Annotated in this window: 52 protein-coding genes and 1 riboswitch (2 of these 53 running past the window's edge); of the genes, 32 read left to right on the top strand and 20 right to left on the bottom strand. The window is 60.9% G+C overall.

The genetic code is table 11. The features are described 5' to 3' along the window. A protein-coding gene (locus tag FHW37_RS21045) for a helix-turn-helix domain-containing protein (RefSeq protein ID WP_145639932.1) crosses the window boundary here: on the bottom strand, nt 1–576 show its 5' portion. 351 nt of this gene lie to the left of the window's left edge; the window shows 576 of its 927 coding nt (coding positions 1–576); the start codon lies at nt 574–576; the stop codon falls past the left edge of the window. Nucleotides 577–847: 271 nt separating this feature from the next. On the opposite strand from FHW37_RS21045, the gene FHW37_RS21040 reads away from it, so the two are divergent. The 3 genes from FHW37_RS21040 to FHW37_RS21030 all read left to right on the top strand — a co-directional run bounded on the left by FHW37_RS21040 (nt 848) and on the right by FHW37_RS21030 (nt 3353). Further along, entirely contained in the window at nt 848–1450 is a 603-nt protein-coding gene (locus FHW37_RS21040; protein ID WP_145639930.1) for a helix-turn-helix domain-containing protein, read from the top strand. 215 nt (nt 1451–1665) lie between these two features. Further along, on the top strand, nt 1666–2871 hold the full coding sequence (locus tag FHW37_RS21035) for an MFS transporter (RefSeq protein ID WP_145639928.1): 1206 nt from the start codon (nt 1666–1668) through the stop codon (nt 2869–2871). A gap of 107 nt (nt 2872–2978) precedes the next feature. After that, entirely contained in the window at nt 2979–3353 is a 375-nt protein-coding gene (locus FHW37_RS21030; RefSeq protein WP_186458342.1) for a response regulator transcription factor, read from the top strand. Between the two features lie 12 nt (nt 3354–3365). Here the strand turns inward: FHW37_RS21030 and FHW37_RS21025 are convergent, their stop codons facing one another. The 5 genes from FHW37_RS21025 to FHW37_RS21005 form a co-directional block, all read right to left on the bottom strand. Beyond that, on the bottom strand, nt 3366–4016 hold the full coding sequence (locus tag FHW37_RS21025) for a response regulator transcription factor (protein WP_246690849.1): 651 nt from the start codon (nt 4014–4016) through the stop codon (nt 3366–3368). A 125-nt stretch (nt 4017–4141) separates the two neighbouring features. Further along, nucleotides 4142–5146, bottom strand: a complete 1005-nt coding sequence (locus FHW37_RS21020) for an ABC transporter substrate-binding protein (RefSeq protein WP_145639924.1) — start codon at nt 5144–5146, stop codon at nt 4142–4144. Continuing rightward, entirely contained in the window at nt 5143–5910 is a 768-nt protein-coding gene (locus tag FHW37_RS21015; protein WP_145639922.1) for an ABC transporter ATP-binding protein, read from the bottom strand. The genes FHW37_RS21020 and FHW37_RS21015 overlap by 4 nt, the downstream gene beginning before the upstream one ends. Next, nucleotides 5907–6713 carry an ABC transporter permease gene (locus FHW37_RS21010; protein WP_145639920.1) on the bottom strand — a complete coding sequence of 269 codons (807 nt, stop codon included), beginning with the start codon at nt 6711–6713 and terminating at the stop codon, nt 5907–5909. The genes FHW37_RS21015 and FHW37_RS21010 overlap by 4 nt, the downstream gene beginning before the upstream one ends. A gap of 28 nt (nt 6714–6741) precedes the next feature. After that, nucleotides 6742–7350, bottom strand: a complete 609-nt coding sequence (locus FHW37_RS21005) for a YkoF family thiamine/hydroxymethylpyrimidine-binding protein (RefSeq protein ID WP_145639918.1) — start codon at nt 7348–7350, stop codon at nt 6742–6744. Then, nucleotides 7344–7455: riboswitch (TPP riboswitch) on the bottom strand. It overlaps the preceding gene by 7 nt. A gap of 291 nt (nt 7456–7746) precedes the next feature. Here FHW37_RS21005 and FHW37_RS21000 point away from each other — a divergent pair. Next, on the top strand, nt 7747–9087 hold the full coding sequence (locus FHW37_RS21000) for an Nramp family divalent metal transporter (protein WP_145639916.1): 1341 nt from the start codon (nt 7747–7749) through the stop codon (nt 9085–9087). 4 nt (nt 9088–9091) lie between these two features. Here FHW37_RS21000 and FHW37_RS20995 read toward each other — a convergent pair whose 3' ends face one another. Further along, complete coding sequence (locus FHW37_RS20995) at nt 9092–10318, bottom strand: LysR family transcriptional regulator (protein WP_145639914.1); 1227 nt, start codon at nt 10316–10318, stop codon at nt 9092–9094. A 194-nt stretch (nt 10319–10512) separates the two neighbouring features. Between FHW37_RS20995 and FHW37_RS20990 the strand changes: the two genes are divergently transcribed. The 11 genes from FHW37_RS20990 to FHW37_RS33675 all read left to right on the top strand — a co-directional run bounded on the left by FHW37_RS20990 (nt 10513) and on the right by FHW37_RS33675 (nt 21920). Further along, nucleotides 10513–11895 carry a dihydroorotase gene (locus tag FHW37_RS20990; RefSeq protein ID WP_145639911.1) on the top strand — a complete coding sequence of 461 codons (1383 nt, stop codon included), beginning with the start codon at nt 10513–10515 and terminating at the stop codon, nt 11893–11895. Between the two features lie 14 nt (nt 11896–11909). Beyond that, nucleotides 11910–13172, top strand: a complete 1263-nt coding sequence (locus tag FHW37_RS20985; RefSeq protein WP_145639909.1) for a Zn-dependent hydrolase — start codon at nt 11910–11912, stop codon at nt 13170–13172. A gap of 46 nt (nt 13173–13218) precedes the next feature. Continuing rightward, on the top strand, nt 13219–14307 hold the full coding sequence (locus tag FHW37_RS20980) for a DUF917 domain-containing protein (RefSeq protein WP_145639907.1): 1089 nt from the start codon (nt 13219–13221) through the stop codon (nt 14305–14307). Between the two features lie 245 nt (nt 14308–14552). After that, nucleotides 14553–16205, top strand: coding sequence for a urocanate hydratase (locus tag FHW37_RS20970; RefSeq protein ID WP_145639906.1), 1653 nt, complete (start codon nt 14553–14555; stop codon nt 16203–16205). An 87-nt stretch (nt 16206–16292) separates the two neighbouring features. Next, the gene (gene minC / locus FHW37_RS20965) at nt 16293–17066 is read left to right on the top strand and encodes a septum site-determining protein MinC (protein ID WP_145639904.1); all 774 of its coding nucleotides are present in this window, start codon (nt 16293–16295) and stop codon (nt 17064–17066) included. Between the two features lie 30 nt (nt 17067–17096). Next, entirely contained in the window at nt 17097–17912 is an 816-nt protein-coding gene (gene minD, locus FHW37_RS20960; RefSeq protein ID WP_145639903.1) for a septum site-determining protein MinD, read from the top strand. Next, complete coding sequence (gene minE, locus FHW37_RS20955) at nt 17909–18166, top strand: cell division topological specificity factor MinE (protein ID WP_145639902.1); 258 nt, start codon at nt 17909–17911, stop codon at nt 18164–18166. Before minD ends, minE begins: the two co-directional genes overlap by 4 nt. A gap of 154 nt (nt 18167–18320) precedes the next feature. Continuing rightward, nucleotides 18321–18746 (top strand): hypothetical protein, encoded by a 426-nt coding sequence (locus FHW37_RS20950; protein ID WP_145639901.1) that lies wholly within the window; start codon nt 18321–18323, stop codon nt 18744–18746. A gap of 129 nt (nt 18747–18875) precedes the next feature. After that, nucleotides 18876–20921 (top strand): NAD(+) synthase, encoded by a 2046-nt coding sequence (locus tag FHW37_RS20945; RefSeq protein WP_145639899.1) that lies wholly within the window; start codon nt 18876–18878, stop codon nt 20919–20921. 78 nt (nt 20922–20999) lie between these two features. Further along, nucleotides 21000–21695, top strand: coding sequence for a superoxide dismutase (locus FHW37_RS20940; RefSeq protein ID WP_145639898.1), 696 nt, complete (start codon nt 21000–21002; stop codon nt 21693–21695). A 63-nt stretch (nt 21696–21758) separates the two neighbouring features. Then, nucleotides 21759–21920, top strand: a complete 162-nt coding sequence (locus tag FHW37_RS33675; RefSeq protein WP_186458341.1) for a hypothetical protein — start codon at nt 21759–21761, stop codon at nt 21918–21920. 5 nt (nt 21921–21925) lie between these two features. On the opposite strand, the gene FHW37_RS20935 is transcribed toward FHW37_RS33675, so the two are convergent. The 4 genes from FHW37_RS20935 to FHW37_RS20920 all read right to left on the bottom strand — a co-directional run bounded on the left by FHW37_RS20935 (nt 21926) and on the right by FHW37_RS20920 (nt 26348). Continuing rightward, nucleotides 21926–22954 carry an acyltransferase family protein gene (locus FHW37_RS20935; protein ID WP_145639897.1) on the bottom strand — a complete coding sequence of 343 codons (1029 nt, stop codon included), beginning with the start codon at nt 22952–22954 and terminating at the stop codon, nt 21926–21928. A gap of 48 nt (nt 22955–23002) precedes the next feature. Beyond that, nucleotides 23003–24289: an O-antigen ligase family protein gene (locus FHW37_RS20930; protein WP_145639895.1), complete on the bottom strand. Its 1287-nt coding sequence runs from the start codon at nt 24287–24289 to the stop codon at nt 23003–23005. A 10-nt stretch (nt 24290–24299) separates the two neighbouring features. After that, nucleotides 24300–25556: a polysaccharide biosynthesis/export family protein gene (locus tag FHW37_RS20925; protein ID WP_145639892.1), complete on the bottom strand. Its 1257-nt coding sequence runs from the start codon at nt 25554–25556 to the stop codon at nt 24300–24302. 111 nt (nt 25557–25667) lie between these two features. Then, nucleotides 25668–26348, bottom strand: a complete 681-nt coding sequence (locus FHW37_RS20920; protein ID WP_145639891.1) for a sugar transferase — start codon at nt 26346–26348, stop codon at nt 25668–25670. 734 nt (nt 26349–27082) lie between these two features. Between FHW37_RS20920 and FHW37_RS34520 the strand changes: the two genes are divergently transcribed. Next, on the top strand, nt 27083–27376 hold the full coding sequence (locus FHW37_RS34520; protein WP_145639889.1) for an exopolysaccharide production repressor protein: 294 nt from the start codon (nt 27083–27085) through the stop codon (nt 27374–27376). 87 nt (nt 27377–27463) lie between these two features. Beyond that, nucleotides 27464–28507, top strand: coding sequence for a glycosyltransferase family 2 protein (locus tag FHW37_RS20910; RefSeq protein ID WP_145639887.1), 1044 nt, complete (start codon nt 27464–27466; stop codon nt 28505–28507). A gap of 89 nt (nt 28508–28596) precedes the next feature. On the opposite strand, the gene FHW37_RS20905 is transcribed toward FHW37_RS20910, so the two are convergent. Both FHW37_RS20905 and FHW37_RS20900 read right to left on the bottom strand, forming a co-directional pair. Further along, complete coding sequence (locus tag FHW37_RS20905) at nt 28597–29556, bottom strand: polysaccharide pyruvyl transferase family protein (RefSeq protein WP_145639886.1); 960 nt, start codon at nt 29554–29556, stop codon at nt 28597–28599. Between the two features lie 37 nt (nt 29557–29593). Continuing rightward, nucleotides 29594–30577 carry a glycosyltransferase family 2 protein gene (locus FHW37_RS20900; RefSeq protein ID WP_145639884.1) on the bottom strand — a complete coding sequence of 328 codons (984 nt, stop codon included), beginning with the start codon at nt 30575–30577 and terminating at the stop codon, nt 29594–29596. A 109-nt stretch (nt 30578–30686) separates the two neighbouring features. On the opposite strand from FHW37_RS20900, the gene FHW37_RS20895 reads away from it, so the two are divergent. The 9 genes from FHW37_RS20895 (at nt 30687) to FHW37_RS20855 (ending at nt 42073) form a co-directional block, all read left to right on the top strand. Next, entirely contained in the window at nt 30687–32171 is a 1485-nt protein-coding gene (locus tag FHW37_RS20895) for a lipopolysaccharide biosynthesis protein (RefSeq protein ID WP_145639881.1), read from the top strand. 403 nt (nt 32172–32574) lie between these two features. After that, nucleotides 32575–33684, top strand: coding sequence for an acyltransferase family protein (locus FHW37_RS20890; RefSeq protein ID WP_145639880.1), 1110 nt, complete (start codon nt 32575–32577; stop codon nt 33682–33684). A gap of 3 nt (nt 33685–33687) precedes the next feature. Further along, nucleotides 33688–34503 (top strand): glycoside hydrolase family 16 protein, encoded by an 816-nt coding sequence (locus FHW37_RS20885; protein WP_145639878.1) that lies wholly within the window; start codon nt 33688–33690, stop codon nt 34501–34503. A gap of 69 nt (nt 34504–34572) precedes the next feature. Next, nucleotides 34573–35766, top strand: coding sequence for a glycosyltransferase family 4 protein (locus FHW37_RS20880; protein ID WP_145639876.1), 1194 nt, complete (start codon nt 34573–34575; stop codon nt 35764–35766). A 10-nt stretch (nt 35767–35776) separates the two neighbouring features. Beyond that, the gene (locus tag FHW37_RS20875) at nt 35777–36805 is read left to right on the top strand and encodes a glycosyltransferase family 2 protein (protein WP_281407264.1); all 1029 of its coding nucleotides are present in this window, start codon (nt 35777–35779) and stop codon (nt 36803–36805) included. Next, entirely contained in the window at nt 36805–37728 is a 924-nt protein-coding gene (locus FHW37_RS20870; protein ID WP_145639872.1) for a glycosyltransferase, read from the top strand. The genes FHW37_RS20875 and FHW37_RS20870 overlap by 1 nt, the downstream gene beginning before the upstream one ends. Before the next feature lie 2 nt (nt 37729–37730). Next, nucleotides 37731–38693, top strand: a complete 963-nt coding sequence (locus FHW37_RS20865) for a glycosyltransferase family 2 protein (protein WP_145640174.1) — start codon at nt 37731–37733, stop codon at nt 38691–38693. Nucleotides 38694–38740: 47 nt separating this feature from the next. Further along, entirely contained in the window at nt 38741–39655 is a 915-nt protein-coding gene (locus FHW37_RS20860; protein ID WP_145639871.1) for a UTP--glucose-1-phosphate uridylyltransferase, read from the top strand. A 78-nt stretch (nt 39656–39733) separates the two neighbouring features. Next, nucleotides 39734–42073: a Wzz/FepE/Etk N-terminal domain-containing protein gene (locus tag FHW37_RS20855; protein WP_145639869.1), complete on the top strand. Its 2340-nt coding sequence runs from the start codon at nt 39734–39736 to the stop codon at nt 42071–42073. A 90-nt stretch (nt 42074–42163) separates the two neighbouring features. Here FHW37_RS20855 and guaD read toward each other — a convergent pair whose 3' ends face one another. The 5 genes from guaD to FHW37_RS20830 form a co-directional block, all read right to left on the bottom strand. Then, nucleotides 42164–43525: a guanine deaminase gene (guaD, locus tag FHW37_RS20850; RefSeq protein ID WP_145639867.1), complete on the bottom strand. Its 1362-nt coding sequence runs from the start codon at nt 43523–43525 to the stop codon at nt 42164–42166. 387 nt (nt 43526–43912) lie between these two features. After that, entirely contained in the window at nt 43913–44836 is a 924-nt protein-coding gene (locus tag FHW37_RS20845; protein ID WP_145639865.1) for a pseudouridine-5'-phosphate glycosidase, read from the bottom strand. Nucleotides 44837–44868: 32 nt separating this feature from the next. After that, nucleotides 44869–45984 (bottom strand): PfkB family carbohydrate kinase, encoded by a 1116-nt coding sequence (locus FHW37_RS20840; RefSeq protein ID WP_145639864.1) that lies wholly within the window; start codon nt 45982–45984, stop codon nt 44869–44871. A gap of 236 nt (nt 45985–46220) precedes the next feature. After that, entirely contained in the window at nt 46221–47369 is a 1149-nt protein-coding gene (locus FHW37_RS20835) for a DSD1 family PLP-dependent enzyme (protein WP_145639862.1), read from the bottom strand. Nucleotides 47370–47438: 69 nt separating this feature from the next. After that, nucleotides 47439–47987 (bottom strand): TetR/AcrR family transcriptional regulator, encoded by a 549-nt coding sequence (locus tag FHW37_RS20830; protein WP_145640172.1) that lies wholly within the window; start codon nt 47985–47987, stop codon nt 47439–47441. Between the two features lie 330 nt (nt 47988–48317). Between FHW37_RS20830 and FHW37_RS20825 the strand changes: the two genes are divergently transcribed. Genes FHW37_RS20825 through FHW37_RS20815 form a run of 3 tightly spaced genes read left to right on the top strand, consistent with a single transcriptional unit; the run spans nt 48318 to nt 52119 of the window. Next, nucleotides 48318–48824, top strand: coding sequence for a (2Fe-2S)-binding protein (locus FHW37_RS20825; protein WP_145639861.1), 507 nt, complete (start codon nt 48318–48320; stop codon nt 48822–48824). Further along, complete coding sequence (locus FHW37_RS20820) at nt 48824–49831, top strand: FAD binding domain-containing protein (RefSeq protein ID WP_145639859.1); 1008 nt, start codon at nt 48824–48826, stop codon at nt 49829–49831. The genes FHW37_RS20825 and FHW37_RS20820 overlap by 1 nt, the downstream gene beginning before the upstream one ends. Further along, the gene (locus FHW37_RS20815) at nt 49828–52119 is read left to right on the top strand and encodes a xanthine dehydrogenase family protein molybdopterin-binding subunit (protein WP_145639857.1); all 2292 of its coding nucleotides are present in this window, start codon (nt 49828–49830) and stop codon (nt 52117–52119) included. Before FHW37_RS20820 ends, FHW37_RS20815 begins: the two co-directional genes overlap by 4 nt. A 162-nt stretch (nt 52120–52281) precedes the next feature. Here the strand turns inward: FHW37_RS20815 and FHW37_RS20810 are convergent, their stop codons facing one another. Further along, entirely contained in the window at nt 52282–53235 is a 954-nt protein-coding gene (locus tag FHW37_RS20810; protein WP_145639855.1) for a LysR family transcriptional regulator, read from the bottom strand. 101 nt (nt 53236–53336) lie between these two features. On the opposite strand from FHW37_RS20810, the gene FHW37_RS20805 reads away from it, so the two are divergent. Next, the gene (locus FHW37_RS20805) at nt 53337–53945 is read left to right on the top strand and encodes an NADPH-dependent F420 reductase (RefSeq protein WP_348642847.1); all 609 of its coding nucleotides are present in this window, start codon (nt 53337–53339) and stop codon (nt 53943–53945) included. 42 nt (nt 53946–53987) lie between these two features. On the opposite strand, the gene FHW37_RS20800 is transcribed toward FHW37_RS20805, so the two are convergent. Beyond that, nucleotides 53988–54650 (bottom strand): sulfite oxidase-like oxidoreductase, encoded by a 663-nt coding sequence (locus tag FHW37_RS20800; RefSeq protein ID WP_145639851.1) that lies wholly within the window; start codon nt 54648–54650, stop codon nt 53988–53990. A gap of 92 nt (nt 54651–54742) precedes the next feature. On the opposite strand from FHW37_RS20800, the gene FHW37_RS20795 reads away from it, so the two are divergent. Both FHW37_RS20795 and FHW37_RS20790 read left to right on the top strand, forming a co-directional pair. Continuing rightward, on the top strand, nt 54743–55915 hold the full coding sequence (locus FHW37_RS20795) for an aminotransferase (protein WP_145639849.1): 1173 nt from the start codon (nt 54743–54745) through the stop codon (nt 55913–55915). A gap of 26 nt (nt 55916–55941) precedes the next feature. Continuing rightward, nucleotides 55942–56777, top strand: the 5' portion of a protein-coding gene (locus FHW37_RS20790; protein WP_145639847.1) for a DUF763 domain-containing protein. 427 nt of this gene lie beyond the right edge of the window; the window shows 836 of its 1263 coding nt (coding positions 1–836); its start codon is at nt 55942–55944; its stop codon lies off the right edge, out of view.

Here is a 56777-nt window from a genome sequence, read left to right as displayed (position 1 = left end):
GCGGCCGTTTCCATAATGATGGACGAGGTGGATTGCGACGGCCGTGCAAAGCTCGTCGGCCAGCAGCGTATTGTGCGGGGCAACCTTGTAGCCGGCCTTCGGCACCATCGTCGAAAACAGCGAGCGGACCAGCCCGCCAAGGAGTGGGTCTACCTCGGCAACTGTCTGCCGCAGTTCCGTGACGCCCCTTGCATCGGCTTCTTCAGCCATGATGTCGAGCGACGCAGTCGAGACCTCCATCAGGATGAAGTCGAAACTGCCCTGCAGGTCTGCCTTGTAGTCTTCGTCGAAGCGCCACAGGTAGACGCTGTTCGCATCGAATTCGTGAAGGCGGGAATGGTGCTGCGAAAAGATCCGCCGATGGTGATCGCCGGCAAGCGAGATACCGGCGAGAAAACCGCGATCCGAGGCAGGCGTTTCGACCAGGCCCGGCGCGCCGGCGCGTGATCCCTTGCGAAAGAAATCGATATGGCCGCCGGCAATATGCGCATCGTCGGCCAAGCCGTGATGCTGGCATCCGAAGGCATCGCGACCGGCGCCGTTACCGGGTTGAAAGCCGAAGCTACTGGGCTGCATGCCACTTCTCCCCTGATCGACGCGGTCCGACCCGAGATGGCCGGAAATCGAGGAAAGATTTAGCGCATGGAGCTTCTGCAAGGCAAATCACCCTGGGTTGTTGCAATGCAGGTTCTCTCGCGATGCTCGGGCGTCCTGGCAACTATACGCAAGTATGAGAGGCTCAGCCTGATGGGTGTAGCAGGACGATATCAGTACAATATCGAGAAGACCGCGAACCGCTCATTATCTCCCTGCAAACACGCTTTGATCATTCAACAGGAGATAAACGATGCCCGCCAGCGCCGCAGTTCTCAATAGTCATTCTTCCCGCATCGACATCAGCCTCATGACCGGCGAGGCTTCCAGCGAAGTCTCGCGCCTGCTTCTTCGCGCCATCAATTCCGTCGAACGTGACGAGGCCGCCACGATCGACTTCGTCCGCAAGGCATCGACGCTGCTGCGTCCGGCTACCTTTACCGAAGCTGCCCCGGTTGCCGAACGTGCGCCGACCGGTGGGCTTGCCCCCTGGCAGGCCAAGCGGATCAAGCTCTTCATCGAGGAACACATCTCGCATTCCATCTCGCTCGATGAACTGGCGCGGCTGGTAAAGCTGAGCACCAGCTATTTTTCCGCGGCCTTCAAGGTGAGCTTCGGCACATCGCCGCACAATTACATCATCCTGCAGCGTATCGACTTCGCCAAGCAGCGCATGCTCAGCAGCAATGCACCGCTTTGCGAAATCGCGCTCGATTGCGGGCTCTCCGACCAGGCACATCTTTCCCGCCTGTTCCGCCGCGTCACCGGCACGACCCCGAGCGCCTGGCGCCGCTATCTTGCCAAGCCGGATGCCGTTGGCGTATCAACCCTGCCGGCTCTCAGCCATGCCATCTGATCCGAGCGTCGGGGTCGAGGATCGAATGTTTCCGTTCCGTGAACAGAGCATTCTTTCAAGCCTCCGTTCCGAACCATGGTGGCAGTGCCCATTTCTATCACCACAACAATCACGACGGCGGGCGCCTGAAAGGTTCGCCGTATTTCCACCGTTCCCAAAGGGTCTGGCAAGCAAGCCGGTCATGCGGGTTTCGGCTTGAGCGGAGCATAATTGCAATGTCGCGCCTTGTTCTTGGCCGAAAGGCCAGTTTTCTGACGGCCAATGCGGTCGTCGCCCATACGATCTGGACAAGTGCCGCGCCTGTTCTGACCTATCCGCTCTATGCCAGACAATGGCAGCTGACGACCTTCGATACGACGGCAATCTTTGCCGTCTACCCCGTCTTCGTGGTTCTTGTGCTGGTGCTGTTCGGCAATGTTTCCGATTATATCGGCCGTCGCGCGACGATGCTGATGGGGCTTGCCGCATCCATGATCGGTGTTGTGATCTTTGCGATTGCGCCCAATCTCAGCTGGATTTTCATCGGGCGCGCCTTCATGGGGATCGGTGTCGGTCTTTCTGCCGGCCCATCGGCTGCGGCAGTCGTCGAGTTCAGTGCGCCGGGCAAGGGCGAAACGGCGGGGCGGGCAACGGCTGCGTCCCAGGCGATCGGGCTTACGGCCGCAGCGATCGTCGGCGGTGCGGCGATCGAATACCTGCCCTGGCCGACACGGCTGAATTTCGTGATCCTCGCCTTTGTTCTGGTCGGATTGTTCGCGGCCACCTGGCTTCTGCCCAATCATACGGCATCCCGGCCTAAGGGGCGTTGGTCTCCGAAAGTGCCGTCCATTCCGAATGGCGTGTTCGCCACTTTCGTTACGGCCACTGCTGCGGTCACGGCCGCCTATTCGCTCGGTGCCATGACGCTTTCGCTCGGGGCGCAGGTTGCGCGTGATGTGGTCGCGTCTTCCAATGCGCTGGTCAATGGCGGCACAATTGCGCTGTTTGCGATTGTTTCCGGGGTCGCGGCGATCCTGGCGCGCAATCATTCGCCGACGCGGGTGATGGTCGTTGGAGCGGCAGCGGCCATTGTCTCGTCCGCCTTGCTTTCGGTCGCGAGCCTCTTCCACTCGCTGGCACTCTACACGGTGGCGCAGGCCGGTTCCGGCGCTGCGTACAGCCCGCTTTTGTTGTCGGGATTGTCGCTGATCACGACCGCGGCGCCCGTGACCCATCGTGGCGCAACGCTGTCGGCCCTGTTTCTCGTCGCCTATCTGGCGCAGGCGACCGTGGCGCTTTCACTCGGGCGGATCGCGACCGTTTCCGGACTGCCGACAACGATCGATATCGGTGTCGCGCTGGTTTCGGCCCTGGCGATGATTGCCCTTCTGCTCGATACGGTGCGCCGCAAGGCGATGAAAGCCACAGGGCGCGCAGGCTGACCGGCCTGCCGCCAAACCGAACATACCTATGGATGATTGAAGAAAAGCGCGGCGGTTCGTAATTGCTTGAGACAGGCATCAAGGAACGGTGCATGAAGGAGACCGGGATGCCATCAACACAGATTATCGGCATCGTAGACGACGACGAAGACCTGCCGGCTGCATTGAGCAGTCTGGTGCGTTCGCTGGGGTATGGCGCCGAATGCTTCAGCTCGGCATCAGCGCTTCTGGCGCGCAAGGATCTCGACACGTTTTCCTGCGTGATCAGCGATATCCATATGCCCGTGATGGACGGAATCGCGCTTGCTCAGAAGCTGGGCGAGATCGCAGCCGACCTGCCGGTCATCCTGATGACCGGGCGCAATGAAGAAGGTCTCGAACGGAAGGCCTATGCCGCCGGCGCGATCTGTTTCATGCCGAAGCCGTTCAGCTTCGACGATCTCAGCCGTAGCCTCGACAAGGCGCTGGCGGCAAAGGGCTGAACCTTCGGCCGCTCAGACCTGCCCGGCAGTCTCGTGGATCTTCAGAAGTTCGGCCATCTTGACGAGATCGGCCAGTGACCGGGCTTCCATCTTGCGCATGGCCGAGCCGCGGTGGATCTTTACGGTGACTTCACTCAGCGACAACTTTCCGGCGACCTGCTTGTTCATGAGGCCCGTCGTCACAAGTTCCATGACCTGTTTTTCGCGCGGGCTGAGGTCGTTGTAACGGGCCTTGAGGGCTGAGAGCTCCCCGTCGCCCTCGCGCCGCTGGCGGTCGATTTCGAGCGCCGAGGAGACGGCGTCGAGCATGTCCTGATCGCGGAACGGCTTTGCCAGAAAATCGACGGCGCCAGCCTTCATCGCCCTGACGGTCATGGGAATATCGCCATGACCGGTCATCAGCACGATCGGGATGGTGGAGCCGTTTCTGGTCAGCTGGTCCTGGAAATCGAGCCCGCTCAGGCCCGGAAGCCTGACATCGACGACGATGCAGCTTGTCGTATCCGGCCGCTTGGCATCGAGGAATTCGCGCGCAGAACCATATTGCGCCGATTTCATTCCGACCGAACGGAACAGGCTGTCGAGCGACAGGCGAATGTCCTGATCGTCGTCGATAATATATACAAGCGGCCCTTCGCTCATGTCCCCAACTGTACCGATCATGGCCGCCCGAAATGAAGGAGCGGCCTGTCCCCGTTTTTATGTTCCCGCCTTAGCATCGCGTATCAGGCACCGCCATCATGGCGCGGTGCAAAAGGCGAGTAATAGTCAAGAAACGAGACTTTTTATCAAAGGTCAACGAAGCGGGCTGAAATGTCGGGCTTTTTCTGGAGCACGGCGCCGCTGCCATCTTTCAGGATTTTCGCGTCGAACAGATAGTCGGCAATCGCCGTCATTTTCTTTGCGTCGATCTTGCCCGCGTCGCCAGCGGGGCTGCGGAAATAATGCCCATCGATCAGGGCCTGCAACGAGGCGCGTATCAGTTTGCGATCGGTCAGCGCATCGCTATTGGCTGATATCAGCATGTCGGTCGCTTCATCGGGATGGTCGACGGCGAAATCATAGCCTTTCCGAGTGGCGGAGACGAAGGCGCGGGCCTTTTCAGGGTTTTTGGAGAGAAAGGCGCTGCTCGAGCCGATCAACGTCGTATGTTCATCGGGCACGCCGAAATCGGCATAACGGAAGGCGCGCTGTTTCACGCCGTCCAGCTCTGCCTTGACGCCTTCCCAGGTATAGACTTCCAGCGTGAAATCGACGGCGCCGCTATCCAGCGCCTGATAGGCGGATGTGCCGAGCGTCACCGTCTCGAACTTTCCCTCGCCGCCATCATTGCGGATGATCGAGGAGAGGAGGGCGTTTTCCCAGGCCGAGCCGAAGCCGCCATAGGTCTTGCCGTCAAGATCCTTGGGGCGCTGGATATCCTTGCGATCATCCTTGAAGACGACGCGGCCGGTCTCCGTCTGGACGACCGCATAGGCGGCCACCAGATCGGCGCCGGCGCTTGCCTGGGTCAGAAGGCCGATCGAGCCCATGATGCCAAAATCGGCGACATGATTGGCGACCAGCGTCGAGGCAGACGTATCCGTATAGGGCAGGATCTCGAGATCGATGCCGGCTTCGCGGTAAAAGCCTTTGTCGCGGGCGATGAAGAGGCCGATATGATTGGTATTGGGCGTCCAGTCGAGCGCGACGGAGACTTTCTTGCCATCTTGAGCCCGCACCGGGAGTGCCGGAATGGCGATCGCGGCAAGGGCTGCCAGCGAAGCGCGGCGGGTGAGCATCATTCGTGTCATGGCAGGGTTCCTCCGGTAGGGTCGAACAGGGTTTCGAGAATGGCGTTTTCGATCTCGGTGGCCGCCGCTCGGGAAACGGCGTCGCGGCCGCGGGGCCGGGAAAGCGGGATGTCGAATGTGCGGACGATTTTTGCCGGGCGCGGGGAGAGCACGTAGATCCGGTCGGAGAGATAGACCGCCTCGCGCACGTCATGGGTGACGAGCATCGCCGTCCAGCGGTGTTTCAGCCACATGGTTTCGAGCCAGGTCTGCATGCGGGTGCGGGTCAGCGCATCGAGCGCGCTGAAGGGTTCGTCGAGCAGAAGCATCTTTCGCTGCTGGACGACGGTGCGCAGCAGAGCGGCGCGCTGACGCATGCCGCCGGAAAGCGCCGAAGGGTAATTGTTTTCGAAACCGGCAAGTCCGAACTCATCGATCAGGGCGCCGACCTGCTCGCGTGCTTCGCGACGCTTGATGCCCTGTACTTCGAGGCCGAGCGTCACATTGTCGATGATTTTTCGCCAGGGCATCAGCGCGTCGCGCTGCGGCATGAAAGCGAAGGGGTTCTGGCGCTTGCCAAGCGGTTCGCCGTCGAAGGCCATCGTGCCGCTCGCCGGTTTCACCGTGTCGGTCAGCAGCGAAAAGATCGTCGACTTGCCGGCGCCCGATGGACCGAGGATGGAGACGAATTCGCCTGGCTGGACCGTGAGCGAGATATCTTCGAGGACGTCGAGATCGCCGTAGCGACAGGCGATGTGATCGAGTGTTAAGCGCGGTATGGTCATTGTCCGCCTTCCGGAGGCTTTTCCGCCCAGGGCATGACGAGGCGCTGGATCAGCAAAGTCGCGCCGAACAGGAGAAGCGTCAGTACGGAACTGACGAAGACGGCAGCGAGCACGAGGTCGGGGCGGAAATTGTTCTTGGCGTTGAGGATGTAGATGCCGAGCCCTTTGGCGGCGCCGGCATATTCGGCAAAGATCGCCCCGACCACGGCATAGGTGATCGAGATACGCAGGCCGGCGAAGAAATAGGGCAGGGCCGAGGGCAGACGGGCAAGGCGAAACCGCATCCAGCGCGAGGCGCCCATGGTCTGCAGCAGGCGTTCGATTTCGCGATCGGTTGCCGCATAACCTTCCGCCAGCGCCACCAGCATCGGAAAGAAGGTGACCAGCGCCACGAGCAGGATTTTCGGTAAAAGCCCGAAACCGAACCAGAGCACGATCAGAGGTGCGATCGCCACCAGCGGCAGGGTCTGGCTGATGATGAAGATCGGAAACAACGCCCGCCGCAGGGGTTTGAAGAAATCGACGAGGATGGACAGGACAAAGGCGGCAGCCAGCGACAGGGCGAAGCCGGAAAGCGTTGCGCGCAGGGTCGGCAAGGCATTGTCGAACAGCGCTTGGCGGTATTGCCAGGTCTGGGAAAGGACCAGCGACGGGGAGGGAAGCGTGGTCGGCGAAATGCCCGAAAGCCGGACATAGACCTCCCAGGCCGCAAACAGGGCGGCAAGCGCCAAAAATGCGGGCAGGATTTTACAAAGCTGCTGGCGAAGCGGCGCATGCCGCTCTGCCGTCACGCGCGACGTCATCTGATCGTCCTTCAAGGTTAAGAACGGGTCAGATTTTCGACGGGCTGTTGGCCGAGACGGTCAGGTCGATCGTGACATGGCCCTGAGGCGGTCCGAAACGGACAAAGGCCTCATGCACCGTCGCAAAGACCGGAGCCGCATCGCCGCGCAGTTTCGTGCAGAAATTCTTCGAGCGGTCGAAGACACCGGAGTTTTTCAGGAAATCGATGCAGCCATAGATCTCGTCCATGTGCTGGTCGATGCCGAGCGTATAGAGCGAAAACTGCGCTGCCGACGGCTGGCCTGCAACCGGGATGGAGCCGACGGCGGCAAGCGCCTGTGCCTTGCGCTCCTCGATCGGCGCCAAAGGACCGGTCATTTCCGGCACATGGCACATGGGGTCGTCCGGCTCGCCGGGGCAGCCGCGGGAAATGGTGGCGTGCAGGACGCAATGCTTGCCGGTTTTCGCCGCGGCAACGAAGAGATCGCGCATGGCGGCAAAGACGATATCGGGCGTACCGACGATCAATGTTGAGATGTCATCCGTCTCGATCCTGAGCCGTTCCCGATAGGGATCGAGGGCCGAAAGGGCATTGACGATGACACCGACAAAATCGTCGGTCATCGGATAAAGAGAAATCTGCGCGCCGGAAAACATCGCTTGAACCTCGCTCCGCTGGCATTATCCAGATCAGCTTCTAGGGTCCGCGGTCATGGCAACCGCATCTCAGCCCCGGCATTACGGAGCACCCCTGTTATGTGGCGCCATGGGTAGCGCAGAACCGGTGCGGCGATCAAGCCCGCATTTCAATTTTCCGAATAGGACATGTCGATCACGCTCGGCTTCGGCGGTGTGAGCCAATGTGTGTGCGGATGATCGCGGCAACTTCGTTCAATTCCAAATGATGCGATCAACATAGGCTGAAAGCCGCGCGGGGATGTTTGGGCTTGGCTCTGAACTTTCTTGTTGCGAATGAGTTGCAATTAAAGTTTCTATATGAGAATGATTTGCAATAGCAGATTTGGTGTTGGTAGAGCGAAGAGCGGATAGACGATGGATTTGCAGTCTGGGAACGTGACCAAGGGTGGATGGCTGGCGCGGGGCGGCGAGGCTTCCCTGTCGGATGTGCACCGCACGATCAGGGTCACCAGCAGCGGTTCCAAGATCCGGCGGGCCATGGCCTTTTTCGGTCCCGGTTATCTCGTCGCCGTCGGCTATATGGATCCCGGTAACTGGGCGACATCGCTCGCTGGCGGTTCGCGTTTTGGTTATGCGCTTCTGTCGGTCGCACTTCTGTCCAACATCATGGCGATCGTTTTGCAATCGCTCTGCGCCCGTCTGGCAATCGCCTCGGGCCGGGATCTGGCGCAGGCCTGTCGTGATGCCTTTCCGAAGCCGGTCACGTTCATGCTGTGGCTGTTCGCCGAAATCGCCATCATTGCCACCGATATTGCCGAGGTGATCGGCACCGCGATTGGCCTCAATCTGATCTTCGGCATTCCGCTGGAAATCGGCGTGCTGATCACGGCACTCGACGTGTTCCTGATCCTCTATCTGCAGAAACTCGGTTTCCGCTGGCTGGAAGCCTTCGTCATTGTCATGCTCGGCGTCATCACCGTCTGCTTTGCGGTGCAGATCGCCATGGCCGATCCGAACTGGGGCGAGGTGATCCGCGGTTTTGCGCCGACGACACAGATCGTCGTCGATCCGGACATGCTGTATCTGGCGCTCGGCATTCTCGGTGCCACCGTCATGCCGCATAACCTCTACCTGCATTCCGGCATCGTCCAGACCCGTGCTTTTGGCGAAACGGTGAAGGAAAAGCGCGAGGCACTGAAATTCGCGACGCTCGATTCCACCGTGGCGCTGATGTTCGCGTTGCTGATCAATGCCGCGATCCTGATCCTTGCCGCCGCCACCTTCCATGCCAATGGCAATGTCGATGTCGCCGAGATCGGCGATGCGCATAATCTGCTTTCACCGCTTCTTGGCTTTGCCATCGCGCCCACCCTGTTCGGCATCGCGCTTCTCTGCTGCGGCCTGAATTCGACCGTGACGGCGACGCTCGCCGGCCAGATCGTCATGGAAGGTTTTCTGCATATCCGCGTCGCGCCGTGGGTCCGCCGCATGATCACCCGCGGGATCGCTATCATTCCGGCGGCCGGCGTAACGATCTTCTACGGCGATAGCGGCACGGGCGAGCTTCTCATCCTCACCCAGGTCGTCCTCAGCCTGCAGCTTTCCTTTGCCGTCTTCCCGCTCGTCATGTTCACCGCGGACAAGCGCAAGATGGGCGAGCTGGTGGCGCCGAAATGGTTGATCGGGACTGCGTGGCTGATCGCGATCGTGATCGCCGGCCTCAACGTCAAGCTTCTGCTGGATTTTGTCGCCTGACGACTTATCCGGCCTGCTTCTCAAGCAGGCCGTCGCCCGTCAGGCCGGCTGCATCGAGGATCTGGCCGGCCGCGCGGGCAATGTTTTCCGACGTGCCGCCCTCCCGCCAGGCCAGCGACAACCGCATGTCATAGGCAGGCGCCAGCGCCACCGCGGTCATGCCGGCATCGAGCTGTGGGATCGCCCATTGCGGCAGGAGCGCGATATAGCCGTGATCGGCGACGAGATTGGCGATCACGGGAATGGAGTCGATTTCGACGAAAGAGAGCCGCGCCCGTTCCGAAGCCGCCAGAATATCGGCGGTGAGATCGACGAACTTTTGGCGCAGGCCGCTTTTCAGGCTCGGAAGCGCGATCGGGCGGTTCATCAGAAGCCGCCGCAGGTCTCCCTCTTCCGCCGCGATCACATCCGCAGCCCCGACCAGCGCCAGGCCGGCGCGCGAAATGACTCGGTGGCCGATACCCGGCGGCAGCTCGACCGTATCGACGATGGCGAGGTCGTAAAGCCGGGCGTTAAGGCCCGCGAGCAGCTCTTCCGCATTGGTGCTGGAAATATAGAGCGGCCGGCGTGGCATGCGTTTCGGCCATTCGACGGCAAGCCGCGCCAGTATCTTGGCGACAAGGCTTTCGCGGCCGAGCGGGGTGACTGAACCGACATGCGTCATGGTGTTGGCGCGGCGAAAGCGGTCTCCGGCATGGTCGGAAATGCGTAGCCAGATTGCTTCCAGTTCTTCTCCGAGCAATATCACCCGCCGGCCCGTCTCATTGGGAAAGGCACCGGCGGCGGTGCGGTCGAGAAGGGGGAGGCCAAAACTCTGTTCGAGGCTTTTCAGCTGGCGGGTCAGCTGCGGCTGGCCGATGCCGATTTCGAGTGCGGCACGACGAATGCTGCCGCTGCGGCCGACGACGAGAAACCGTTGCAGCGCCAGCATCGGCACGGACAGTCTTGCGGCATGCTGTTCGATCGGCGTCTCTCCGGGCACTGTTGAAAGCCTTGCGAGATCGAGAATGAGATCGGCGGCGTCTTTCAGATCATGGCCGACACGCAGGCCTTCCAGCGTCGGCTGGATACGGTTTGCCACGGCCGTCGTCAGCGGCGTGGCGATATGGACCTGCAGCCGTGACAGGCCTGCCGCAACGCTGGAAACCGGGCGGGAAAGCACACGGGCGGCTTCACGGATGCTGCCGAGCGACAGGACGTAATGCGCTGAAAGCAGTGAGGCGAGATCCATATTTTCGACTTGTGAAAGCGTGGGGATGGAAGAGTTTTCGGGAGGTCTGAAGCGGGTATCGTTCGTCCATGATATGGGATATCCCTCCTTCCCGCAAATTCTCCTATCGTGGCGTCAAAGAGCATTCGCCGTGACACCTTGCCGGTGCGACATGCCTTTAAAAAGCGACGTTTCGAAATGAGGAGACCTGCCACATGTCGGATTTCGATCTTGTTCTCAAAGGCACGCTGGTTCTGCCTGACCGCATCGTGCCGCAAGGTCATGTCGCTGTCAGGGATGGTTTGATTGCCGCGGTCGGGCAGGGCGAGATGCCGGCGGCCAAGGAAAGCCACGATCTCGGCGAGGCACTGATCCTGCCTGGCGCGATCGATGCGCAGGTGCATTCGCTCTCCCAGAAGAACCAGGAGGATTTCATCTGGTCGACGCGCTCTGCAGCGGCCGGCGGCGTGACGACCATCGTCGACATGCCCTATGACGAAGGCGATCTCGTCTGCTCGGCAGAGGCCGTGGGTCGCAAGGTTGCACATGCCGAGGGGCAGGCGCGGGTCGATTTCGCGCTTTATGGCACGATCGATCCGCTGGAAGGGCCGGTCCGCATTCTCGAACAGGTCGCGGCAGGCGTCGCCGCCTTCAAGTTTTCCACCTTTGGCACCGATCCGAAGCGGTTCCCGCGCATTGCCGCACCGCAGATGGCCGAGTGCTTTGCGGCCATCGCCCCGACCGGCCTTGCCGCCGGCGTGCATAACGAAAACGACGAATATGTGCGTGCCGCCATGGCCGCCGTGAAGGCGTCGGGCATTACCGATTACCGGGCGCATGAAATGTCGCGCCCGCCGCTCACCGAATTGTTGGCCATGACCGAGATCTATGAGATCGGTGCGGCCACCGGCTGCCCGGCGCATGTCGTGCATTGCTCGCTCGGCCGCGGTTACGAGATCGCCGCCGGTTATCGTGCACAGGGCCATCGCGCCACCGTCGAATGCCTGATCCATTATCTGACGCTCGACAGCGAAACGGATGCAAAACGTCTCGGCGGCCGCTCGAAATGCAACCCGCCGATCCGTCCGCGCGATGAGGTGGAAAAGCTCTGGCGGCATCTGGCGGCCGGCAATGTCACGCTTCTTTCCACCGACCATGTCAGCTGGTCGCTGGACCGCAAGACCAACCCGGACATGCTTGCCAACGCCTCCGGCCTGCCGGGTCTTGAGGCGATGGTGCCGCTCTTCATCAAGGGCGCGCTGGAGCGCGGCGTCTCGCTCACCTGGGCGGCAAAACTGATGGCGCTCAATCCGGCCCGGCATTTCCGCATCGACCATATCAAGGGTGCGCTTGAGGTGGGCAAGCATGCGGATATCGCCGTGCTGACGCTGGAAAAGCATGTGTTCGACGCGTCCAAGACCGGCAACAACGTCGTGGGCTGGTCGCCTTATGACGGCATGACCCTGCCTTACAAGGTGGCCGGCACCTATCTGCGCGGCACCCTTGCTTATGACGGGTCGAAAGTCCTGGCCGAACCGGGTAATGGTCGGTTCGTGCGGCCGCTTGCGAGCCTGCCGCTTCAGGATTTTGCTGCATAAGGGATATTTTTCGCATGAGGGCCAATCTTTCCGTCAAGGCCGACCGGATCGCCGCCGATATCGACGCGCTTGCCGCCATTACCGAGCCGGACCGCCCCTGGACCCGGCGCGCCTTTACGCCGATGTTTCTGAAAGGCCGCGCCTATGTGGAAAAGATTTTTCGCGAGGCGGGGCTGGAAACGCGGATCGACGCGGCCGGCAACCTGATCGGTTTTCGCAAGGGGAGCGGCAACGCGGAAGGCAAGAGCAAAGGCGTGATCATGCTCGGCTCACATACGGATACGGTGCCGAATGGCGGCCGGTTCGACGGCATTGCCGGCGTGATCGCGGCGCTGGAAGTGGCGCGTGCGCTCAAGGATGCCGGCATCACGCTGCAGCATGATCTGGAGATTGCCGATTTCCTTGCCGAGGAAGTGTCGATCTTCGGCGTATCCTGCATCGGCAGCCGCGGCCTGATCGGCGTGCGCCCGTCCGAATGGCTGGAGCGGCAGGCGGATGTCGAGGGCAGCCGGATCGATCTCGCCGAAGGGATCCGTCAGGTCGGCGGTGATCCGTCTACCCAGGTTGGCCGGACCGATATCAAGGCGTTTCTGGAACTGCATATCGAGCAGGGCACGATCCTCGAAAGCGAAAAGATCGATATCGGCATTGTCGGTGCGATCTCCGGCATTACCCGCGTCGAAATCCTCGTCGAAGGCCGTGCCGATCATGCCGGCACGACGCCGATGGGCTCGCGTTACGATGCGCTGGCCGCTGCCTCCTGCCTCGTTCTCGGCATCGAAAAAATCGCGACCGAGATTTCCCATGGGCCGAGCTATTTTGCGGCAACGGTCGGCGAATTCTCGATGGAGCCGAATGCGGCCAATGTCGTGCCCTCGCATGTGCGCATGCTGATCGATGCGCGCTGCGTCGATCCGAAGGTGATGGACGATTTCGTCGTTTCGGTCGCCTCGCTTTGCGAACAGACGGCGGCCAAGCGCAGGGTGACGATTGCCGAGCCGCGCCGGGTTTCCAACAATCCGCCGACACCGATGTCCGAGATGGTGACCGATATCCTGACCGTAGGTGCCGCTCGCATCGGCGCGACGACGCGGCCGATGGTGTCGGGGGCCGGACACGATGCGGCCTTCCTCGCCAAGGTGGCGCCGGCTGCGATGATCTTCATCGCCAGCAAGGACGGTCGCAGCCATGCGGCGGAGGAATGGTCGGAAAACGATGACATCACGCTCGGAGCCGCCGTTCTCTACGAGGCGGTTCTGGATCTCGACAAGCAATAGGGCCACATCGCCCATAAGAGGGGCCGGCCATTAGGGGAGCATGCAGATGGGACGCATTCTGACGGAAAAAGATGTCGAGGCGGCGGTGCGCGGCGGCTCGGTCTATGCGGCCGGCGGTGGCGGCTGGTCCGATCACGGGCGCATGCTGGGTTATGCCGCCGTCAGCATCGGCCGGCCGGAGCTGATCGATATCGACGAACTCGACGACGACGAATGGGTGGCGACGGCAGCCGCAATCGGCGCGCCGGCCTCTACCACCGCCTGGGAAATGCAGGGCATCGATTACGTCAAGGCGGTGCAGCTTCTTGAGGATGCGCTGGGCGAACAGGTTTCTGCTCTGATGATCGGCCAGAACGGCAAGTCCTCGACGCTGAACGGCTGGTTGCCATCGGCCATTCTCGGCACCAAGGTTCTGGATGCCGTTGGCGACGTGCGGGCGCATCCGACCGGCGACATGGGCTCGATCGGCATGGCGAACTCGCCGGAGCAGATGATCCAGACTGCGGTCGGTGGCAACAGGGCGGAAAACCGCTATATCGAGCTCGTCGTGCGCGGCGCAACGGCAAAGGTTTCGCCGATCCTGCGCACGGCATCTGACATGTCGGGCGGCTTCATCGCCTCCTGCCGCAATCCGCTGCGGGCTTCCTATGTTCGCCAGAATGCGGCGCTTGGCGGCATCAGCCTTGCGCTGAAACTCGGCGAGGCGATCATCGCAGCCGATGCCAAGGGCGGGCATGCGATCATCGATGCGATCGTCAAGACGACGGGCGGGATGATCCTCGCCGAGGCGGAGGTGACGGACAAGTCGGTCGTCTACACGAAGGAAGCCTTTGACGTCGGCACGCTGACGCTCGGCTCCGGTGACAAGGCGATGACCATGCATGTGATGAACGAATACATGGCGGTGGACGATGCCGGCGGAAACCGGTTGGCGACTTTCCCGGACATTATCTCGACGCTGTCGCCCGAGGGCGAGCCGATGAGCGTCGGGCAGCTGCAGGTCGGCATGCGGGTGTTTTTGCTGCATGTGCCGAAGACGCTGATCCCGCTGTCGTCCAGTGTCAAGGATCCGTCGGTCTATCCGATCTGCGAGAAGGCGCTGGGGATCAGCATTGCGGATTATGCGCTGGGTTAAGATGAGGTTGGAGGGGAGTTTGCCCCTCACCCTAACCCTCTCCCCGTTCTGACGGGGAGAGGGGACCTGCCCCACTCGGCGTTAAAGAGGTCCGTAAACGGCGCGGCACATCCCTTCTCCCCGCGTGCGGGGAGAAGGTGGCGGCAGCCGGATGAGGGGCGGACGACGGGGGGCAGCCAAGAAATGGCGGACAAAGCCTCAAAACACATTGGGTGAGGCAAATCCTCACGAAACAGGAGACATTTATGCCGAAGCCCAATCCGCGCCATCCGAAATTCCCGATCCCCGGCGGTTCTAACCTGCGTGCCAAAGGCTGGCGGCAGGAGGCGCTGCTGCGGCTTCTGGAAAACGTGCTTTCCGTCGGCGAGGATCCGGACAATCTCATCGTCTATGCCGCGCTCGGCAAGGCGGCGCGCAATTGGGCGGCGCATGAGGGGATCGTCAAGGCGCTGAAGACGATGGATGAAGATCAGACGCTGATCATCCAGTCCGGCAAGCCGGTCGGTCTATTGAAGACCCATGACAAGGCGCCGCTCGTGATCATGGCGAATTGCAATATTGTCGGGCAGTGGGCCAAGGCCGAATATTTTTACGATCTGCAGGAAAAGGGCCTGATCTGCTGGGGCGGCCTGACGGCTGGCGCCTGGCAGTATATCGGCAGCCAGGGCGTCATTCAGGGCACCTATGAAATCTTCATGCGGATCGCCGAAAAGCGGTTCGGCGGGTCGCTGGCGGGTCGCTTCATCCTGACGGCCGGCCTTGGCGGCATGGGCGGGGCACAGCCGCTGGCGGGCCGCATGGCGGGTGCGGCGATCCTCGTGGTCGATATCGATCCGGATCGTGTGGCCAAGCGAAAACAGATCGGTTTCCTCGATGAGGTCGCGCCGGATCTCGATTCGGCGCTCGAGATGATCGATGCGGCGGTGAAGGAAAAGCGCGCCGTTTCGATCGGTCTCGTCGGCAATGCCGCCGATATCTATCCGCAGATCGTAAAGCGTGGCATCGTGCCGGACATCGTCTCCGACCAGACGTCCGCGCATGACCTCGTTTACGGGTACGTGCCGAAGGGCATGAGCCTTGAAGAAGTGCGCCGGCTGCGCAAGGAGGGGCAGGGCCAACTTATGGCGGCGAGCCGCGCCTCGATCGCCGATCATGTCCGCGCCATGCTGACCCTGCAGGAAAAGGGTGCGGAAGTGTTCGACAACGGCAACCTGATCCGCACCCAGGCGCGGGAAGGCGGCGTAACCAATGCTTTCGACATTCCGATCTTCACCGAAGCCTATCTGCGGCCACTGTTCTGCAAGGCGATCGGGCCGTTCCGCTGGATGGCGCTGTCCGGCGAGGAAAGCGATATCGCCCGGATCGACGATCTCGTGCTCGAGCTTTTCCCGGATAATTTCATCGTCACCAACTGGATCCGGCTGGCGCGCGAAAACGTGCCCTTCGAAGGCCTGCCGGCGCGGATCGCCTGGCTTGGCCATGGCGAGCGCACGAAGCTGGCGCTTGCGGTCAACGATCTGGTGGCCAGGGGCGAACTGGCCGGACCGATCGCCTTTTCACGCGACCATCTTGATGCCGGCGCCATGGCGCATCCGAATATCATGACCGAAAACATGAAGGATGGATCGGATGCGATTGCCGACTGGCCCCTGATCAATGCGATGACTTTGTGCTCGTCCATGGCCGATCTCGTCGTCATCCATTCGGGCGGCGGCGGCTATGCGGGCTACATGACCAGTGCCGGGGTCACCATCGTCGCCGATGGTACGGAAAAGGCCGCCGAGCGCATTTCGCATGCCATCACCAACGATACTTCGCTCGGTATCATTCGCTATGCGGATGCCGGTTACGACGAGGCTATCGAGGCCGCGGAGGCGGCCGGCCTGCGCCTCTCGTAGCAATATCTTGTTAAGCTTTCGGGTGTCGCGTTAACCCTTTGTTAACCAAATCAGCACTAAATCTCGGTCAACGATTTCTTTACGTAGATGACCAAAGTGCTAACAGACGCTCGCTCGATCCGTATCAAGGGCCGCTCGTTCCTGGCGGTCGTCCTGTCGCCCGACATGCCGCTGGACCACTGGCTGGCAAGGCTGGATGACCTCGCCGCCCGTTCGGCCGGTTTCTTTCTCGACCGCCCGGTCGTGCTGGATGTCTCCGACCTTCAGATCGACAAGGTCGTTCTGAAGGAGCTGCTCGAACAGCTGGCCGAGCGCAATGTCCGCATCATGGGCGTCGAAGGTGCGCGCCCGTCCATGCTCGGCCCCGGCATGCCGCCGGCCATGAAGGGCGGCAAGGCTGCGTCGGATTTCGAAGTGCCGGAAAAGCCGGTTGTCGAGCCGGAGGCCGAAGCGACTGAAGTCGAAGCGTCCGAGGCTGAAGTGGGCGATGCCCGCAGCAACCTGCCGGTCGTGGCCGAAGTGCGTCCCGTCACCCAGTCGCTGGTGATCAGCGAACCGGTGCGTTCCGGCCAGTCGGTGATGTTTCCGGAAGGCGATGTCACCATTGTCGGCTCGGTTTCCTCTGGCGCGGAAGTGATCGCCGGCGGGTCGGTGCATATTTACGGCGCCTTGCGCGGCCGGGTGATGGCGGGTTCGCTCGGCAATGCCTCGGCACGGATTTTCTGCCGCAAGCTCGAGGCCGAGCTCGTGGCGATCGATGGAATTTACAAAATGGCCGAGGACATGGATCCCGAGCTGCGTGGACAGGCTGTCCAGCTCTGGCTCGAGAACGATGTCATCATGGCCGAAACTCTCAACTGACACCGCATAGGCAGGGTACAGGAGACCAAGATGGGGAAAGTCATAGTCGTGACATCGGGCAAGGGCGGGGTCGGCAAGACGACCTCGACGGCTGCTCTCGGCGCAGCGCTGGCACAACGCGGCGACAAGGTCGTCGTTGTGGATTTTGACGTCGGCCTGCGCAATCTCGACCTCGTGATGGGTGCCGAGCGCCGGGTCGTATACGATCTCGTCAATGTCATCCAGGGCGATGCGAAACTCCCCCAGGCGCTGATCCGCGACAAGCGGCTGGAAAACCTGTTCCTGCTGCCGGCCTCGCAGACCCGCGACAAGGATGCCCTGACCGCCGAAGGCGTCGAGCGCGTCATGGGCGATCTGAAAAAATATTTCGACTGGATCATCTGCGACAGCCCTGCCGGCATCGAGCGCGGTGCAACGCTTGCCATGCGCCATGCAGACATGGCCGTCGTCGTCACCAACCCGGAAGTGTCTTCCGTGCGTGACTCGGACCGCATCATCGGTCTGCTCGATTCCAAGACGCTGAAGGCCGAAAACGGCGAGCGGATGGAAAAGCATCTCCTGCTCACCCGCTACGACGTCAACCGGGCGGAACGCGGCGACATGCTGAAGGTCGACGATGTTCTGGAAATCCTGTCCATCCCGCTGCTCGGCATTATTCCGGAAAGCATGGACGTGCTGCGCGCTTCCAACATTGGTGCGCCGGTGACGCTTGCGGACGCCAAGAGCCTGCCGGCTCAGGCCTATTTCGACGCCTCCCGCCGCCTTGCCGGCGAAGCCCTGCCTGTCACGATCCCCGGTGAGAAGCGCGGCATCTTCGGCAAATTCTTCGGAAGGAAGGCCGCATGAACATTTTCCGTCTTTTCAACAGGCCGAAATCAGCCCCTGCCGCGCGCGAGCGTCTGCAGGTCCTGCTCGCCCACGAGCGCATGGTTGTCGGGACGGATCTTGTCGCGGTGTTGCGTGAAGAGATTCTTGCCGTCATCGCCAAGCATGTCGAACTGGACAGCGACCGGGTGCGGGTGACGATGGACCGTGACGAACACGTTTCGATCCTCGAAATCGATGTCGAGATCCCACTCAATGCGGCCAAGGCTGCCTGAGCTGAGATAAACTCCAAAGACTGATCGAAGCGGGCGTGCCGGAAGGTGCGCCCGTTTTATTTTAGCAAAAGCATCGCTGTAATCGCTATGGTTGATAAGGTGTATCTTTTCATGTATTTAAAGGTGTGTTTCAGTTAAGCAATTTAGGGGCGCGATGAGGAAGATATTCGCGATATTTGTAGCGCTGATACTGGCGATCCCCTGCCTTCTGATCTTGATGATTGCCTACGAATTTTATGGCGCACCAAGCAAAGATGCCCCCCAAATTCTGAAGACTATTCAGAGCGAAGCTGGAAAGATCGCAGAATACCACCTCGCGAACAATGAGTGTATTGCCCCATCTCATATGACGGCGAGGCGTGAGAATGGTGCTGTTGTTGTTCGACAGATGGACGATAGCAACGGGTTTTACTACTCGAGCGAAACAGCAGATGGCATTAAACTCTACGGCATTTTTCCCGGCGAAATTTCATGGGATTTCGAAACGGACAGGAATGCTCCCCCGCCGACCATTTATTGCGGTAAAACTCTCGTGTTGGAAAAGGTCGGGAGTCGGTTCAATCTTCTAAGCGTCAGATGATCATGCCCGGTTTGGTGAGGGCCATTATCTTAATTCTGGGCAAATGACTGGCAGAAACGCCCATCTCACGCTAATCACCCTATGCGCGTTTTCGGACGCCGATCGGTGAGGATGACTGCGGAGCTGCCAATGAATTTCCATTCGCCCTATAGCCACGGTTTCATCCGGGCTGCTGCCTGCACGCCCGCCTGCGAGATCGCCGATCCGGAATTCAACGCCCGCTCCATGCTGGAACTGGCGCGTGAAGGCCATGAGCGTCAGGTGGCGCTGATGGTGTTTACCGAACTCGGGATTTCCGGTTACGCGCTCGACGATCTTTTCGGCCAGGATGCGCTGCTCGATGCGGTCGAGGAGGGGCTGCGGACGATGGTGGAAGCGAGCAAAACGCTGCTGCCGGTCATGCTGGTCGGGGCGCCGCTGCGCCATGAAGGGCGGTTGTTCAACTGCGCCGTCGTCATTCATGCCGGCCGCATTCTCGGTGTCGTGCCGAAGACGCATCTGCCGAACTATCGCGAGTTTTATGAAAAGCGCTGGTTCGCCTCGGGACGCACGGTGCGGGAATCGATGATTTCGGTTGCCGGCGAGACGGTGCCATTTGGTGTCGACCTGCAGTTTGCGGCGCAGGAAATGCCGGATTTCATCTTTCACGTCGAAATCTGCGAGGATGTCTGGTTGCCGGCACCGCCTTCGGATTTCGGGGCCATGTCCGGGGCGCTGATCCTCACCAATCTGTCGGCCAGCAACGTCACCGTCGGCAAAGCGGATGTGCGAAAGATGCTGTGCTCGGCGCAGTCGGCGCGGACGTTTTCCGCCTATCTCTATTCGGCGGCGGGGCCGGGTGAATCGACCACCGATCTTGCCTGGGACGGGCAGGCCTGCATCTACGAACTCGGCGAGCTTCTGACCGAGACCGAGCGGTTCCCGACCAAGTCGCAGATGTGCATCGCCGATATCGATGTCGAGCGGCTGAGATTGGAGCGGATGCGCACCGGCACGTTCAACGATGCCGCGACGCTGCACATGACGCCGGCCAAAAGCTTTCGGCGGGTGCTGTTCAATTTCGAGCGGCCGCAGGAAACGGTGGCGCTGGAGCGCGCCGTTCAGCGCTATCCCTTCGTGCCGGCCGATGCCAAAAGGCTCGATCAGGATTGCTACGAAACCTTCAATATCCAGGTTCAGGGCCTGATGAAGCGGTTGAAGACGACCGGCATCAAGAAGCTCTGCATAGGCATTTCCGGCGGTCTCGACTCGACCCATGCGCTGCTGGTTGCGGCAAAAGCCTATGACCAACTCGGCTGGCCGCGCTCCGACATTCTGGGCTTCACCATGCCGGGTTTTGCGACGGGTGACGAGACCAAGTCGAATGCCTGGGCGCTGATGAACGGCATGGGTATCACGGCGGAAGAGATCGATATCCGGCCGCTCGCGACCCAACTTCTGCACGACCTGAAACATCCGTTCAGTGGCGGTGAGCCGGTTTACGATGTGACCTTCGAGAATGTGCAGGCGGGCCTGCGCACCGATTTTCTGTTCCGTGCTGCCAACCAGCGCAATGCGCTGGTGCTCGGCACCGGTGATCTTTCGGAAATCGCGCTCGGCTGGTCCACCTATGGCGTCGGCGACCAGATGAGCCATTATAATGTCAACGCCTCGGTGCCGAAGACGCTGATCCAGCATCTGATCCGCTGGGTCATCAAGACCGAGAGTTTTGACGGCGAGACGGACCAAGTCCTGCAGCGGATTCTCGATACGCTGATTTCGCCCGAACTCGTGCCTGCTGGTGCCGATGGCGTGATGCAGAGCACCGAGGACAAGATCGGTCCTTACGACCTGCATGATTTCACGCTCTATTATCTCACCCGTTTCGGCCTGAAACCGTCCAAGATCGCCTATATGGCGCTGCAGGCCTGGGGCGATGTCGATGCCGGCCAATGGCCGGCGCATTTTCCGGACGAGAAAAAGCGGCAGTTCGAATTGCCGGTCATCAAGCGCTGGCTCGAAACCTTTCTGTTCCGCTTCTTCACCATCAGCCAGTTCAAGCGTTCGGCCTCGCCGAACGGCCCAAAAGTCACGTCCGGCGGCTCGCTTTCGCCGCGCGGCGACTGGCGGGCGCCGTCGGATGGCAATGGCCGGGTCTGGCTGAAGGAACTGAAGGACAATGTGCCGGACGCATGAGTTCGGGCGAGCGTTGTCTTTGAAACCTATCCGGGTCTCTGCGGGTTCTTCCTTTATCGAGAGATAAAGGAGGACCCCATGGACATGACACGACGCACGGTGCTGACGGCGACGGCCGTCACGGCAACCGCTGCCGCATTCACCACGGCCGCCCCGCATATCGCCCGCGCGGCGCTGCCGATCGAGCAGCCGAAACTGCCGTTCACCGAAGGTGACCTGGCGCCGACGATATCTTCGAAGACGGTCGGGCTGCATTACGGCAAACATCACAAGGCCTATTTCGACAAGCTCAATACGCTCGCCAAGGGCACGAAATATGCCGACATGAAGCTGGAGGAGATCGTTGTTGCCGCTGCCAAGTCGGAAGCCGACAAGAAGATCTTCAACAATGCCGCCCAGGCCTGGAACCATGTTGCCTATTGGGACCAGTTCGTGCCGCATGGGCCGAACCGGCCGATGGGCGATCTTGCCACCGATATCAACGGCACGTTCGGCGATTACGAGGGTTTCATCAAGCGGGCCATTACCGTATCGGACGAAGTGTTTGGCACTGGCTGGGTCTGGCTGACCCGCGACGATGACAAGAAGCTGGCGCTGATCGGGTATGAGGACGGCAACAATCCGGTCGCCGTCGGCAGGCCTGCCTATCTCGGCATCGATATCTGGGAACACGCCTATTATCTCGATTACGAGAACCGCAAGCCGGAGCATATCCGCGCCGTGCTGGACAAGCTGGTCAACTGGCGTGTGGTCGAGGAGCGGATCAAGGCCTGACGGGTGAAAACCGGGGAACCATAGGGCGTTTCCCCGGTTGACCCCGACATGACAGGAGAGAAAATGGCTCAAGATCCATTCGAACCGGTTCCAAATCCCGTGCCGCCAGTACCACCGCCGATCATCCCGGTGCCGCCGATCGACGAACCGGAACCCGACAGGCTGCCGGATGAAAATCCTATTCCCAATCCGGACGAAAACGACCAGCCGCCGAAATATGCCTGATGGTCTTAACGGGCGAGGCGGCGGTTTGGCAGGCGCCAGAGCGCCGTCCGCTTGCCCTTGATCAGCGCCTGGATCGGGCGCTCTATTCCCTCATAGGCGATGATGCCGATCACCGTGCCGGCGCAGAAGGCGAGGCCAAGCGTGATGGCTCCCGGCAGGTGCAGCGACATGCCGAGCTTGACGACGACCGAGACTGCAAATGTGTGCCAGAGATAGATGGAATAGGATGCGTCGCCGAGATAGGCGAGGGCCGGCATGTTCGGCAATTTTCCGCGGGTCTCGACGGAGAGCGCACCGGTGACGAGGATCAGAGCCAGCGGACCGCAGGTCAGCGCATCGAAATCGAGTTTCAGGATCTGGATCGCGGCAAATCCTGCCAGTCCGATGACGACCATCACCATGCCGACCGGAGCGGGCGGCAGATAGCCGTTCCGCCACGCCTTTGCGAGAGCTGCGCCGGCGACGAATTCCAGAATGACGGGCGCCATGTAGAAGGCGAGAATCCGGTCTTCCGGCTGCAGCATCGTGCCACCAGCCACGACCAGAAGGCCGAAAATTGTGGCCAGCAGCGGCAGGCGCAGGCGGGATGGCGCGAGCAGTGTCAGCGCGAAGACGAGGTAGAAAAAGATTTCGTAATTCAGCGTCCAGCCCTGGACGAGAACCGGCCAGAGATCACCGGTGCTGGGGGAGGGCATGGGAAAGAACAAGAAGGATGCAAGCGTGTGGCCGAATTCGAGCTTCAGGTTCGGGAAGAGGCCGATGACCGCGCCGATGATCATTGCAAGCGTCGCCAGCCAGTAGGAGGGCGCGATGCGCAGAAGGCGGTTCCAGAGAAAGCCGCTCGGGCTCAATGGGCGGCTTGTCGGGCGGTTGTCGCTGATCGCCACCATGATGAAACCGCTCACCACGAAGAACACATCGACGCCGGCCGCACCGATCTGGAAATGCACGCCGCTGCGCTCGCCGGCATGGAAAACGACGACCGCAAGGGCTGCGAGCGCGCGCAGATACTGGATGGAATAAAGCGTCGGCATCCTGGACTTCCCTGATCGGTATCTAAGAGGCTTGGCCAGAGGGGCTGATCAGCCCATCTGGACGCTGCGTTGGCTCTGGACGATTTGATTGGGGCCGAAATGCTTGGCACGCGGCTGCGCGGTGGATTTCTGCCGTGCGGTCAGCTTGCCTGCGGCGAAATAGAAGAGGAAGGAACCCACGTGATACGGGTTCAGGATGTCGATCTCGACGAAGGAGCGGATCATCAGAAGGCAGGCAACACTGAAGAGAAGCAGCGAATCCGGCGTGTAACCGAAGGTCAGCAGCCGCTTAAGGTGACCAATGAAGGTGGTGAGCAGGATGCTGACCAGCAACAGCAGGCCGATAAAGCCCGTCTCGACGGTCGTCTCGATATAGGTGTTGTGAAAATGGAAGCCGCTGCGGCCGGTAATGCCGAAATCGTCCCAAAGGCGTTCCGCATCGGGAAAGCCGACCACCCAGAAGCTCTGGTAGCCAATGCCGAGCATGGGGTTGCGCGCGGCTGCTTCTATGCCGTTCTGCCAGAGATAGGTGCGGCCGGTCAGGGTCGAATCCTTGCCGAAAAGGCCGAGAATGACGTCGATGCCGCCGGATTGCAGGGCAGCGACCACGGCGGCAAAGCCGAGGATGAGGGCGGCTGCAAATATTCCGCGCCGGTTTTTTGGCGAAAAGAACATGAAGGCCTGCATGCCCATGCAGATCGCCACGATGCCAATCGTGGTGATGACTGAGGTGGCCGATTGCGCGGCTGCGAGGCAGTAGGCGGAAAGAAGCGCGTTGACGCCGGCCGCCGCTAGCCAGAGCCGGCGGGCGCCGAACACCATCACCGTCGCATAGGAAAACAGGATGCCGAGCGAAGCGTAGAAGCCGAGCTGGTTCTTCGACGAAAAGGCGCCGACGAAACCGAACGAGCCGTCGATCGAATCGAACGTATAGGTGCCGAACAGGATCGAATAAACCAGAACCAGCGCCACACCGACGACACCGCCGCGCGTCAGTGTGCGGACGCTTACCGTTCGCATGGCAATCAGCGCGCAGATGACATGGGTCAGATACTGGATCGCCGTACGCAACGAGATGCCGAAGGCCGGCGCCCAGAAGGACGAGACGAAACAGAAGGTCGCAAAGGTGAAAATCCAGAAATAGCGCGAATAGCTGCCGAGCGCCTTTTTATAATCGGCAGCGACGAGTAGGAACCAGACCCCGTAATAGGCAAGGATCGAGATCTGTCCGAAACGACTGGAATAGGCGAAGACGAAGAAGGACAGGGCTATCGCGGCAATGCCGTATAGCTCGTTCCTGTCCTGATCGATCAGGGCCGATTTGGCGATCCTCATGCAGAAAGCCTCACTGCATCAACAGTTCCGAGGTGACCTTGATCACGTCTCCGGGCAGAAGTGCCGTATTCTCGTCGACCGCGACTTCCTTGGCACCCTGACCTTCGTCACGGACGACCGTGTATTTGATCGTCGCGGCCTTGCGGGTCGGGTCGAACTGCAGCGCTTCGGCAGACTGGGTCAGCGCTTCCGACATCAGCTGGCGGCTGGTCGTCAGCTGCAGGCCGAGTTTTTCCAGTTCCGCCTCGGTATCCTGCAGTTCCTTGGCGCGCTGGGCGACCCAGTCATTGCGCAGGTTGATTTCGTCCTGATCCGCCTTGCTGATCGACTGTTTTGCCTGCAGCGTGTTGGTGTCGATATCGAGCAGGTTGGTCTCGATCTCGGCGGTGCGCTGTTCGAGCGTGATCAGGCGGTTGTTGTTGGTAATGCCCTGTTCGGTCAGCTTCGACATCTTGTCGCGCGAATCCGAGGCGATCTGCAGCTGGCGTTTCTGGGTCTCGGTCTTCTGCGCCAGCGATTCGACTTCGCTCTGGAGCAGGCCCTTGAGGTCGGTCAGCGATTTCAGCTGCAATTCGTAGCGATCGCGGCGTGATTTCATCAGCGAGCTCTCGCTGTCGATCAGCTGCTGGGCGTTCTTCACGTCCTTCAGATCGGCCGGCATGGCGATTTCCTTGGCGCCATCGACCTCGGCGTGCAGCCGGGCAAGACGAGCGATGAGACGGAAACGCTGATTGTCGTAGACGGCCGCATCACCCTTGGCATTGATGAAGTCGCGGGCAAAACGCTGGCCGGATTCCGAACGACGCAGACCGCCGGCAAGGCTGACGGCCTTGAGTACGGTCAGGTTCGGAGAAAACGGATATTGTCCCGGCGTCGTTACGTCGCCGGCCAAGAAGACCGGGCGGAACTGGGAGATTTCCACCGAGGCCGAAGGGAGGTTTCTGAGCGCGAACTTGTCGCGCAGCTGCTGGCCGATTTCGGTTGCCACTTCGGTCGTCGTCTTGCCCGAAGCCTTGAGGTCGCCGATGAAGGGCAGCGAGAGCTGTCCTGATGGGCCGACCGTATAGTCTCCGCCAACCATGTCCCAGTTGCGGACCGTGCCATCGGCCGGCTGCCATTCCGCAACGCGGATCTGCAGCTTGTCCATGACACCGAGCTTGTAGCCGCTGTCGGCGGCTTGAGAAGACGAGGCGACGGCGCCCGAAAGGACGCCTGTCGCAAGAAGAAGCACGCAGGAACGGCGTGCCGCGGACATGTATTTTTGCATTGGGGACTGCCCTTCAATCGTTTGCAAACGCATCCGGGAGGGAGAGCGTTTGCCCGACGGTTGAGATCGATCGGCCGAAGCCGGTCGTCATGAGGATCGGCTTGAACCGGATCAGTAGCTGCCGCGTGCGAGGCAGACGGCAGGAATGGTCTTCACGATGATGGCAATATCGCGGAAAAGCGACCAGTTCTGGACATAGTGCGTGTCGAACGCGATGCGGCTCTCGTAGGAGACGTCATTGCGGCCGCTGATCTGCCAGAGGCCGGTAAGGCCCGGGCGGGTGCGCAGGTAATAGACTGCAGAGCTGTCATAGACCTTCAACTCTTCATCGACGACCGGGCGTGGGCCAACCACGCTCATTTCGCCTCTGATGATGTTGAGAAGCTGCGGCAGTTCATCGAGGCTGAGCTTGCGAAGCACCTTGCCGACGGTGGTGACCCGGGGGTCATCCTTCAGCTTGCGGGTCTTGCGCCACTCTTCCTGGGCTTCGGGGTTGTTCAGCAGATAGGCGCGCAGGAGTTCGTCTCCGTTGACGGCCATCGTGCGGAACTTCATGCACTTGAATACACGTCCATTGTGCCCGATGCGGCTGTGGCCATAGAAGGCCGGGCCGTTATCGGTCATTTTCACCAGCGCCATGATCATCAGGAAAAGAGGACTGAAAAAGATCAAAGCGCAGGCTGCAGTCGTGACATCAAAGCTGCGTTTCACCAGGCCCCCGATGGGAAGGGTGGCGGGGACCTGTTCAGAGTTCGAAAACGGCGAACCTGCCGAACGTGTCGCTGACTTCATAGAGTGAACTCCATTTAGGTTTGGCGATAGTCGGTGCCTTTACGGCGCGTCATTCCGTGACAATGTGATAATAAGTCTGTGTTCGTAATTTGATGCTAGTGGAATTTTTAGCACCCCCCTGTGCACAAGCGGGCCAGATCGCCTATTAGCGGTTGCTGTTTCAGGCCTCGGGCTTAAAACGATTGAATAGTATCCCCTACAATACTGTCCCTTTCCTGTAATAGCTTTGCCAAGACTAATATTCGACCGCTACCTCTGGTATTGGTGGCGCTCGCGATGAGGGCGGGTTTTAACTAAACCTGCAATTGCTTCTTGGAGGCCCGGCCGAAAGTAACTTGGGGATAGGACCAAAGGCCGATGCGTGTTGCGTCGCAATACAATGTTGCACTGCAATAGTCGCTCTGGTGGTGGCTGACACCTTTGTAACAAAAGTTGAACGGTCAATTGAGCGGTATGGTTGCGTAATACCGCATCGGAAAGGGCCGAGCTGCACTTGTGGCTGAAATGTGGCGAAAGGGTGGTGAAAGCCTGTGGTACCGTGGTAAGAAACGATTTAGGCTGTTTCCCGATAGCGGCTGTCGAGGAGCGGAACCTTACGAAAGTTTCACCAAACTGGGGTCAAAGGGTTTTCCGTATTCCTTGCAACGGCCCCGACCTGCGATCATAATCGTGTTTAGACAGGAGGGGCACCTGCGACCTATAACTGAACAAAAAAGGTGTTCGGGAGGCAAGATATGTATGCACCGCGTGTCTTTGTAAGCATGATCGCCGTCCTCGTCGCATTCGCTGTGGCGGCCTATCTTATGAGCGGCTCGATCTTCACCACAGTTATACAGACGATCATCTGCGCCGTGATCATTCAGGTCGGTTATTTCGTCTGCATCCTCTATCTCGTCCGCCGCGAAAAGCTTGAAGCCGAGCGCAATCGCCCGGATATCGCCGCTGCCCGCGCCAATGCTGTCATTGGAGCCAAGCGCGACGACATCCGTGCCGATCGCCCCGGAAATCTGCCGGCACGGGATATCTGAGCAACAATCTTTTTGTTGCAGTGCTTCCATATGAGGGCCACTTTCCTAGGTTCAGGTTGTCGAGACCGACGAAGGATGGAGTGAGCCATGGCCGGGACTACCGCCCAGACGAGTGACGCCCAGACAAGTGATACCGAGACGATTTGCGTTATCATCGCCGCCAAGAACGCCGCTGATACGATCCAAGCCGCTGTAAAATCAGCTCTTTTTGAAAATCTTGTCAGTGAGGTCGTCGTTGTCGACGATGGATCCACGGACGACACTGCCCAGGCAGCACGGCTTGCCGATGACGGCACGGGGCGCCTCAACATCATTTCTCTCAAGGTCAATCAGGGCCCGTCCGCGGCCCGGAACCAGGCGATCGCCGCCTCCAGCGCGCCGCTGATCGCCATCCTCGATGCCGACGATTTCTTCTTTCCGGGCCGGTTCGAGCCGATGCTCGCCGAGAGCGACTGGGACATGCTGGCCGACAATATCGCCTTCATGGCCGATCCTTCGATGGCAGAGGCGCCTGAGCGCTTCGAGGCCCGCAGCCGGTCTATCTCTTTGATCGAATTTGTAGAAGGCAATATTTCGCAGCGCGGAAAGCCGCGCGGCGAAACGGGCTTTCTGAAACCGGTCATCCGCCGTTCCTTCCTTGAGGAACATGGGCTTCGTTATGACGAGAAGATGCGGCTCGGCGAGGATTACGATCTTTATGTCCGGGCTTTGGCGCGCGGCGCGCGTTACAAGGTGATCGAACATTGCGGTTATGGCGCGGTTGTGCGCGGCAATTCGCTGAGCGCCCGTCACCGCACCCATGATCTGCGCATGCTTTACGAGGCTGACGAGGCAATCCTGTCCGATCCGCTGCTGCCGATGGCGGCGCGCGACGTGATCACCCGCCATCGCGACCATATTCGCGCCCGCTACGAACATCGGGCTTTCCTCGATGTGAAGGCGCAGAACGGGGGAGGGGCGGCGATTTCCTATCTTTTGGGACGCCTGCAATTCGCGCCAGCGGTCTCGACGGCGATATTTTACGACAAGCTGGATGCCTTTCGTGGCAATTCGACGCCGGCAGCGGCCGCTGCCCCGACAGCGATGCGCTATCTCTTGCCCGGCGTGCCGGTGGTCGAGGATCGGTTATAAAAATACGCCCCGGGATCTGCGTGGATCCCGGGGCGATTTGAATTCAAAGGGTTAGCACATGTATTGCGCCGCGAACGGCGCAATACCGGTTACATGTAGTCCCGGCGAATTTCGTCCAGAACCTTCCAGAACCGTTCCTTCTTATCGTTCAGCACCTTGCTCGGGCTGAGCTGCGGTATGGCGCGGCTTGCCTGCCAGAGAGCCAGTGTCGAAGGGGCTGCGAGAACCTGCTTTGCCATGCCGCGCAGGCCGGTCGTCGATGGTTTCGGGCGGGTCATGACGTCGCCATGAGACGTGTCAGCCGGCTCGTGCGCCGGTTCTGGCGCGTGCATTGCCGGCTGTTCGGCGTCAAAACTCATGCCCCAGAACTTTGTCTTCTTGCGCACCGCCTCGGCACGGGTCGAAACCGGCACGAAACGCGGCGCGTAGGTTGCGCCGACCGAGGAGGCCCAGTCGTTCCATTTGAAATCATTGATGGAACCGGACGTGGTCACGGCAATCCACGGCACCCGGAAGGCATCGGCGAGGATCGCGCCGTGCATGGATTCGGCGACGATCAGTTCGGACTGGGCGATATGGCGGATGACCGCCTTCGCCTCGCCACGCGGATCGAGATAGGTGAGGCCCGCCGGCTCGCAGGCCGCCTGCCACATGCCGAATTCCGCGGATTCCCAATGCGGAATGAAGGTTTTCTTGTGGATTTTCGGCAGGTTACGGAATTCCGGCATGTCCGCGATCAGCGCTGCTGGATCGGTAATGCCCATGTCTTCCGGCAGGCCGAGTTTTTGCGCCGTCTTCGGGCCGCGGACGCAGCGGACGTCCCATTCGGGGTCGCGGATATTCGGCGGTTCGCCGTAACCGTAGCCGCTGCCGACCACAAGTTTCTTCTGGCCCGGCGGCAGGAGGACGGGGTTCAAAACCGTGCCGACGCCGACCAGCATGACATCCGGATGGACGTCGCGGAAACCGGGAAGAAGGAAATCCCAGAGCCACAGATTGAGGTCGTCACCGAAATTGCCGTGATGCGATGCCCAGTAATAGGGTTTCATGACAGGCCTCCGTTAGATTGTTTCCGGAATTTCTTGGTCATTGTGCGCCCTTTACGGCTGCGCCCCGGCCGAGCTTGCCGGCGCCGAGGGAAAAGGCGGCTCCAATAATGGCCGGGTCACGCATGACCCAGCGGGCGAGCAGGCCGAAATCCGGGCTTTGCCGGCGTTTCACACGGCCGGCCTGGCTCCAGAGAGCCTGCCTGCGGGCGGTGTTTTTGTATTGGGCGATCGAGGCGACATCACCCGGACGCGCCTTGAAACGCTGCTCGAGCGTATCGAGCGCCACCCAGGTGTTGAACTGCTGCCGCAAAAATTCCGGCGAGCGGTTGTCGATGCTGTGAAAGATGTTGAGGCCGGTGCCGCGGGCCGCTCCCGGCTCGTCGCACAGGATGGTGCGGCGGGATTTGAGGATGCAGTCGACGAAGAAAAGCACGTCTTCCGCCGCCAGTCTGAGGCTCGGGTCGAAGCGGACCGAGGAGAAGATTTCGCGCGAGATCGCCATGCAGGAGAGATGCAGAAAGCTCCAGTTTTTCAACATGATGGAGGCAAGGTCCGGCATCTCGATGACCAGCGGCTTTTCGGAAAGACGGGTGCCGCCTTCCTGGGATTCGAGCTGTTTCATGCCAAAATGGTAATAGAACTCTTCGCTTGCCTCCATCGATGCCCAATAGCAGTCGGCACCGAACTTGGTCATGCTGTCGAAGGCGTTCTGAAGGTGGTCGGGAAGCCAGATATCGTCCGAATCGAGCAGTGCTGCGAAACGTGTTTGTGGGGGAATGTTGTCGAGCCCGGTATTGCGGGCGCCCCCCGGTCCGCCATTCGGCTGGAGGATGACATTGATGCGTTCGCGCCAGGCCGGATCGATGTCCTTGAGCTCGATTTGGGCCGGGTGGGGTGACTCGTCATCGACTACGATGATATCAAAATCCTGATAGCTCTGAGCGAATATCGATTTCAGGGCCCGCAAAAGGATGCCGGGCTGTTTTTGATAAAACGGAATAATAATGGTGAACGTCGCCATGTTTTTGCCCCTGCGTTTTCGAAGAATTGCAATCCGGCACCCCATTTGAGCGTCGGAAAGCGGCGGTTCGCTGGCGTAGAATCAACCTCCAATTAAAGGATCGAGACCTATGGCTCCAACCCAAGGCGTGAAGACGATCACGACAAATGTCGGCTGGAGCGTGCTATCAAAGACCGCCACATTCGGGCTGAAATTTGTCACCGTTCCCATTCTGGCAAGACTGCTCACACCAGAAGATTTCGGTTCCGTGGCTGTTGCCCTGACGGTCGTTCAGTTCCTCGCGATGATTGGCGGGGCGGGTCTCACCTCCGCCCTGATCGTCGATCGCGATGGCGGAATGGATACGGTACATACCGTGTTCTGGTCAAATCTGGCGATGGCCGTCGCCATGGCGCTGATCCTTTTCTTCGGTGCGGAAGGTATCGGAACCTGGATGGGCGCTGCCCAAAGTGCCAATCTTCTCAAGATCATGGCCTTCCTCATCCCATTGCAGCTGACGGCCGATGTCGCCTATTCGCTGCTTGCCCGGCAGATGAATTTCAGCAAGGACGCGATCCTCAGCACCGTCTCGGAAACCAGTGCGGCGCTGCTGGCGCTCGCTCTCGCCTTTGCCGGTTTTGGCGTCTGGGCGCTGGTCGTGCAGCTTTTTGCGGCCGCTCTGATTCGCCTCGTCGGCCTGTTTTCGATCACCCGCTACATGCCGCGTTTCGTCATCAAGCCGGACAGGATGATGCCGCTGCTGCGCTACTCTTCGGGGCTGATGGGATCGGAAATGGCGAACTTCGTCACCTTCCAGGCGCCGATGGTGGTGATTGCCCGCGTGCTCACGCTTGCGGATGCCGGCGCCTATTCGGCGGCCAACCGGTTTGCCAGCATTCCGAACCAGGTCGTGCTCTCGGCCGTGATGGGCGTGCTGTTCCCAGCCTTCAGCATGATGGGTGACGATCGCAAGCGGCGGTCGGATGCGCTGATCTTTTCCACGCAGGTGATGACCGTCATCCTCGCGCCGGCCATGTTCGGGCTTTGGGCGGTGGCGGAGCCGGCCATGCTGATCCTGTTCGGTCCGCAATGGGCCTATGCCTGGCCGGTTCTTGGACTTCTGGCGCTTTCGAAGGCGATCGTCACGCCCTGCAGCACGTTCATCCCCTATCTCAAGGGCACCGGGCATAGCCAGGTCCTGTTCTGGTCGGCGGTTCTCAGGGCGATCGCGACGACGATCGGCATTGGTGGCGCCGCCTATTACGGCAATCTGGTCGATGCGATGGTGGCGCTCTGCGTCGTCAACGCCATCACGCTGGTCGGTTATTCCTGGGCGGTTTTCCGGGTCGATGGCATTCCGTTCTGGTGGGGCATGCTCACCAGCAGCCGCTCGATGATCACCTCGCTGATCATGGGCGTCGCTGTCCGGCTCTTCCTGCATGCCTTCGCAGACCAGCTGACCAGCCCCTATCTGCAGCTCTTCGCCGGTGCCGTGGTCGGCGGCGTGATTTATGCCGTGCTTTTCTTCGCCACCGAGAGGGCGCTGGTGCGCAAGGTGCTGGGCATGGTGAAGCGGCGTCGGGGCGGTGCTGCAGCCGATGCGCCGGCCGCCTGATTTGGTCACAGGTTTGCCTTATTTGAGCCACAATTAGACCCCGGCCAGCCTCCCAAACCGGCTGGCCGGGCATCCCGATCAACTTTTTTTCAATTTTTTTTCGGAAAAAATCATTTTTTGCGCTGCAACACGAAATTGTGCTTTCCGCCCGATATCGCAGCGTATTTCAGTTCTCGCGCAAGTAGCAAAGCCGTAAACGGGCGGTAACCCTGTGCCGCGACGATCCGACGGGCACTTTTCTTTTCGCTGCGCCGCCACATTTTGCTCCAAACTAACCGTGATCCTTGTTTTCGGACTGCGGGCCAAAGGCTGCTCTGATTGAACCGGTGACGACGGGAGGCGTCGCCCAAAAGGGGTAACTCGTTTGAATGTTGACCAGAACATTTCCTCCCGTATCAATTTGATGCGTATATTTTTGATCTCCGGCATCGTCTTCGTACATGTGCCGTTCGATCCCGAGACAAGTCCCTTTCTGGGGCTGAATGGTGCCTTCGACTGGCTGCGCGTCTTGCTTGGCGATAGCCTGTTTCGGATCGGGGTGCCGTGCCTCAGCGTCATTTCGGGATATCTGCTGTTCCGGCGTGGCTGGGATGCGTTCGACTATGCCAAAGTGTTGCAGTCGAAGGCGAAGACTGTGCTTCTGCCGTTCCTGTTGTGGAATCTCGGCCTTTTCTGCGCTGTTCTCGTCGTGCAGCGGGCCGGAATGGGCATCGGCTATTTCCCGGACCTGTGGCATTCCTCGCCGCGGGAACTGGCAAGCCAGGCCTTCTCCACCGAAACGATGCCGATCAACATTCCGCTCTATTTTCTGCGCGACCTGATGCTTTGCATCGTGCTGTCGCCGGTGCTTGCCGCTCTCGTGCGCCGTTTTCCGGGGCCGGTTCTGGCAGCACTCTTCGTGGTGGCGGCATTGCCGGATATTCCGGTGTTCCCGTTCATCAAGAGCTCCATCCCGTTCTCGTTCACGCTCGGCATCTTCCTGGCGCTGAACAAGCGCAGGCTTGATGCGCTGGACCGGTTCGCCGTGCCCGGTACGGTTCTGGTCCTGATCGCAGCGCTCGCGCTTTCGGTCGGCCTCTATCGCAACGGTCCCGATTTTCCCTGGGTCCTCGATCTGGCGCGCAATACGCTTGCCATCGTTGGTGCGGCCGGTTTCTGGCTGATGTCGGCGCTGATCATCCGCCTGCGGATCGGCCAGCGGCTGGCCGCCACCGGCAGCCTCAGCTTCTGGATTTTCTGCGCGCATTACCCGCTGCTGGTGGTGATGTGGATGGTCTGGAACCGGCTTATCGATGACAGCCTCTATCCGGTCTTCTATTTCGGCGCCGTCGCGCTGACGCTGACGATCCTGGTTTTCTCGAACAATTTTTTCGCGCGCCGGCTGTCGGCTTTTTACGAAATTCTGACCGGCAGCCGCGGGCGTAAGGCAAAACTTGCCCAGACTGTCAGGCCGGCCGGCTCTCAAGCCTTTGCCGGCACCGACAAATCACTCGCGACCCAACAGAAAAGGTGAAACATGACGGCAATCGCCAGACATATTCAGCTGACCTGCCAGGTCACCCTCGCAGCCTTCGCGCTTGTCGCGACGACTCTGCAGGTTCAGGCACAGGACAAAACGCCCGGTCCCGACGGCGCGACGGGCAAATCCTTCGTCGAGAATTTCGACAGTCTCGACCGTTCCTTCTGGTTCGTCTCGGACGGCTGGAACAATGGCGCGCACCAGAACTGCACCTGGTCGCAGAAGCAGGTGAGGGCGGAAGGCGGTAACCTGCAGCTGACGCTCGAACAGCGCCAGACCAAGGACCGGCAGTATGTCTGCGGCGAGATCCAGACCAAGCAGCGCTTTGGTTACGGCACCTATGAGGTGCGGATGAAGGCTGCAGAGGGGACCGGGCTGAACTCGGCCTTCTTCAGCTATATCGGCCCGACCGACAAGAAGCCCTGGGACGAGATCGACTTCGAAGTGCTCGGCAAGAATGCCGACAACGTCCAGGTCAATCAGTATATCGACGGCAAGGGCAAGAACGAAAAGGTCATTCCCGTCGCCGGCGGTGCCGACAAGGGTTTCAACGACTACGCCTTCATCTGGGAGCCGGATCGCCTGCGCTATTTCGTCAACGGCAAGATGGTTCAGGACGTGACGGACAAGACGAAGATCCCCACGAACGCCCAGAAGATCTTTTTGAGCCTCTGGGGCACCGATACGCTGAAGGGCTGGATGGGCACGTTCGCCTATTCCGCACCCACCACCATGTCCATCGACCGGATCGCCTATACGGCGCTCGGCGAGGAATGCCGTTTTCCGCAATCCGTGCTCTGCACGCTCGACTGAGCCGCATCAGCGGCTCGTCGCCCGACGAAGTTTCAAGGGCCTTTTGGCTCGAAGAGGGAGTTGGACGATTTGACATTGCATGTCCTCTATCTGGCTCACAATCTCGCAGACGCTGCCATCAGACGGCGCGTGCTGACGCTGAAGACCGGCGGCGCTTCCGTGACCGTCGCCGGTTTTCAGCGGGCAGGCAATCTGCTGGTTGAAGAACCCGATGTCATCTCGATCAACCTCGGCGAGACGGCCGATGCGCGTTTCAAGCAGCGTATCCAGGCGGTTCTTTCCGCCCGCATGCAGCTTGCCAAAAAGCTTGCCGGCATTCCGACGCCGCATGTCATCATCGCCCGCAATCTCGAAATGCTGGCTCTGGCCGGCAAGGCTTCGGCTATCTTTGGCGGCGATGTGCCGGTCGTTTACGAATGTCTCGACATTCACCGCCTTCTGCTCGACGAAGGTTTCAAGGGCCGGCTGATGCGCGCCGTGCAGCGGCATTTCGCCAAGCCCGCCAAGCTGCTGATCACCAGCTCTCCGGCCTTTGTCGAAAACTTCTTCAAGCCGCTTTCGGGGCTGGATCTGCCTGTCCTCCTGCTCGAAAACAAGGTTTTGGCGCTCGGCTCAGACATGCCGGATGTAGCCCCCGCGCCGCGTTCGCCGGCAGAGGGCGAACCTTGGCGGATCGGCTGGTTCGGCGCGATCCGTTGCGCCAAGTCGCTGAATATCCTGACCGAATTTGCAAAGCGCATGCAGGGCAGGGTGGAGGTCATCATTCGTGGCCGGCCGGCTTATAGCGAATTTGCCGATTTTCATGCGCAGGTGAATGCGGCACCTTTCGTCCGTTTCGAAGGGGCCTATCGCAACCCGGAGGATCTCGCCTCGATCTATGGCGAGGTGCAGTTCACCTGGGCGATCGACTTTTTCGAGGAAGGCCTGAATTCGGAATGGTTGCTGCCGAACCGGCTTTACGAAGGCGGTTTGCATGGCGCCGTGCCGATCGCGCTTTCGACCACCGAGACCGGACGTTTTGTCGCCCAGCGCGATATCGGCTTCCTGCTCGATTACGCGACGCCTGATGCGCTCGACCAGCTGTTTTCCGCGATGACCGGGGAGCGTTATGCCGATGCCTTCGCTCGCCTTGCTGCCGTCGATCGCGGCCAGTGGGTGACGAGCCAGGCCGATTGCCGGGCGCTTGTCGGCAAGCTCGCATCGCTCAACCGCAACATTCCATCGCCGGCGCCCATGTCGGCCGTTTCAACCCTGCAGTCGTGAGGTGATTAAAGTGTCGCGTGATCCTTCGAATGCCCAAGAAGAAATTTCGCCCGTCCCCGTTGTTCTGCCGCGGGTGCTGATCGTCATCCCCTGCCTTAACGAGGCGGCGACGATCGATCCGCTTTTGCGCAAGCTGGATGTTCAACGCCAGGGAATGGATGCGCTGATCGTCGTCGCCGATGGCGGCAGCCGCGACGGCACGCAGGATATCGTTTCAAAAGTGTCGGAGGATATTCCCGGCATCGTGTTGATCGGCAATGCGAAGAAGATCCAGAGTGCCGCGATCAATCTGGCCGTCCAGCGGTTCGGCGACGATTTCGACTATCTGATCCGCATCGACGCGCATGGCGACTATCCCGACAATTATTGCGAAAGCCCGCTGTCCGAAGCGATTGCGCTCGATGCGGATTCGGTCGTGGTCGGCATGGAGACGGTCGGTTTCGGCACTTTCCAGAAGGCGACGGCCATTGCCCAGAATTCGAAACTCGGCAATGGCGGCTCGAAACACCGGGCCGGCGGCGGCGGCGAATGGGTTGACCACGGCCACCACGCGTTGATGCGCATCGCCGCCTACCGTGCCGTCGGCGGTTATGATGAAAGCTTTAGCCACAACGAGGATGCAGAACTCGATTTTCGCCTGCGCAAGGCCGGGTTCCGCATCTGGATGACTAGCAACACCTACATGACCTATTACCCGCGTTCGAGCGCTGTGGCACTGTTTCGGCAATATCTCGGTTATGGCCGGGGCCGCGCAAGAAATCTGATGAAGCACCGCTCCATTCCGAAAATACGGCAGGCGATCCCGCTCGGCGTGGCGCCCGTCGCCATCATCGCCCTGTTTGCACTGCTTTACTGGTGGGCTGCCATTCCGGTCGCGATCTGGGCCGTCGCCTGCATCGGTTACGGATTCTGGATGATGGTGGGGCAGGGCAACCGGTTCGGGCCGCTTGCCGCCATTTCCGCGATGATCATGCATTTCGCCTGGTCGGCCGGCTTCTGGCTGGAACTGATCGGCATCAGACCGAAGAGGGCCGCCTGATGGGTGAAGACGTGACCCGTATCGATATCGGCATCTGCACGTTTCGCCGGCCGGAGCTCGAAGAGACGCTCCGCTCGCTGTTCGCGCTCGACATGCCGGCCAATGTCGCGATCAGCCTGATCGTGGCGGATAACGATGCGAGCCCGAGTGCACGTGGTCTGGTCGATGGCCTGCGGGAAATCTCACCTTTCCCGATCCGTTATGTGCATTGCCCGAAATCGAATATCTCGATTGCCCGCAATGCCTGCCTTTCCGAATGCAGTGCCGATTATCTCGCCTTCATCGACGACGACGAGACGGCCGGTCCGGAATGGCTGGTCGCCCTGATCGACAAGGCGCGCAAGACCGGGGCGGATGCGGTTCTCGGGCCTGTCCGTGCCGTCTATGACGAAAAGAGCGCCGCCTGGATGCGCCATGGCGATTTCCACTCGACCATGCCGGTCTGGGTGAATGGCACGATCAAGACGGGTTATACCTGCAACGTGCTGCTCGACATGCGCTCGCCACATGTGGAAGCCCGTCGTTTCGCGCTTTCGCTCGGCCAGAGTGGTGGTGAGGATACGCATTTCTTCACCCAGCTGACCGAAAGCGGTGGCCGGATCGAGTTTGCGCCGGATGCGCTGCTGCTCGAGCCGGTGCCGGCCAAGCGCGCAAGTTTTGGCTGGCTGGCGAAACGCCGCTTCCGGTCCGGCCAGACCCATGGCCGTATCGTTGCCGCCCGCAAGCCGGGCATGGCGCGAATCAAGGCGACGGTCATGGCTTCGCTGAAGCTCGGTTATTGCGCGGCGCTCACCGGGGCGCTCGCCGCCTTTCCGGTGAAGCGCAACCGTTATGCCTTGCGCGCCGCGCTGCATGCCGGCTCTGTCATGGGCACGCTCGGCATGCGTGAGATCCGCCAGTATGGCGTGGCGGAGGCGGCATGAACATGTCCGTTCCGAGCGCTCAGATCATGCCCGACGTCACGTTCGTGATGGCCGCCTACAATGCGGCCGACACGATCGGCGAGGCGATCGAAAGCGCGCTGGCGCAAGTCGGCGTCACGGTCGAGGTGTTGGTCATCGACGATTGCTCGACGGATGCGACACGCGAGATTGTCGGCAATAATGCCGATCCGCGGGTGAAGCTGATCGCCCAGTCCGTCAATCGTGGCCCGGCGGCTGCCCGCAATGCCGGATTTGCCGCAGCCCGTGGCCGCTGGATCGCCGTACTCGATTCCGACGACACGATCCATCCAAACCGGCTGCAGGTGATGATAGCCCGCGCCGAGCGGGACGATGCCGAGATCGTCGTCGACAATATCGACGTCATTCCGCTCGATGGTGGCGCGCCGAGCGCGATGTTTCCGAAGGGCGTGCTGGAACGCCGGCCGTTCATGGAACTCGCGGATTTCATCGCCTCCAACGTCATCTTCAACACGACCTTCAATTTCGGCTACATGAAGCCGGTCTTTCGCCGCGATTTTCTGGAACTGCACGCTCTGCGCTTCGATGAGACTTTGCGGATCGGCGAGGATTATATCCTTCTCGCTTCGGCGCTCGCGGCCGGCGGGCGTTGCGCCATCGAACCTTCGGCCGGTTACGTCTATCATCTGCGCCACGGCTCGATTTCGCGCGTTCTGAAACCGCAGCATCTCGATGCGATGCTGGAGGGCGACGAGACCTTTCTTGCGCGCTACCGGCTCGACCCGAAAGCCATGGCGGCCCAGCGCCGCCGTACCCGCAGCATTCTTGAGGCTGCTTCCTTCCTTACGCTTGTCGACGAGATCAAGAAAAAATCCGTTGGCGGCTTCCTGAAAACGGCGATCGACAATCCACGGGCCCTAAAACACCTGCGGATGCCGATCGTCGCTCGCATGCGTCGTCTGTCAAAAGCAGCCGGCGTCAACTGAAATCCGATCGGGGCGGCGGGGCGCCACCCCAGAAAAGGACGAGGGAAATGGACATGAGACCAGTACGAAAAGCGGTTATCCCCGTTGCAGGCAACGGCACCCGCTTCCTGCCGGCAACCAAGGCTATGCCGAAGGAAATGCTGACGATCGTCGACAGGCCGGTTGTTCAATATGCGGTCGATGAAGCCATGCAGGCGGGAATCGAGAACATCATCTTCGTCACCAGCCGCAACAAGACGGCGATCGAGGACTATTTCGACAGCGCGCCTGAGCTGATCGCGACGCTGACCCGTTCGGGCAAGACGGTGCAGGTCACCCAGCTCGAAAAGATGCTGCCGCTTGCCGGCACGGTCAGCTACACCCGCCAGCAGGTGCCGCTCGGCCTCGGCCATGCCGTCTGGTGCGCGCGTGAATTGGTGGGCGATGAGCCCTTCGCGCTGCTTCTTCCCGACATGGTTTCCTATGGTCCGCAGGGGTGCATGGCCGGCCTGATGGAACTCTACGAAGAAGTCGGCGGCAATGTCTTTGCAGTCGAGCAATGCGCGCCGGAAGAGACGTCGAGCTATGGCGTTGTCGAGATGGGCCAGAACGTCCGCCACGGTTTCCAGGTGACCGGCATGGTCGAAAAGCCGAAGCCGGAAGATGCGCCGTCGAACTATTACCTCAATGGTCGTTATATCCTGCAGCCGGAAATCTTCGAATTGCTGGCCGGCCAGGAGCGCGGCGCCGGCAACGAGATCCAGCTGACGGACAGTATGCAGCGGCTTCTGAAGACGCAAGCCTTCCATGCCCATCCCTACAAGGGACGCACGTTCGATTGCGGCAGCAAGCGCGGTTTCATCGAGGCAAACGTCGCCTTTTCCATGCTGCGTGCCGATATGGGCAATGAGATCTACCAGTCGGTCAAGGAACTCGTTTCCGAGCACGAAATGCGGATGAACGGCGCCGAGCGCGCCGCCTGAAGCACGAAGGCGACATGAATTGGGGAACGGCGGCCGAGTTTCGCCGTTCCTTCACGCACTCCAAACGTGGACATACACATGGACCAGGTTAACTATCGGCCTATGCCTCTATTCCCGAGCGAAGCCAAGGACAGCGACACTTTCATCGACCTCGACAAGTTGTGGTCGGCGGCGATGCGCCGGATCAATGTCATTGTCATCAGCGTCGCGGTGATGGTGGTGCTTGCCGGGCTCTATCTGGTCACGGCCAAGCCCACCTTTACGGCCCAGACGCAGATCCTGATCGACGAAAATCTCTCGCGCTACGCGGAAGACCAGCCGGATGCCCAAAGCGCCCAGCAGGTCGACAACCGCATGTCGAGTGCCGTCGAGATCCTGAAGTCGAAGGCTTTGGCGCTCAGCGTTGTCGACAAAGGCAAATACGATCAGGTCGATGCGCTGGTCGATCCGCCGAAGGGCGCGGCCGATCTCGTCAAGGGCGCGATCAGTGGTCTGGTTTCGCTGCTTTCGCCCGGCAGCCCGCCACCGACCGAGGCCCAGGTTCTGGCCGGCCGCCGTGAAAAGGCAGGCGCCATTTTGCAGCAGGCAATCACCGTCGAGCGGACTGGCCGCAGTTCCGTCATCGCGCTTTCCGTTCGCGCGCCGACGGCGCAGCTTGCCGCGAGCATCACCCGCACCTATGCGAATTCCTATCTGACCGAGCAATTGAACGCCAATTTCGATGCCACCGAGCGGGCTTCCGTCTGGCTGCAGGAGCGGCTGACGGATCTCAACACGCGGGCGCAGGAAGCGTCGCTTGCCGTCGAACAATACAAGCGCGACAACAAGCTCGTCTCGCCCCGCGGCGAACTTCTGTCCGCCCAGCAGCTTTCGGATCTGAACAGCCAGCTGATTGCCGCCCAGGCCGATGTCGCGACGGCTTCGGCACGCTATAATCAGTACAGGGAGATCATCGACAAGGGGCCGGAAGAGGCCGTGAAAAATGCCGTGGTCGCCAATCGCGATACCGACAACACGGTGCTGCAGGACCTGCGCAAGCGCTATATCACCGTCAATGACCGCCAGCAGGGCATCGTCCAGCAATATGGTGCCGATCATCCGCAGGCCGTCGCGCTCGATGCGGAAAAGAAGGACCTTTCGCAACAGATCCTGCGCGAATTGCAGCAGCTGACCGGCAGTTTTTCCAATGAACTGGCACTTGCCCAGACACGCGAGAAATCGCTGCGTGAAAACATCGACCGTGTTGCCGGGCATAACCAGGAAGCCAATGTCTCGATGGTCAAGCTGCAGGAGTTGCAGCAGAAGGCTGATGCGCTGAAGACGCTGTATCAGTCCTATCTCAGCCGTTTCGAGCAGGCATCGCAGCTGCAGTCGCTGCCGATCGCCAAGGCGCGCATCATTTCCGATGCCGGCCTGCCGACCTCGCCTTCCAGCCCGCGCAAGACGCTGACCATGGCGCTCTCCGTCGTGCTCGGCTTGCTGATCGGTGGCGCGATTGCAGCTCTTCTGGAATTCCGCGAGCGCTTTTTCCGCACCGGCGCCGATGTGCAGGAAAAACTCGGCATGCGCTTCCTCGGTTATCTGCCGAAGATCGGCAATGCCCAGGCGGAGGACAATCCGGCCGGGCCGAACACGCCCGAAGCGCCGGTAGGCACCGCTGTGCCGGAAGGCGATCCGATCTCCTTCCGCCGCAAGATGCGGATCGCCGTCGAAGCGCCGCGCTCGCAGTTTTCCGAAACGCTGCGCAATGCGAAACTTGCCTGCGATATCGTTCTGCAGGATCGCAAATGTTCGGTGATCGGCGTCGTTTCTTGTCTTCCGGGTGAAGGCAAGTCGATGGTCGCCGCCAATCTTGCCGGCCTGATTTCGGCCAATGGCGTGCGCACGCTGGTCATCGATGCCGACCTGCGCAATCCCGGCCTCAGCAAGATGCTGGCAAGCGAGCCGGAAGTCGGCCTGATCGACGTCGTGCTACAGAAGGTGCCGTGGACGGCCGCCGCCCGCGTCGATCGCCGCTCGCGCCTGACGATCCTGCCGATGACGACCCGCAGCCGGCAATTCGCCCATACGAGCGAACTGCTTGCCTCGTCCGGCATGAGCCAGTTCCTCGAAAGCGTGAAGGACTCGTTCGATGTCATCATCGTTGACCTTGCGCCGCTGATCCCGGTCATCGATGCCAAGGCGTTCGAACCCTATGTCGACGGTTTCGTCTTCGTGACTGAATGGGGTGTGACGCCGGTCAAGGCAGTGCAGAGCGTCATGCAGGCCGAACCGCAGATCGCCGCAAAAACGGTGGGCGTCATCCTCAACAAGACCGAGATGGGCGACCTGCGCAAATATGCCGATCCGGGCGCACCGGAACGGCTGCGCAGCAGCTACTCGTCCTATTACAAGGACACCATTCCGGGCACGAAATAATCCGCCGATCGTTCCCTGTCGGAGGATTGGAAAAAGGGCCGCTCAGCCTGAAAAGCGGCCCTTTTTCTTGTCATTATATACAGCGGAAAATCAGCGCAGCTTCGCGCCGCCGATCCAGACGGAGGAGACGTTGGCGCGCGAGGCGGTGTAGACGATCTTCTGGAGAATGGCCTCGCCCGTATCGAACTCGTCCCAGAGACGGATTGTGCCCTTGTCGGCGCGGGTGTCGATGGCGACTGCATCGAACTTGAAGCCCGGCTCGAGCCGGCCGATCGGCAGGTCGAGCGCAATGCCGCCGCCGGTCGTGGCAATATAGAAGGCGTCGCGGAAATCGATCTGCGATCCGGTATTCGCCGAGCGCTCACCAGCCGGAAGCTTCGGATCGGTACCGCTGTCCAACATCCGGGAAACCAGCACGGCACTGCGGGCATTTTCCAGCATGGAGGCGCTCGGGCCGCCGGAAATATCGGTGCCGAGGCCGACATGCATGCCTTTGTCCAGCGCCGCCTTCAGCGGGAAAACCGCATTGGCAAAATAAGCGTTGGACAGCGGGCAATGGGCGACCGCCGCTTCTCTGGCCTTCACGAGGTCCATGTCGTCATCGGTCAGGAAATTCGCATGCGCCAAAACGGTTTTGCGTGTGAGCAGGCCGAAATGATCGAGCATTTCCGTGTCCGTCTTGCCGTAGCGTTTCAGCGCATAGGCATGCGCCCAGTCGCTCTCCGAGCAATGGGTCTGGACGTGACAGCCGCAGCGGCGGACGATTTCGCCAAGACCTTCCAGCGTCGCATCGGTGCACGACGGGATAAAGCGCGGGGTGACGACCGGCAGAACGCGGCCATCGGCATTGTCCGGATGGGCGCGCAGATAATCGATGAAATCGCGGGTGCCTTCGAGTGCGGCTTCCGGCGAGGCGTCGCGATAGTCCTCCGGACACTCGTCGGGATTGTCCATCGCGATCTTGCCGATCAGGGCGCGCTGGCCTTTTTCGAGACAGATATCGGCGAGCGCGCGGGTTGCCTCCTGATGGATGGTCGCGAAATAGAGTGCCGTCGTTGTGCCGCCAGCGAGAAGGTCTTCGACGAGGAGGCTGTAGGCACGCTTTGCAAAAGCGAGGTCCTGGTAACGGGCCTCGAGCGGAAAGGTATATTGCGTCAACCAAGTTTCGAGCGGCTGGTCGAGGGCGGCGCCCAGCTGCGGATATTGCGGGGCATGCACATGCAGATCGACGAAACCGGGGAGAATGTATGTGCCCTTGGGCAGCGTCACGATCTGGCCTGCGAGATCACGTGCTTCGCGGATCGTGCGGTAGTTCGGATCGCCATGGCGATGCACGGCGGTGATGATGCCATCGTCGGAAATGTCGAACAGAACATCGTCAAGAACGTCTATCCTGCCGCGTTCCGGTGCATGAAAGCCGGAAGCGGAGAGCGTCTTGCCACGCAAATCCATGAAAAGTCTCCAAGATCAGTCGGGGCCACGGGGAGTGGCCCAAAATTCCAATGGGGCACAAAATGGCGCGGTTTGCCGTTTCGTCCATGCCGAAAGCGTCACGATCGCGTAAACTTATCCGTGCCTCAATTGGTTTTTCGGACGGTCTGCCATGAGGAAACGGTGGGGCTTGGAGTTCGCTTGAGGGCGATCGCTGACGGGTGGAGGGAGTGCCGCTAGCCGATCTCCCCCCTTGTGGGGGAGATGCCCGGCAGGGCAGAGGGGGAAACCCCACGCCCGTATTTGACCTTGAATCTGCCGCGCCGTTGCCCATCCCCCTCTGTCACTTCGTGACATCTCCCCCACAAGGGGAGAGATTGTTGGGAGGGCGCGGCTGCCCCCTCAAACTTACTGCTTCTTCAACGCCGCATAAGCGACAGCCATCTTCGCCGCCAGCCGGGCATTGTTGCGCACCAGCTCGATATTCGCCTTCAGGCTCTCGCCCTTGGACAATTCGTTGATACGGGCGAGCAAAAAGGGCGTCAGTTCCTTGCGGCCGATACCACGCTCCTCGGCTTCACGGACGGCATCGGCAATCGTGCCGTCGATGAAGTCGTGGGTCAGGGCGGCCGCTTCCGGGATCGGGTTGGCGATCAGGAGGCCGGTGCCGGTGCCGAGCTGGTGGTGCAGAAACATGGCCCTGGCGATCTCTTCAGCCGTATCGAGACGATGGTCGGCCTTGTAACCGCTCTGCCGCGTGAAGAAGGCCGGAAAGTCCTCGGTGCCGTAGGCAATGACCGGCACACGCTGGGTTTCCAGATATTCCAGCGTCTTGGCGATATCGAGGATGGATTTCACACCGGCGCAGACGACGGCGGTCTTGGTACGGCCGAGTTCGGTCAGGTCGGCGGAGATATCAAAGGTCTGCTCGGCGCCGCGATGCACGCCGCCGACGCCGCCGGTCGCAAAAATGTCGATGCCAGCGAGATCGGCCAGCAGCATGGTGGCCGAAACCGTCGTGCCGGCCGTCTGGCCGCGCACCATGGCGACGGCGAGATCGCGGCCGGAAGCCTTAACCACGCCCTTTGCCTGGGCGAGCTTTTCCAGCTCGTCGCGCTCGAGGCCGGCGCGCAGCTCGCCATCGATGACGGCGATGGTGGCCGGCACCGCGCCGTTTTCACGCACGACCGCCTCGACGCCGAGTGCGGTTTCGAGATTGGCGGGGTAGGGCATACCATGGGTGATGATGGTCGATTCCAGCGCCACGATGGCACCGCCGGAGGCGAGGGCATCGGCAACTTCCGGGCTGAGCTTTGGCTTCAACAGGGACATCAAGTTTTCCTTTCGGGTCGATCTTGTCGATCTCAGGTCAAATCGGACAGGCGGTGCATATGCGCCTGCAAAAAGGTTTCGGAGAGGTCGGGATGCACGCTCGCCTCGCTTTCGGTGGTGAGCGTGCCGACCAGAGCGCCGGTGCGGGCGGCGGTATAGATGTCGTCGCCGGCAATCACGCGCGACAGCGTGCCGGCAATCATCGCGTCACCGGCGCCGGTCATATCGACCGAATTCGCCCTGACCGCGGCAAAAGTCTTTGCGCCATCCGGCCCGGCGACGGCGATGCCATCGGCGCCCATGGTGACAACCGTTGCCACGGCGCCGGCCTGTTGCAGAGCCAGTGCCGCCTCGCTGGCGTCGCCGATCGTGTCGCGGCCGGTTCGCCCGAGAATGACATTCGCCTCGTCGATATTCATGAACAGCAGGTCGATGCCATTAAGGTCTTTTGGCAGGCGGGCAGCCTTTACGGTCGAGACGGCGTCGATCGCTAGCTTGAACCGGGCGTCACGGCGGCGGGAGATGAGCGCGGCCAATGTCTCGGCCGAGGGATTGCAGTCGGAAAACACCCAGCTTGCCGAGGCGAGATGTGGCCAGACGCGGTCGATATGATCCGGGCGGAACAGGTCGAATATGCTCATATCGGCAATGCCAAGCATCAGGTCGCCGCTTTTGTCGAGAATGGCCGCATATTCGGCGGTCGGCCGTTCGGTCGAGACGATCACCTGGCTCACGTCGATACCGCGCTCGCGCATGTATGCGATCAGCGTGCGGCCGCCCTCATCGTCACCGACGATCGAGACGAAGGCCGTGTCGGTGCCGAGACGGGAGAGATTTTCGGCGACATTGCGGGCGACCCCGCCCATGCTGCGGCTGCCGTCTACCGGATTGGATGTGCGCAGAACCAGTTCCTGGCGGGCGTGATATTTGCGGTCCAGCACCGCACCGCCGATGCAGACGGCGCGCGAGGGTGAGGGCATGACATAACCGCGGCCAAGCACATGGCCTTTTTGCATAAGCTGCACGATATGGGCCGCAACCGTCGAGCGGGCGACGCCCAGCGCATCGGCAATCTCCTGCTGGCCGGCAAAGGGATCTTTTCTGATGATATCAAGAACGGCAGTTTCCTGCGGGGTCAGGTCGTCCATCGCGGTGTCCTCGGCATGAGGAGGGTTTCGCAACAATTGTTTTTGAAATCAACAGTTGTTTTTGTTGGGTGAAGTTTGCGGTGCGCGATGGCCCCTCATCCGCCTGCCGGCACCTTCTCCCCGTTCTGACGGGGAGAAGGGATATGCCGCACTCTCCCTGCCTCAATTGGGGCACGTCCCCTCTCCCCGCTTGCGGGGAGAGGGTTAGGGTGAGGGGCAACCGAAGATCTCTGTCTTCAATAAACCTTCCCCCGCGCCGTCACCGGCCAGAGCGTCTCAACCACCCCATCACGCACGCCGACAAAGCAATCATGAAGGTTACAGGTCGGATCACAATGGCCGGGCACAAGGCGGAGCCTGTCGTTGAGAGCAAGCACATCGTCCGGATCGTCCAGATTGCCATGCTCATCTGAGGCATCGACATAGGTCACGCCGTCGCGGTCAAAAACGAAGGGCAGGCCGCTGTCGATCGAATGGGTCTTCAGTCCCGCATCGCAGACGGCGCGGCCGGAAGCCGGCTTGCTCATGACGGAGGTCAGCACGAAAAGCGCGTGTTCGAAGCCGCCGATCGTGCCATTGCCATCCGTTGCGCCGACACGGGCGTAATCGGCATCCATAAAAATGTAGGAGCCGGGCTGGATCTCCGTATAGAGGCCGGACATGGCTTCGAGATTATAGGTCCCCGTGCCGGCGCCGGTGACGGAGCGGCATTGAAGACCGGCCTGTTCGAAATGATCGACCGTGTCGCGCACGAGAGCCACCACCCGGTCGATTTCGACGCGTCGTTTTGCGGGGTCGTAAATATGCTGGGCACCGCCGTGATAGGCCTGGATGCCGGCGAGCTCGAGGTTTTCGGCGGCTGAGACAATGCGGCCGAGTTCCGCGGCCGGCACGCCGGGTGCCGTGCCGCAGCGCCTTGCGCCGCAATCGATCTCCACCAGAATATCGAGCCTCACGCCATGACGGACAGCGGCAGCGGACAGGGCCGCGACGACTGAGGCATCATCGACGCAAACCGAGATGCGGGCGAATTTTGCCAGCCGCGCCAGACGATCGATCTTTTTGGGATCCGTCACCTCGTTGGCAATCAGCACATCCGTCAGGCCACCACGGATCAACGCCTCGGCTTCCGACACTTTTTGGCAGCAAATGCCGACGGCACCACCTTCCGCCATCTGGTAAAGCGCGATATCCGCCGATTTGTGGGTCTTGGCATGGGCGCGCAGGCTGACGCCCATCGTCTCGGAAAACTGCTTCATCCGGGCGACATTGCGCTCGAAAGCGTCGAGGTCGATGATCAGGGCAGGCGTCTGGATTTCTTCAACCCGCATGCCGATTGCAGCCGGGATATCAAAACCGATTTCTGGTGTTTTTGCCGAGTCCATTATCTCACGCATCCGTTTCAGATGCGGTGACGATAGGGGGCGGGCCTTCTGCGGGCAATTGCGGAAAGATCAATTTCGGACGCACAGCCCGTCCATCAACAGGCCGATCAGGCGGTGCGAGCGGTCGCGCCATTCCGGCGTGTCGGGCATGGAATAGACGCTGGAGAGCGCGTGCATCAGGTCTGCTTGATCGATATCGTCGCGGATCAATTGCTTTTCCCGCGCTGCCTGCAAAAGGCTGCCGAAAGCCGTGCGGATCATGCCAGACCCTTCGGCGAACATGGCGGAATTGGAGGTCATCAGGATTTTCAGGCTACCGGCCATGCCGCGCTTGGCGGCGATGTAACCAACGAAACGCCGCATCCATTCTTCCAGTGCCTTGTCGGCCGGATAGATCGCGGCAAGTTCCGTCGCGGCATCGGCGAGGCTCTTCAACTCACGCCGATAGACGACCTCGACCAGATGTTCGCGGGTCGGAAAATGCCGATAGAGCGTGCCGATGCCGACGCCGGCGCGTCTGGCGATATCTTCCAGAGAGGTTTCGACACCCTTTTCCGCAAAGGCGATGGCTGCGACCTCGATCAACTTGTCGCGGTTGCGGCGCGCATCGGCCCGCATTTTTGCGGGTGCCGGCTCGCTTTCCTGCACGGATGCCTCATCTGGTTTTTTGGGCTCGGCCGAGTCCAAGATCTCTCTCCGGCGGATATCGGGGCTTGACGGGGTCGTGCAAGTCGCTAGTTTAAACGGAGGCGCCTCCATTTAACTGGAGTGCCTTGCACTTCTTAGTGCAGAAGAGGGCCGGATGTCATGTCGAAAGATCGGGATCTTTTCTCTTCGCCATCCATTTAGGGCAGGACCGCCAGGCGGCCACACGCCCCGCATCAGAATTTCATATCCGGAGCCTGATCCGGAAAAATCCATGTCTCGTGACGATAGCAGGAGCTTATCATGACACGAACCATCCATCTCAACCTCGATATCAATGGCAGGGCCCATGCGCTCGATGTCGAACCACGGGTGACGCTGCTCGATGCGCTGCGCGATCACCTGCAGATGACCGGCACGAAAAAGGGCTGTGATCAGGGCCAGTGCGGCGCCTGCACCTGTCATGTCGATGGCAGGCGCGTGCTCTCCTGTCTCACCCTGGCGGCCCAGGTCGAAGGCCGTCAGGTGAACACGATCGAAGGCATTGCCGGAGAAGACGGCACGCTGCATGCGGTGCAGGCGGCATTTCTGGAGCATGACGCTTTCCAGTGCGGTTACTGTACGCCGGGCCAGATCATGTCGGCCGTCGCCTGTATCCGCGAAGGCCATGCCGGTTCGGATGCGGAAATCCGCGAATACATGTCCGGCAATCTCTGTCGCTGCGGGGCCTATAACAGCATTGTCGCTGCCGTGCGCGAGGCTGCCGAGGCCGTAAACACTCCCGTGCGCGAAACGGCGGAGGTGGCGTGATGAAGGATTTTTCCTATGTTCGCGCGACTTCGGCTGAAGCCGCAAGCCAGGCCGCCCTGCAGGCCGGCGCCGCAATTCTTGCCGGCGGCACGACGTTGCTCGATCTCGCCAAATGCGGCGTTGCTGCGCCCGAGACGGTGATCGATATCACCCATCTTCCGGGCCTTTCCGATATCATCGTTTCCGCAGATGCAGCCACGATCGGCGCGCTGGCACGCATGTCTGAAGTTGCCGACCATCCGTCGATCAAGGCTGCCTTCCCGGCCGTATCCGAATCGCTGTCGCTGGCCGCCTCCGCGCAGCTGCGCAACATGGCCACGATCGGCGGCAATCTTCTGCAGCGGACGCGCTGTCCCTATTTTCGCGATCCGGGCACGTTTCCGGCCTGCAACAAGCGGGCTCCGGGGTCCGGTTGTTCGGCGCTCGGCGGCGTCACCCGCAATCATGCGGTGCTTGGCACCAGCGAACACTGTCTTGCCACCAATCCCGGTGACCTTGCCGTTGCCCTCGTCGCCTTCGATGCAACGGTGAGCTTTGCCGGCAAGACCGTGCTGGTCGAGGATTTCTATCGGCTCCCCGGCGATACGCCGGACAAGGAAACCGTGCTTGGCCGCGGCGAGATCATTACCGGTATCGCTATCCCGGCATCGGCCGCTGCGAAAAACTCCATCTATCTCAAGGTCCGCGACCGGCAATCCTATGAGTTCGCTGCGGCGAGTGCTGCGGTCGGCTTCGAACTCGAGGCGGATGGCAAAACCGTCAAAGACATCCGTGTTGCTCTCGGTGGCGTCGCCACAAAGCCGTGGCGGGCACGGGCCGTCGAACAGGCATTGATCGGCAAGACATTGTCGGCCGGGACAGTCGAAAAGGCGAGCCGGCTTGCCATGGAAGGCGCCGTCGCCCAGGGCGACAATGCCTACAAGATCGAGCTCGCTCCGCGCGTCGTCGTCCGCGCTATCCAGCAATTGGCCCTGAAAACGGCCATGAAAACGGGAGGTCTCGCATGACCATCATGGTACCCCGCAAACATGGCGATGCATCCGACGGCATGGTCGGTGGCCGCCTTTCGCGTTTCGAAGGCAATCTCAAGGTCACGGGTGCGGCAACTTACGCGCTCGAATATCCGACCGAAGGCGTTGTGCATGCCGTTCTGGTGCAGAGCACGATTGCGGCCGGCAAGGTCGTGGCCGTCGACATTTCGAGGGCGTCCGCCATGCCCGGCGTGCTTCTGGTCCTGACGCCGGAAGACGATCTCGGTCTTCGTGCCGCCGGTGACTGGGCCGGCACCGCGCCGAAAGACGAGGCCTATTATCCGCTGCCGCGCAATGTGCAGTTCAACGGCCAGTCGATCGCAGCCGTGATCGCCGAAAGCCGCGAACAGGCAGCGGAAGCGGCAAGACTGATCACCGTCTCCTATGAGGAGACGGCATCGGTCAAGGATCTCGAAGATCCTGCCGCCGGCGAAGGCAAGATGATGGGCAATCTCACTGTCGGCTGGGGTGATGCCGAGGCAGCTCTTGCCGCAAGCGACGTGACGATCGAGGCCGAATACCGCACGCCGCGCGAATATCACGTGGCGATGGAGCCGCATGGCCTGATCGCCCGCTGGGAAGGCGATCAGCTGACCATCTGGGAGCCGAGCCAGTGGTCGCATGGCATGGCGCGCATGTATGCCGAATGGTTTTCCCTGCCACTGGAAAACGTGCGGATCATTTCGCCCTTCATCGGCGGCGGTTTCGGCTCCAAGGGACAGCCGCTGGCCTTTGGCGCGGTGGCTGTCGCGGCGGCGAAAAAGCTCGGCCGGCCGGTCAAGCTCGCCGTTACAAGGCCGCAGAATTTCACCAGCTATGGTGGCCGCGCCGCGACCCGCCAGAAGATCGCGCTCGGCGCCACGAAGGACGGTATTCTGCAGGCGATCGTGCATCGCGGTTACAGCGAAACCTCGGTTTATGCGGATTATGCCGAACAGACGGGGGCCGCGACCCCGGTTCTCTACAAGGTCGAAAACTACTCGTCCGAACACCGCATCGTGCCGGTCAATACGGTCACGCCGGGCGCGCTGCGCGGGCCGGGCAAGAACCCGAGCTCCTATGGCATCGAAAGCGCCATGGAAGAGCTTGCCTATGCACTCGGCATGGATCCGCTCGAACTGCGGCTGAAAAACTATGCCGATCACGATTATCAATCCGGCAAGCCGTGGTCGACACGGCGCCTGCGCGAGGCTTTGACGGAAGGCGCCGCCGCCTTTGGTTGGGAGAAGCGCAGCCATGAACCGCGCTCCATGCGCGACGGTAATACGCTGATCGGCTGGGGCATAGGCTGCGGCACGTTCCCGGTCATCCGGGCGCCGAGCGAGGCGATGATCCGTATCCTCAAGAACGGTCGCGTCGAGGTCGTGTCGGGTTCGATCGACATGGGGCAGGGCACCTATACGATCCTGGCGCAGACGGCATCCGAAGCGCTCGGCGTGCCGGTCGACCAGATCGACGTGCTGCTCGGCGACAGCCGCCTGCCGGGCTCGGCGATTGCCGGTGGCTCGATGCTGGCCGGTTCGATCACCGGTGCCGTGCACAAGACGGCGGTTGCCGCCCGCGACGAGCTGATCGGTCTGGCACTCAGCGAAGCCGGTTCGCCCTTCCGCGATACCGGCGCCAACACGCTCTCGCTCGCCGCCGGCCGTGTTTCGCTGCCGCGTGACGATGGCCCGTCGCTGTCGCTTGCCGAACTGATGACGGCACTCGGCCGCGACACGCTCGAAATCCGTCGAAACACGCTGTCCGACGATGCCCAGACCGCCGAGGACCAGCGTCGCGCCTGGACGACCATGGCCAAGGTCATGGGGCCGACCATGGGCGAATTTTCCATGCACAGCTGGTGCGCCCATTTTGCCGAAGTGCGGGTCGACGAGGATTTTGGCACGGTGCGCGTTTCCCGCATGGTCTCGGCCTTCGATTGCGGCCGACTCTACAATCCAAAGATGGTCGAGAGCCAATGGCGCGGCGGCATCATCATGGGCGTCGGCCAGGCGCTGTTGGAAGAAGGTATCGTCGACGCCCGCAACGGAAGGACGATCAACAACAATGTCGGCGACTATCTCGTGCCGACCAATTCCGACATTCCCGATCTCCAGGTGATCTCGGTCGGCGTGCCGGATCTCAATGCCTCGGCGCTCGGTGGCAAGGGTGTCGGCGAGGTCGGCATTGTTGGGGTGGCGCCGGCGATTGCCAATGCGGTGTTCCATGCGACGGGCAAGCGTGTTCGGGATCTGCCGATCACGCTGGAGAAGCTGATCTGAAGGCGCAACCTCAAAAGCTGCCCCTCACCCTAACCCTCTCCCCGTTTTGACGGGGAGAGGGGAACTGCCTCAAGTGGGCTTGAATGTAGAGCGAGCGGTTTCGGCATACCCTTCTCCCCGTTTTAACGGGGAGAAGGTGGCGGCAGCCGGATGAGGGGCAAGCTACAGCCTCTTTGCCATATTCGACAGCCCGATACTCCCTGCAAACTTTTCTGCCAGCCGTTCCCTGCGAAAATGCTCGGTGACGAAATCGGTGAACACCCGCGTCTTGGCCGGCAGCAGCGTGCGGTTGGCGTAATAGATCGAGATCAGACCGATATCGGCATACCAGTCCGGCAGAAGCCGGATCAGTTCGCCGCTTTCCAGATAGAAGAGTGCATCCGGCATGGCGATCAGCGAGACGCCGAGGCCGAGAATGGCGGCCTGACGGATCGCGGCGGGATCGTTCATGGTAACGCTATCGGAAAGCGGAGCGGACATTTCTGTGCCGGCGGCATTGCGCATCGTCCATTGGCGGATCCGGCCGGTATTGGACGAGCGCATCTGAATGCCGGGAAGATCCGCTAGCCCCTGCGGGTTGAGCGGCATCGGCCGGCCGGCCATGAAGGCGGGCGAGGCGACGGCGACGAGATGCGCCGGTGCCAGGGTTTTCGCGATCATGCCGGGCGTCAGTTCGAGGCCGCCGCCGATCGCCGCATCATACCCCTCGGCGACGAGATCCACCTGGCGGTTCTCAAACGTCCATTCCGGCCGGATTTTTGGGTATTTCTCCAGGAAGGCCGGCAGAAGCGGCAGGATGTAATCGCTGCCGAAATGCGGGCTCATGCTGACTTTCAATAGGCCGGAGGGTTCGGAACTTTCCGATGATGCGCCGGCAATCGCTGCCTGCAGCGCTTCGACATGCGAGCCAACTTCGGCCAGAAACCGCTCGCCGGCCTCCGTCAGGGTCAGCTTGCGGGTGGTGCGCTGGAAAAGCCGCACACCGAGATTACGCTCCAGCATGGCGACGTTGCGGCTGACCGCGGCGGGCGTCAGCGCCAGCCTGCGGGCGGCGGCCGAAAAACCGCCCAGTTCCGCCGAGCGCAGGAAGGATTCGAGATTGGCGAGATTTTCCATGACCGCAATCTTCAAAGAATGCTTGAAAATAATGCGCGATATTACCGGCTAATCCGTAGCCAATAAAGAGCCGATATTCCCTCCATCGAAACACGAACGGAGTGAATATCATGACCATCGGTATTATCGGCGCCGGCAAGATCGGCACGGCAGTCGCCCGCATCCTCGCCCGTGCCGGCATCAAGGCCACGATCGCCAACAGCCGCGGCCCGGAAACACTTTCCGAACTTTCGGCAGAACTTTCGCCCTTCATTTCCGCCGGCACGATCGCGGAGGCCGCAAGTGCGGATATCGTTTTCGTCGCCGTGCCCTGGACCAAGCTGCCGGGTGCGCTTTCCGGCCTGCCAGCATGGAATGGCCGGGTTGTCGTCGACACCAACAATTCGATCGAAGCGCCGGCCTTCAAGCCGGCCGATCTCGGCGGTCGTACGTCCAGCGAAATCTTTGCCGACTTGGTGCCCGGCGCACAGGTTGTGAAGGCATTCAACCACCTGTTCGCCAGCCTGCTCGAAGCCGACCCGGCTTCCGAAGGCGGCAAGCGCGTGCTGTCTTATTCCGGTGACGATGTAGATGCGAAGGCGGAGATTGCCGGCCTGATCGAAAAGCTCGGTTTCTTCGGCATCGATCTCGGGGCCCTGGCTGTCGGCGCCAAGCTGGCGCAGTTTCCGGGTGGCCCGCTGCCGGCGCTGAACCTGGTCAAGTTTGGTTGAGGTTTTTGGAGAGCGAGGCGTGGCCCTTCGGCAGGGCACGCCTCAATCTTCCGAATAGCGCTCTTCCTTCCAGGGGTCGCCGCGCATGTGATAGCCGTTTTCCTCCCAGAAACCCGCAAAGTCGTGGTTCAAGAACTCGATGCGTCGCAGCCATTTGGCGCTTTTCCAGAAATAGAGATGCGGCACGACGAGGCGCACCGGGCCGCCATGCTCTTCCGTCAGCGGTTTCCCCTCCCAGGCCGTGACGATGATCGCATCGCTGGCCGCGAAATCTGAGAGGAGAAGATTGGTCGTGTACCCGTCATAACTCGTCAGCATGACGGAATAGGCGTCCTCGGTCGGATCGACGAGATCGAGAAGGTCGTGGGTGGAAACACCCTTCCAGTCATTGTCGTAACGCGACCATGTCGTCACGCAATGGATGTCGGAGCGCATTTCCGTCTGCGGCAGGGCCTGGAAGGCGGCCCAGTCCAGCGTCTGCGGATTGTGGACGAGGCCGCGGATTTCGAGTTTCCACTGCGCGGTCGTCACACTCGGCTGCTGGCCGAGATCCAGCACCGGCCAGTTCTTCACCAGATGCTGGCCGGGCGGCAGGCGGTCCGTTTCCGGCCTCGATACACGGCCGGTCAGGAATTTTCCCTCATCGGCCCATTTGCGCTTGGTGGCCGTCAGCTTGCTATCCTGCGGGGGAAGGTCTTCGGCCATGGGCGGTTCTCCTTGCTTTAACGGGGATTCTGATCAACAAGAGACGGAAATCAACCGCCCGTCTTTTAAAATTATCCTGTTCCGGAAGCATCATGTCCGCCTTCAATCCCCTCGTTGAAAAGCTTTCCCCGCCGCCCGTTCCGTCCGTTGCCGCCTGGGGGCGCGCCTATGACGGTTCCAAGGGGCCGCTGATCGACCTGTCGCAGGCCGTGCCCGGTTATCCGGCCCATCCGGACATGCTGCGCCTGCTGGGCGAAACCGCATCCTCCAAGGCCTTTACCGGTTACGGCCCGATCGAAGGCGAGACGGAATTGCGCACCGCCTATGCCGACCATTTTTCCGGTGTTTATGGTGCTGCCATCGAAGCGAAAAACATCCAGATCACCTCGGGCTGCAACCAGGCCTTTGTCTGTGCAGCCATGGCCGTTGCCGGTCCGGGCAGCACGGTGCTGATGACCGAGCCCTTCTATTTCAACCACGAAACGACGCTTGCCATGATGGGCGTCAAAACCGCCTTTGTGCCCTGCGCGGCCGAAAACGGCTTTCTGCCGGATCTGGTCGGCATCGAGGCTGCGATCACGGGTGACGTGAAGGCGCTGGCGCTCGTTTCGCCCAACAATCCGACCGGCGCCATCTATCCGCCGTCGCTTCTGGAAGCGATCTTCAAGCTCTGCCGCGAAAAGGGCATCTGGCTGATCCTCGACGAGACCTATCGCGACTTCCTGCCCAATGCCGGTCAGTTGCCGCACGGGCTGTTTGCGCTTGCCGGCTGGGAAGAGACGCTGATCAGCCTCTACAGCTTTTCGAAATCCTTCTGCATTCCCGGCCACCGTCTCGGCGCCATCACGGCCGGCGAGGCGGTGATCACCCAGATCGCCAAGATCATGGACAATCTGCAGATCTGCGCGCCGCGTTCGGCCCAGGGTGCGGTTGCCAAGGCGCTGCCGCTGCTGGCCGACTGGCGCGAGGAAAACCGCCAGGAAATCGGCCGCCGCGCCGATGCGCTGAAAGCCGTCATGCGCGGCCTCAACGACTGGAAACTCGATGCGATCGGCGCCTATTTCGCCTTCGTCCGCCATCCTTTCGGCAATAAGGGTTCGGCGGAAGTGGCCGAACAGCTTGCCAAACAGGCCGGCATTACCTGCATTCCGGGCGTCTATTTCGGCGACAGCCAGCAGCATTACCTGCGCTTCGCCTTTGCCAATGCGGATGTCGCGACGATTGCGCTGCTGGAAGAACGTTTGAAGAACTTTTCGCTGTCGTAAACCGGCGTCCCGCCCTATAAAGGGGCATGGTTCAAAGAGCAGGCAGCGCCGATCTTCCGCTTCACGGCGGCCGGGTTCCCCGGTGGCTCGGCGAGCGCATGACGAAGCTCGGCGCCGTCATTACCGAAGCGATCATCCTCCATTACGGCCGCGACGAATTTTTGAAGCGGCTGGCGCATCCCTTCTGGTTCCAGTCGTTCGGCGCCGTGATGGGCATGGACTGGCATTCGTCGGGCATTACCACCAGCGTCATCGGCGCGCTGAAACGCGGGCTGACGCCGATGGCCGGCGAGCTCGGCATCCATATCTGCGGCGGCCGCGGCAAGAACTCGCGCCTGACGCCCGACGAGCTGATCGCCATCGGCAACCGCACCGGCCTGGACGGGCAAGGGCTTGCGACGACCAGCCGGCTCGTCGCCAAGGTGGATAGTGCCGCTGTGCAGGACGGGTTCGATCTCTATCTGCATGGTTTCATCGTCACCGATGACGGCAAATGGGTGGTGGTGCAGCAGGGCATGAACGGCGACCGCCGGCAGGCGCGGCGGTATCACTGGCTATCCGAAGGCATAAACAGCTTCGTCGACAGCCCGCATGCGGCGATCGAAGGCCGCGGCCAGGGGGAGATCGTCAACCTCGCCGACCGCCGGGCGGATGCCTCGCGAAAAGGCCAGCTCGATCTTTTGGCCTCGCTCGGGCCGGACCGCATCTGCCGCGAGGTGATCGCGCTCGACCCGAAACGGCAGGCAAGGGAGCTTGACCAGCCGATGCTGCCGCATCTGATCATGCCCGAGCACCACGACGTGCGCGAGGAAGACGTCAACATGAAACGTCTGCATGGGACGCTCGCCGCCGCCATCGACCG

The sequence above is a fragment of the Neorhizobium alkalisoli genome (assembly GCF_007829835.1).
Classification (GTDB): domain Bacteria; phylum Pseudomonadota; class Alphaproteobacteria; order Rhizobiales; family Rhizobiaceae; genus Neorhizobium.
The sequence above is the reverse complement of the archived record's forward strand: the minus strand, read 5'-3'. Positions and strand labels throughout refer to the sequence as shown.

Bases quoted from the DNA above. Each gene is read 5' to 3' on its own strand.
- FHW37_RS21000 (WP_145639916.1), top strand. From the start codon at position 7,747: ATGGATTTGCAGTCTGGGAACGTGACCAAGGGTGGATGGCTGGCGCGG.
- FHW37_RS20905 (WP_145639886.1), bottom strand. From the start codon at position 29,556: ATGAAACCCTATTACTGGGCATCGCATCACGGCAATTTCGGTGACGAC.
- FHW37_RS20810 (WP_145639855.1), bottom strand. From the start codon at position 53,235: ATGGAAAATCTCGCCAATCTCGAATCCTTCCTGCGCTCGGCGGAACTG.
- FHW37_RS20800 (WP_145639851.1), bottom strand. From the start codon at position 54,650: ATGGCCGAAGACCTTCCCCCGCAGGATAGCAAGCTGACGGCCACCAAG.
- FHW37_RS20855 (WP_145639869.1), top strand. From the start codon at position 39,734: ATGGACCAGGTTAACTATCGGCCTATGCCTCTATTCCCGAGCGAAGCC.
- FHW37_RS34520 (WP_145639889.1), top strand. From the start codon at position 27,083: ATGTATGCACCGCGTGTCTTTGTAAGCATGATCGCCGTCCTCGTCGCA.
- FHW37_RS20980 (WP_145639907.1), top strand. From the start codon at position 13,219: ATGGGACGCATTCTGACGGAAAAAGATGTCGAGGCGGCGGTGCGCGGC.
- FHW37_RS21010 (WP_145639920.1), bottom strand. From the start codon at position 6,713: ATGACGTCGCGCGTGACGGCAGAGCGGCATGCGCCGCTTCGCCAGCAG.
- FHW37_RS20930 (WP_145639895.1), bottom strand. From the start codon at position 24,289: ATGAGGATCGCCAAATCGGCCCTGATCGATCAGGACAGGAACGAGCTA.
- FHW37_RS20950 (WP_145639901.1), top strand. From the start codon at position 18,321: ATGAGGAAGATATTCGCGATATTTGTAGCGCTGATACTGGCGATCCCC.
- FHW37_RS20835 (WP_145639862.1), bottom strand. From the start codon at position 47,369: ATGGACTCGGCAAAAACACCAGAAATCGGTTTTGATATCCCGGCTGCA.
- FHW37_RS20895 (WP_145639881.1), top strand. From the start codon at position 30,687: ATGGCTCCAACCCAAGGCGTGAAGACGATCACGACAAATGTCGGCTGG.
- FHW37_RS20845 (WP_145639865.1), bottom strand. From the start codon at position 44,836: ATGTCCCTGTTGAAGCCAAAGCTCAGCCCGGAAGTTGCCGATGCCCTC.
- FHW37_RS21040 (WP_145639930.1), top strand. From the start codon at position 848: ATGCCCGCCAGCGCCGCAGTTCTCAATAGTCATTCTTCCCGCATCGAC.
- FHW37_RS20990 (WP_145639911.1), top strand. From the start codon at position 10,513: ATGTCGGATTTCGATCTTGTTCTCAAAGGCACGCTGGTTCTGCCTGAC.
- FHW37_RS20970 (WP_145639906.1), top strand. From the start codon at position 14,553: ATGCCGAAGCCCAATCCGCGCCATCCGAAATTCCCGATCCCCGGCGGT.
- FHW37_RS20945 (WP_145639899.1), top strand. From the start codon at position 18,876: ATGAATTTCCATTCGCCCTATAGCCACGGTTTCATCCGGGCTGCTGCC.
- FHW37_RS20920 (WP_145639891.1), bottom strand. From the start codon at position 26,348: ATGAAGTCAGCGACACGTTCGGCAGGTTCGCCGTTTTCGAACTCTGAA.
- FHW37_RS20985 (WP_145639909.1), top strand. From the start codon at position 11,910: ATGAGGGCCAATCTTTCCGTCAAGGCCGACCGGATCGCCGCCGATATC.
- guaD (WP_145639867.1), bottom strand. From the start codon at position 43,525: ATGGATTTGCGTGGCAAGACGCTCTCCGCTTCCGGCTTTCATGCACCG.
- minE (WP_145639902.1), top strand. From the start codon at position 17,909: ATGAACATTTTCCGTCTTTTCAACAGGCCGAAATCAGCCCCTGCCGCG.
- FHW37_RS21020 (WP_145639924.1), bottom strand. From the start codon at position 5,146: ATGACACGAATGATGCTCACCCGCCGCGCTTCGCTGGCAGCCCTTGCC.
- FHW37_RS33675 (WP_186458341.1), top strand. From the start codon at position 21,759: ATGGCTCAAGATCCATTCGAACCGGTTCCAAATCCCGTGCCGCCAGTA.
- FHW37_RS20830 (WP_145640172.1), bottom strand. From the start codon at position 47,987: ATGCGGGCCGATGCGCGCCGCAACCGCGACAAGTTGATCGAGGTCGCA.
- FHW37_RS20865 (WP_145640174.1), top strand. From the start codon at position 37,731: ATGTCCGTTCCGAGCGCTCAGATCATGCCCGACGTCACGTTCGTGATG.
- FHW37_RS20840 (WP_145639864.1), bottom strand. From the start codon at position 45,984: ATGGACGACCTGACCCCGCAGGAAACTGCCGTTCTTGATATCATCAGA.
- FHW37_RS20795 (WP_145639849.1), top strand. From the start codon at position 54,743: ATGTCCGCCTTCAATCCCCTCGTTGAAAAGCTTTCCCCGCCGCCCGTT.
- FHW37_RS21025 (WP_246690849.1), bottom strand. From the start codon at position 4,016: ATGATCGGTACAGTTGGGGACATGAGCGAAGGGCCGCTTGTATATATT.
- FHW37_RS20890 (WP_145639880.1), top strand. From the start codon at position 32,575: ATGCGTATATTTTTGATCTCCGGCATCGTCTTCGTACATGTGCCGTTC.
- FHW37_RS20940 (WP_145639898.1), top strand. From the start codon at position 21,000: ATGGACATGACACGACGCACGGTGCTGACGGCGACGGCCGTCACGGCA.
- FHW37_RS20870 (WP_145639872.1), top strand. From the start codon at position 36,805: ATGGGTGAAGACGTGACCCGTATCGATATCGGCATCTGCACGTTTCGC.
- FHW37_RS20815 (WP_145639857.1), top strand. From the start codon at position 49,828: ATGACCATCATGGTACCCCGCAAACATGGCGATGCATCCGACGGCATG.
- FHW37_RS21005 (WP_145639918.1), bottom strand. From the start codon at position 7,350: ATGTTTTCCGGCGCGCAGATTTCTCTTTATCCGATGACCGACGATTTT.
- FHW37_RS20995 (WP_145639914.1), bottom strand. From the start codon at position 10,318: ATGGATCTCGCCTCACTGCTTTCAGCGCATTACGTCCTGTCGCTCGGC.
- FHW37_RS20825 (WP_145639861.1), top strand. From the start codon at position 48,318: ATGACACGAACCATCCATCTCAACCTCGATATCAATGGCAGGGCCCAT.
- FHW37_RS20900 (WP_145639884.1), bottom strand. From the start codon at position 30,577: ATGGCGACGTTCACCATTATTATTCCGTTTTATCAAAAACAGCCCGGC.
- FHW37_RS21015 (WP_145639922.1), bottom strand. From the start codon at position 5,910: ATGACCATACCGCGCTTAACACTCGATCACATCGCCTGTCGCTACGGC.
- FHW37_RS20910 (WP_145639887.1), top strand. From the start codon at position 27,464: ATGGCCGGGACTACCGCCCAGACGAGTGACGCCCAGACAAGTGATACC.
- FHW37_RS20925 (WP_145639892.1), bottom strand. From the start codon at position 25,556: ATGCAAAAATACATGTCCGCGGCACGCCGTTCCTGCGTGCTTCTTCTT.
- FHW37_RS20820 (WP_145639859.1), top strand. From the start codon at position 48,824: ATGAAGGATTTTTCCTATGTTCGCGCGACTTCGGCTGAAGCCGCAAGC.
- minD (WP_145639903.1), top strand. From the start codon at position 17,097: ATGGGGAAAGTCATAGTCGTGACATCGGGCAAGGGCGGGGTCGGCAAG.
- FHW37_RS20885 (WP_145639878.1), top strand. From the start codon at position 33,688: ATGACGGCAATCGCCAGACATATTCAGCTGACCTGCCAGGTCACCCTC.
- FHW37_RS21030 (WP_186458342.1), top strand. From the start codon at position 2,979: ATGCCATCAACACAGATTATCGGCATCGTAGACGACGACGAAGACCTG.
- minC (WP_145639904.1), top strand. From the start codon at position 16,293: ATGACCAAAGTGCTAACAGACGCTCGCTCGATCCGTATCAAGGGCCGC.
- FHW37_RS21035 (WP_145639928.1), top strand. From the start codon at position 1,666: ATGTCGCGCCTTGTTCTTGGCCGAAAGGCCAGTTTTCTGACGGCCAAT.
- FHW37_RS20935 (WP_145639897.1), bottom strand. From the start codon at position 22,954: ATGCCGACGCTTTATTCCATCCAGTATCTGCGCGCGCTCGCAGCCCTT.
- FHW37_RS20860 (WP_145639871.1), top strand. From the start codon at position 38,741: ATGGACATGAGACCAGTACGAAAAGCGGTTATCCCCGTTGCAGGCAAC.